The sequence below is a fragment of the Pseudomonas sp. TH08 genome, from assembly GCF_016651275.1.
Lineage (GTDB): Bacteria > Pseudomonadota > Gammaproteobacteria > Pseudomonadales > Pseudomonadaceae > Aquipseudomonas.
In genome coordinates, this window is the sequence record NZ_JAEKEE010000004.1 from 57,672 (window position 1) to 115,342 (window position 57,671).

Here is a 57,671-nt window from a genome sequence, read left to right on the forward strand (position 1 = left end):
ACGTTCTGCAGGAACAGGAACATCACCGCAAACACCAGCAACATTGCCTCGCCGAGGGTGTAAACCACTTTGGTGATCGAGACTTTGACGAAGGGCGAGGTGTCGTACGGGATCTTGTATTCCACGCCAGCCGGGAAGTAGCGCGACAATTCGTCCATTTTCGTCCGCACCAGTGTTGCGGTGTTCAGCGCGTTGGCGCCTGGCGACAGCTGCACGCCGACGGCGGTCGACGGTTTGCCGTTGAGACGTGTACCGAACTGATATTCCTGACTGCCAACCTCGACCCGTGCGACGTCACCGATGCGCACGGTCGAACCGTCCGGATTGGCCTTGAGCACGATGTCGGCAAATTCCTCCGGCGTCGACAACTGGCCCTTGACCAGAATCGTCGCGGTGATTTCCTGGCTGGACGGGTTGGGCAAATCGCCAATGCTGCCGGCGGAAACCTGGGCATTCTGCGCGACGATGGCGGCGTTGACGTCTGCCGGCGTCAGGTTGAAGCCGATGAGTTTCTGCGGATCGATCCACACGCGCATGGCCCGTTCGGCGCCATACAACTGCGCCTTGCCGACGCCGTCGAGGCGCTTGATCTCGTTCATCACGTTGCGCGCCAGATAATCGCTGAGCGCCACATCATCAAGCTTGCCGTCACTGGACGTCAGGGTGATCAACAAAAGGAAACCGGAAGAGACTTTCTCCACCTGCAAGCCTTGCTGATTGACCGCTTGCGGCAGGCGTGACTCGACCACTTTCAGACGGTTTTGCACGTCGACCTGCGCCAGTTCCGGATTGGTGCCGGGCTGGAAGGTCGCCTTGATCGTGGCGCTGCCAAGGCTGCTCTGCGATTCGAAGTAAAGCAGGTGATCGGCACCGTTGAGCTCTTCTTCGATCAGGCTGACCACGCTTTCATCGACGGTTTGCGCCGACGCGCCAGGGTACACGGCATAGATTTCGATCTGCGGCGGCGCGACATCGGGGTATTGCGCCACCGGCAATTGCGGGATGGCGAGCGCACCGGCCAACAGGATGAACAACGCAACGACCCAGGCAAATACCGGGCGGTCGATAAAGAACTGCGGCATAGAAAAGCGTCCTGCTTACTGACCAGAAGTCTGGGCAAGTGGAAGAGGGGTGTCGTCGATCTGCACTTTCTCGCCGGGACGGGCGTGTTGCAGGCCTTCGATGACAATGCGGTCGCCGGGCTTGAGGCCGCCAGTGACGATCCAGCGATCGTTTTGCACCGCGCCCAGTTGCACCGGTTGCTGGGCAATGCGCATTTGCTCATCGACCGTCAGCACCTGCGCAATACCGGCGCTGTCACGCTGTACCGCGCGTTGCGGCACGGTAATGCCATCTTTGATGGTTGCCTGCTCAAGTCGCACGCGCACGAAACTGCCCGGAAGCAGATCGAGGTCCGGGTTGGGGAACTCGCTGCGCAGAATGATCTGCCCGGTGCCCGGATCAACCGTGATATCCGCGAAGAGCAACTTGCCCGGCAGCGGGTAAAGACTGCCGTCGTCCTGAATCAGTGTGGCTTTGACTTGATCCTGGCCAACCTGCTGCAACTGACCGGAGCGGAATGCGCGGCGCAGTTCGTTCAGCTCACGGGTCGACTGGGTGACGTCGGCGTGGATCGGATTGAGCTGCTGAATCAGCGCCAATGGTGTGGTTTCGTTCTGCCCGACCAGCGCGCCTTCAGTGACCAGCGCTCGCCCGACACGCCCGGAGATTGGCGCGGTGACCGTGGCGTAACCCAGATTGAGTCTGGCCCGCTCGACAGCGGCTTTGTTGGCTGCGACGTCGGCGGCGGTCTGTCGGGCGTTGGCGCGGGCATTGTCGTAGTCCTGCGCGCTGATGGCCTTGTCGTCAATCAATTGCGCATAACGCTGCTCTTGCAGTTTTGCCTGAAACGCATTGGCTTCAGCCTTGCGTAAAGCGGCGTCGGCGCTGTCGAGATCGGCCTTGAACGGTGCCGGGTCGATGCGGAACAGCACATCGCCCTTTTTTACGTCACTGCCTTCGCGAAAGGTGCGTTGCAGAACCACGCCTGCCACCCGGGCGCGTACTTCGGCGATCCGCGGGGCGGCGATGCGCCCGCTCAGTTCGCTGCTGATCGAAAGGGGATGGGCCTCGATGGTTTCGATGCGCACGGTGGCCGGTGGCGCCTGTTCCTCGGCTTTCGAGGACGAGTCACAGGCACTCAGCGTCAGCGCCATTGCGATCAGGCCGAGCCCGGCCAACAGTTTGTTCGACATTTACCACCCCCAATATTGATGCGCGCATCCTACGGCCAGTCGCGCAGAGTAGCGGTGAAGCTTTGTAGGCGCTGTGTGAAATTGTGTAAGGGTTTTACTCAGGGACGGGTGAGGGCGTATATCCTTTACGCCTTGAAATTTATTGCGACAGTTGCATCGCCATCGCGGGCAAGCCCGCTCCCACGGGGATCGGTTGTGGACACGAATCATGTGAACACCCGAGAACACTGTGGGAGCGGGCCTGCCCGCGATGAGGCCTTCAATGTTGCCACTGCACTTTCTGGATCACCCATGCCCAACATCCTCCTGGTCGAAGACGACACCGCCCTCGCCGAACTGATTTCCAGCTACCTGGAGCGCAACGGCTATTCCGTCAGCGTCATCGGCCGTGGCGATCACGTACGTGAGCGGGCGCGGGTCAATCCGCCGGATCTGGTGATTCTCGACCTGATGCTGCCGGGCCTCGATGGTCTGCAGGTGTGCCGCTTGCTGCGTGCCGACTCGGCAACGCTGCCGATCCTGATGCTCACCGCCCGCGATGACAGCCACGACCAGGTGCTGGGCCTGGAAATGGGCGCCGACGATTACGTGACCAAGCCGTGCGAGCCGCGCGTCTTGCTGGCGCGGGTGCGTACCTTGCTGCGCCGCAGCAGCCTCGGCGAGCCGTTGACGGTCAACGATCGCATCGTCATGGGCAATCTGTGCATTGATCTGTCCGAGCGTACCGTGAGCTGGCGCGATCAACCGGTGGAACTGTCCAGCGGTGAGTACAACTTGCTGGTGGTGCTGGCCCGGCATGCCGGCGAAGTGCTGAGCCGAGACCAGATTCTGCAACGTTTGCGCGGCATCGAATTCAACGGCACCGACCGCTCGGTGGACGTCGCGATCTCCAAGCTGCGGCGCAAGTTCGACGACCACGCCGGCGAAGCACGCAAGATCAAGACCGTGTGGGGCAAGGGTTATCTGTTCAGCCGTTCCGAGTGGGAATGCTGAGCTGATGTTTCGCATCCTCTTTCGTCTGTACCTGGTGACGATTGTCTCGTACAGCGCGGCGATCTATCTGGTGCCGGATCTGGTGGTCATGGCGTTCCGCGATCGATTCGTCACCTATAACCTGGATTATTCGCGCGGCCTGCAATCGCTGATCACCAAGCAGTTTCATGCTGCGCCGCACGATCAGTGGCCAGCGATTGCGGCGTCGATGGACAAGGACTTCCAGCCCTTGCACATCGCCCTCGCGCGCATCGATAACGCCGACTTCACGGCGATCGAGCAGCAACGGTTACGCCGTGGCGAGAACGTGGTGCGCATTGGCGACTGGGGCTGGCGCACGTTGGCGGTGACGCCGCTGAATGACGACATGGCGGTGCAAATGGTCGTGCCGCCGGACCCGATGGACGTCAATCTGTTGTACTGGAGCATCAACGTGTTGATCGGCGCGAGCCTGTTGGCGTGCCTGTTGCTGTGGTTGCGCCCGCACTGGCGCGATCTCGAACGCCTCAAGGGCACCGCCGAACGCTTCGGTAAAGGCCATTTGAGCGAACGCACGAAAATCGCCCAGAGTTCGAACATCGGCAGTCTGGCCAACGTGTTCGACACCATGGCCGGCGACATCGAAAACCTCCTGAATCAGCAACGTGACCTGCTTAACGCGGTCTCCCATGAGCTGCGTACACCGCTGACGCGCCTCGATTTCGGCCTCGCGCTGGCGCTGTCCGACGATTTGCCGGCCGCCAGCCGTGAGCGCTTGCAGGGCCTGGTCGCGCACATTCGTGAGCTCGACGAGCTGGTGCTTGAGCTGCTGTCCTACAGCCGCTTGCAGAACCCGGCGCAATTGCCGGAACAGATTGAAGTCTCGCTGGACGAATTCATCGACAGCATTCTGGGCAGCGTCGACGAGGAACTGGAGTCGCCGGAAATCGTCATCGACGTGTTGTTGCATGGCCAGCTCGAACGCTTCTCGCTGGATCCGCGCCTGACCGCCCGCGCCATCCAGAACCTGCTGCGCAATGCGATGCGCTATTGCGAAAAACGCATTCAGATTGGCGTGCAGGTGAATGGCGAAGGGTGTGAGATCTGGGTCGACGACGACGGGATCGGCATTCCAGATGATGAGCGCGAACGGATTTTCGAGCCGTTCTACCGACTGGACCGCAGCCGCGATCGGGCCACGGGTGGGTTTGGTCTGGGACTGGCCATCAGCCGCCGGGCACTGGAAGCGCAGGGCGGCACGCTCACCGTGGAGTCCTCTCCATTGGGCGGCGCCCGCTTCCGGCTATGGCTACCCACACCTGCCTGAACCTCAAACCCCTGTAGGAGCTGTCGAGTGAAACGAGGCTGCGATCTTTTGATCTTGTTTTTAAAGATCAAAAGATCGTAGCGTGCCGCAGCTCCTACATTTCAGCCCAGCCCAGACGAGGTAAGTCAGATCAGGGCGGTGGATTGAATCAGGCGCACGCCGGCTCCCTGCATCCGCTCGATTGCGGCTGCCAGCGATCCCTGCAGATCAATAGCCCGGCAGGCGTCCAGCACGACAAATGCGTTGAACCCCGCCGTGCGTGCATCCAGCGCAGAAAACATCACGCAGAAATCCAGCGCCAGTCCGACCATATACACCGTGTCGATGCCACGCTCCTTGAGATAACCGGCGAGCCCCGTCGTCGTCGTGCGGTCGGCTTCGAGAAACGCCGAATAACTGTCGATGTCCGGGTTGCAGCCTTTGCGGATCACCAGTTGCGCGTGGGGCAGATCCAGACCCGAGTGAAACTCCGCACCGCCGGTTGTTTGCACGCAGTGATCAGGCCAGAGCGTCTGCTCGCCGTATGGCAACTGGATCACATCGTAGGGTTGGCGGCCGGGGTGGCTGGAAGCGAAAGAGGCGTGCCCCTTCGGGTGCCAGTCCTGGGCGATGATCACCTGTTTGAACTGGCGCGAAAGCTTGTTGATCAGCGGTACGATCTGATCACCCTCAGGCACCGGCAGTCGACCGCCGGGGACGAAGTCGTTTTGCACGTCGATGACCAGCAATGCAGTACGGGATGAAAAAGACATCGTGGAATCCTCCTTGGAAAATCACTTTTTCAGCATAGGGGTGGTTTTCTCAGGCAGCCAAACGGCTTCTCAACAAATTCGCTTTCTCTTCCAGCCCGGCGTGGCTGTCACGACCGATCAACATCCAGGCATGTTCACGCTCGGTCCAGAACACCACGTTCATTTCATGTCGACGCTCGTGAGCCAACGGTTGAACGCCGCTGTTCGAACGCGTGACGCATAATGCCAGCGGGCCATGCCTGGCATCCAGATAAACGATCTGCGCAATGGGCACGCCATCGTACTCAAGCATTTGTGCGCGCTTGAATTCGGCGCCCGGCAGCTTCAATGCAGACGGTGAAAGATTCAGGCCGAGGCGGGCGTCGACCGTGCGCAACTGTGCGCGCTGTGCCGCTTCGTCGGTTGGCAAGTGGTCGAGGGTCTGCGGCACATACAGCGCCATGTAGTCGCCGACCAAACCGCGCCAGTCATGTGCCTGCTGCGCCTGCCAGCCAAGCAGCAAACGGTCGGCCAGTACACCAGCGGCGACCAAGGTTGCCGCCGCCGCACCGATAAACCAGCGCCGACTCAAGCCCGGCGTTTCAGGTGAGGGGATGGCATCCAGCCGAGCCTGCAAGCGTTCCAGCGGCGCCTGCTGCGCCAATTCATCGTAGGCGGCTTTGTACGGCAGATTGCTGCGGCTCAACCACTGCACGCGCAGGCTGAGCAGCGGATCGTCGGCGATGTCGCTGTCCAGTTGGCTACGCTGTTCGCGGTCGAGTTCATCGTCCAGGTAGGCGACCAGTTGTTCATCCGAAGGTGTGTTCATGACCGGTCTCCTTCGGTGGTTTTCGGCACCGCTTGCAGCGGCGGGTATTCGGCGAGTTTCAGGCGGGCGGTGGCCAGACGGCTCATCACCGTGCCGATCGGCACTTGCAGGATCTCGGAGACTTCGCGGTAGGACAGGCCTTCGACATAGGCCAGGTACACCGTTTCACGCTGGGTCTCGGGCAGGGCATCGACGCGGCGAATCACTTGCGCGGCCAACACATGGGTCTGCGCGGCGTATTCGCCATCGAATGCCAGTTGGCCGTCGGCATCGACCTGACCTGCGCCCTGACGCACGCGCCGCGCGCGCACTTCATTGAGCCAGATCGAATGCAGGATGCTCAGCAGCCAGCGGTCCATGCGTGTGCCGGCGATGTACTGGGCAGAACGCTCCAGCGCCCGCACACACGTCGCCTGCACCAGGTCCTCGGCGACATGCCGATTGCGCGACAGCAGCAGACCGTAGCGCCACAATCGCGCCAGATGCTGTCCGAGTTCCGTTCTGAATGCCTGATCGCTGACGATGATGGCCTCTACTCTTGATGGTCAGGTTTTCGATGAGTCGTTAATGGCTTGCGCCAGGTCCTGGTATTCCTCGCACGCCGTGCCGCAAATCGACTGGATCTGCTGCAACTGTTCTTGCGCCAGGTCGACGCGGCCTTTGATCACATAGGCTTCGCCGAGGTATTCGCGCACTTGTGCGTACTGCGGGTCGAGTTTCACCGATTGCAGGTAATAGCTGATGCCTTCGTCGGTACGCCCGAGTTTGCGCGTGGCGTACCCGCGATAATTCAGCGCCTTGGCGGTGTTCGGCTGTTGCAGCGTGTCGAGCAACGCCAATGCTTCCTCGTAGCGGCCGGCCTTGGCCAGACGATAGGCGTAATCGGTGCGATCGGCATCGGGCAACAGGCTGCTGGTCTGCAATACGCATTTTTGCGTTTTGCTGTCCCAGACCTGGCCTTTCGGGCATTCAGGCTTCTGCACCGGCTCGTCTTCGTCACCATTGGCGAAGGCCAGATGACTGGACATGGCAGCCGCCAGCAGCAACGGGGCGGCGAACATAACGGAACGGATAGTCATGGGCAAGGCTCCATAGAGGGTTATCTCTGACTTTGAACACCCGAGGGTGAAATTTTATTCATTGCATTGTCAGTGACTGTTCAACGTCTCGGTAAATTCAAGCGCTATGCTCGTGAGCGTCCGCCGTCGATCCGATGCTTTGCCATAAGGGGAAACTGCCATGAACGAACAGCTTCACCATTCAGCTGCCGGCTACAAGACCGCCGCCGACACCTATGTCAAAGGACGACCGGACTATCCGCCGCAAGTCAGTGACTGGCTGACCGCTACGTTGGGGCTGGACAGTCACAAAACCGTGATTGATCTTGGCGCGGGCACCGGCAAGTTCACCGGACGATTGCTGGCAACGGGCGCGCAGGTGATTGCTGTCGAACCGGTGCCGCAAATGCTGGAGAAACTGTCCGAGGCCTGGCCTGAGGTGCTGGCCGTCAGCGGTACCGCGACGGATCTGCCGTTACCGGACGCGTCGGTCGATGTGGTGGTCTGCGCCCAGGCGTTTCACTGGTTTGCCAGTGAAGCGGCGTTGACCGAAATTGCCCGGGTGCTCAAGCCTGGTGGCAAGCTTGGACTGATCTGGAACCTGCGTGATACCCAAGTGAGCTGGGTGCCTAAGCTCGATGCCATCGTCAATGCGCTGGAGGGCGACACGCCGCGTTACTACACCGGCGAATGGCGCAAGGCGTTCCCCCATCCGCGATTCGGCCCATTGCAATTGCAGCAGTTTCACAACGGCCATACCGGCCCGCCCGAGGATGTGATTTTCAATCGGGTGCGCTCGACCAGTTTTATTGCGGCACTGCCGGAGGCACAGCGGGCGAAGATTGATGAGCAGATTCGTGCGTTGATCGCCGCAGAACCAGCGCTGCGCGGTAGAGACGTGATAACGGTGCCCTACGAAACCGCCGCATTTGTTGCGGTGAAACTGTAGGAGCTGCGGCACGCTGCGATCTTTTAAGATCGAAAGATCGCAGCGTGCCGCAGCTCCTACAAAGGGGGAAGCGCCGAAACCTGGGGTAGGGGGCTTGCTCGCGAAGACTGATTCAGCATCAACCCATAATCCAGGTCAGCTCAACTGGGGTGTATCAACCACTTTCCTGCGCTCCCGAATCCCACACACCACCAGATACAACAGCGGCCCAATCGATACAAAAACCGCCGTCAGCAAGAGATACGGCAGCACCGACCAGACAGTCTGGCCACGCGACCTGGCGTCCTTGACCATCCAGATACCGGCCAGTGTCGCCAGCAGGTACAAATCAATCACCACCTGCGCTGTATCCGGGCGCGACATCAGGCTGATGCCGAAGTCGATCAAAGACTGCTCAGCCTGGAGCATTACCGAAACGGTATAACCGGTAAAAGCGAGCAAAGCCGTGAGGGGCAGGGCGACAGACATCATGCTTTCGTTCCTTGAAGTGATGAGCGGAGTCGCCAGACTACAGTCGCGCTATCAAATTGGCCATTGACTTGCCCGCAGCGCCCGAGCTAATTTCGCTTCATGACCACCGTATTGCGCTGCCAGCCAAGCATTATTGCCGCAATTCCTCATTTGGCGGGCTAGCTCACGACTGCAGCACCCAACCCGCCCTAGAGGCGGGTTTTCATTTTCTGTCTCCTGGGTTGCATACACCGTCCATGTAGGAGCTGCCGCAGGCTGCGATCTTTTGATGTTGATCGTTAAAAGCAACATCAAAAGATCGCAGCCTGCGACAGCTCCTACTGACAGCGTGTGAATCCGCTATCAAGGAGATGACCATGAAGTACAGCCTCGACCAGCAAGCTTTGCTTGAGCATTACGTGAAAAAGATTCTGGCTGCGCCGGTGTACGACATTGCGGTACGCACGCCTTTGCAAGCAGCGCCGGCGCTGTCTGAAGCGCTGGGCAACTGCATCCTGCTCAAGCGTGAAGACCTGCAGCCGATGTTTTCCTTCAAGATCCGCGGCGCCTATAACAAACTGGTGCAGTTGAGCGACGAAGAGAAAGCGCGCGGAGTCATCACCGCGTCGGCGGGCAATCATGCGCAAGGCGTGGCGCTGGCGGCGCGGGAATTAGGGATCGCCGCGACCATCGTCATGCCGTCCACGACACCTGAGCTGAAAGTATTGGGTGTGCGAAGTCGGGGCGCCGAAGCGTTGTTGCACGGCGAGAGCTTTCCGTTCGCGTTGGCTCATGCGTTACAACTGGCCGGGCAAACCGGGCGCACCTTCGTATCACCCTTCGATGACCCGGACGTGATCGCCGGGCAAGGCACGGTGGCGATGGAAATCCTCCGTCAGCACCAAGGCGCGCTGGACGCGATCTTCATCCCGGTGGGTGGCGGCGGTTTGATTGCCGGCATTGCGGCTTACATCAAATACCTGCGGCCGGAAGTGCGGATCATCGGCGTTGAATCCGAACATTCGGCGTGCCTGCAAGCCGCCTTGCAAGCAGGCGAGAGGGTCGTACTGCCCAACGTCGGTACCTTTGCCGACGGCGTCGCCGTTGCGCAGATCGGCGAATTCGGCTTTGAGGTTTGCCGCTTCTGTGTCGACGAGGTCATCACTGTCAGCAATGACGACCTTTGCGCAGCCATCAAGAATATCTACGACGACACTCGCTCGATCACCGAACCCTCGGGCGCGTTGGCTGTGGCAGGCATCAAGCAATACGTGGCCCGAACCGGCGCCAGAGAGCAAACTTTCGTTGCCATTGATTCCGGCGCGAATATCAATTTCGACAGTTTGCGTCACGTCGCCGAGCGCGCTGCGGCCTGCACCGTTCCGGCGTGATGTCGATCAAGGCAACAACGGGCGCAGAAAACTGCGCTCGTAGCTGAGGATGAACTTCTTCTCGACCAGCGAGGCCACCAGTGCCGTGCTTTCCGAATCGGTCATGGCGATATGCCGATAGCTTTCGTAATCGGCCAGCGAAGGAAAACTGAACAGGCAGTAAGCGATGTTGCTCGCGCCTTCTGACGGCAGGAAGTAGCCGTGGTGGGTGCCGCCCAAGCGTTCGACGATACCGAGCCAGGCCTTGGCGTAGGCTTCGAACTCGGACAACTGATAAGGATCGATGACGTATCTGACGTGGCAAGTAATCACGTAGGGCTTTCCTTGTTCAGGTTATTCCTGAAGGGCGGTTCCGACTTTGTCCGAGGCCGACCAGATGCGGTAGCGGACTTCGACGTCCTTGGGCGCATAAATCACCAACGGCAGCTTGCTGTTGTAACGCAACATGAAGCCATCACCGACAACCGGTACGAAGGCGCGCTTCTTCTGAGTACCAGGTGGACAGGCCATCAGTGTGCTCATCGGGCCGATGACTTTTTCCAGTCGATAGAACGGGTAGCCCCAGCCCTCAAGGTTTTTCTCGTCCAGCACACCACCCAGCCGCTGGCGGTTGCAGTCCACTTCAAGGGTTTTACCTGCGAGGATTTCAACCTGGAAGTTTTCTTCCTGAGCCTGCTTGGGCAAATGAATGACTTGGCGGCTGAAGCCGGTTTCAGCTTTCGGGTACGGCGCGACATCCTCGAGCTTGGCCGCGTGGGCGAGGGTGGACAGGCTGGCGATGATCAGCCCGGTGGTCGCACAAATGCGTAAAGAACCCATGGAAGCCTCCTTGCAGGTGTAGGGTGGTTGGCAGGTATTCTTACTGTCATGGGCGCTGAATGCAAACCCGCAACAGATTGCAAAATGCAACGCGCCGAGGGGCGGTTCCGGCATTTTGCAACTGGCCTTATGCTGGCTTTCTCGCTAAGCCCTTGATTTATCAGAGGGTCGAAATGACCCGATGAAAGGCATGCTTTATGCGTCTATTTGGTGCGGCGCACCGGGTTCGGGCGCCTACACTCCAAGAGGCATTTCGCCGTACAACCGTTTGACGCACCCAGGGAATCAGCGGGGACACACCTGTGCAGGGGCGACAAAAGCGGTCAACGTGAAGAGTTGATTGGCAGTTTCATCATTAAGGAGAGGTTCACCATGTTTCTGTCTGCCTTGGAACTACGCAATATCATTGAAAGCAGTTTTCTGCCTAAACGCTGCCAGTGCACGCTGTCGCCGGATCTGTCGATGACCGTCAAGGTATTCGGCGATCACCGGACCGACCAGGTCGATCTGCACGTCAGCGGCATCGATGCCAGCCACCTCAATGGCTGTCGCGAGATCAACGAGCTGATCGCCGGCTTGCGTTCGGATCTGGCGCAGCAAGCGACACCGCATCACTACAGTCCACGATCCAGAGCCGTTTAACCAATCGTTTCACCCAGTTCGACCGTCACGCGCCGGGCCTGCACAAAACCAAGGCCCAGCGCGAACTCGACCAGCACCGCGAGCAAAATCCCGGGGCCGGCATTGCCGTTGAGCCACTCGCCGAATCCCAGCACCGCCAAACCAAAACAGCCGACGATAAAACCATTGCTCAGCGCGTTACGCGCGACCGATACCGGTGCTTTGCGCACCCAATAAAACATGCAGCCCAAGGCTGCAAACAGTACTGCGCTGCGCCGCGCGACAACCCCGGTACCTTCTGAATACTCGATACTCCAGATGGCCAACAACATGTCTGGTACGAAGCCCCAGACCAGCGCCAGGAAAAAACACAAAGACGAGGTGATGCTCGACAACGAGCGAAACGACAACTGCATGGCTAATCCTTGCTGCAGTGAGGAAGGCCCCGAGCATACCTGCCGAAGCATCCCCACGCCTACCGCAAACCGGCAAATCAGAGCTTTCTGTCAGTTCTGGAAGTTGCACGCGTCAGACAATTTCCGATAGCTGATTTCCTCTGGTTTACCGGCGTTGTCGATGTACTTCATATCGGCGGTAATAACCTTGCACTGTTGAGTGGGCGGCTCGGTCATTGAAACCACCTTCGCCACATTCAGTGGCATGCCGTACTCATAAGGCACGGCTTTGGCGTTGGCGGAGGTGTCATTGGCCTGGGCCAGACCGGCGAATACAGTGCAGGCGAGGGCGGTTGTAAGCAGGAACGGACGAATGTTCATGGTGGGACTCCCGTACGACGTGAAGAAAGTTCGGCGCGATTTCGCCCGAACCTGCCGCACTGGGCGTCAGCAAAGCGCTGAAGGCGTGCGGTTCAGTAGAGTCTTTGACCGCGGCGTTAAGCGATGGTTAACCAAGCTGAACGCCGGCTGTCAGAGGGCAGGGCGATTTCTGCGGGACGGGTGGCGTATTCCTACAAGAGCAGATGCCTTGTCTGCTTTCGGTGGCCGGAGTGGGGCGGTTATGGTTTGGCGTCGCTGCAAAATCAGCGATTCAGGTTTGGTCACCTGAACGATTACCCCATTGCAAATGTGCCATCATTTGCGCTGCGGACATCTATGTCTGCGCAGTGCACTGTTGTGGCGGCTGTGTGCAGGGTCGCTTTCGGGCGAGCTGAGTGGGGTTCTCTCGGTTGACCAAACCTGTATACAGTCCGCCTCCCACTGTTTGGTCACAGTGCCGGCGGTTACTTTTGCCCCAGTTTGAGTAATCACCGATGCCAATCATTTATCCGGTCCCCAATCGCTACATCCCCCTCAACAGCGGTGTCACCGAAAGCGCGCCTCTGGTCATCGACTCCGAAGCCAACCCCAAAGACATCCTCGAAGCCGCCGTCCAGCGCGTCCGTGCCTCGGCCGATCTGCTCGAAACCCTGCATTGCCTCTGCTTCAAACACGCCGACGTGCAAGACATTCCGCACATCACCCATGCGCTGTACCTGCTGACGCAGGATGGCAACGATTTGCTGCAGGTCGCGCAGCGGCTGATGTTGAACTGGAAGGCGCCGGCCTGAATTTTTCGCTCAAAAAGCCTGCCGTCGAAAGAGGGCAGGCTGAGTTGTAGGTGAGGCCACTTCAGCGGCGAGCCACCTCAGTCGATTGCAGGTTCCGCGCATAGTCGACCAGGTCCTTGGGGTAAGCCCAATGATCGTTCTGGCGATCATCAATCTCGTACAGAAACGCAACGGCGGCGGCCTCGAAAGCCCAGTAACCGACGTAATTGCCGTCATCGTCCTCAATGTCGAGATGGCTGTCATGCCAGTTGGTTTGCTCCTCTTCAAACCCGGCGTACCAACCTTCGCAATATTGCCGAAGCAGCTCACTGGACTCTGAGGCGTCCGATGCGTAAATCGCCCGGATCAACGGGGTGTACAAATCGTGGTACCACTCATCAAGGTCTGCCCGCCCGGGTAAATCCTTTCGCAACAGATCTTCATACAACGTGTCCTGGCCTGCGTAGCCAGCCCGATCAATCAGGGTGCAGAACCTCGCCAGCAAATCGGTGCGCCGTAGCAGAATGCACAAACTCATGACCTGAACGCATTCCTCATACTGATCCGGCCAGTCATCAATGGCCAAAGGCGAGACATTGGGATCATCGTCCAGAGCCAGCGCCCGCTGATGGATTTCATAGCAATCCACCAGTTTCTCCAGTCTCGGCAGCAAAGCGGCAATTGGCACACCGGCGGTATAGCTGATCAGCAAAGCGTTAAACGCGGCTTCCTTGAAATAAGCCGTACGCAGTGCCTGTTCCTCCTCGGGGCTATCAGCCTGCATGGTTTGGCCTATCCAGCGGGACTCGGTTTCGTCATACAGCCGGATGGATTTTTGATAGTACGAGTCAGTGAGGAGCGCTTGGCGCTTACGCATGCGGGGATCTTCCTTGTTCATGCAAACTACTTCAGATCAATAACTGTGAATTGACGTTGATCGGGCAAGACATCAAACCCTTGCAGCTCATCCGGCTGACCTTTCCTGGCGAAAGAATCATAAACGAGGTATTTCTCAGGCACTTCATAGCCTTCGTTGGGGATGACCAGACGCATCTGCCCAGTGCTCAAGTACAAAAAACGTGGCAATGCCTTCTCCGCAAAATCAATACGTTCCAGCACGCCGCTTGCTGGATTTTTTCGCAAGACGACCCCTTTGGTATAAGGCGATCCGTAGTTCAACGCAAAAATCAAAGTGGCGCCTGCGCACTTTGCCAGCATCACGTCACCGACAAAGTCCTCATCGGGCATGTCCGTAAAGGCTGTTTCTATTTTGCCGTCGAATTTCACAAACAGGCGCTGCCCGTCTGCATTGGAAGTGGCGAGCAACGCTATTTTGGTTCCGTCCGAAAGAGGGCAGGTCAACAGCGTTTTCTGCGAGCCTGCCCACGCCGAGCGACACATCAGCGTGATCAGTAAAAGCAAAAGCGCCTTGTTCATTTGATGGAACCGATTTCATGGGCGTTATTGCGAGTGGTTGGCTTATGGCTTCTTGCGTATTCGACCAGGTCTTTCGGATAGACCATATGGTCGATCTGGCTGTCGTCTATGCCATACAGGTAAGCAATTGCCCCTGCTTCGATAGCCCAATATCCTACGTAATTTCCATTTTCGCCCTGTAAGTGCGAGTCGTGCCAAGGGGCTTGCTGAAATGCGGCGTACCATTGGGCGCAATAATTTTTTAGATACTCTGATGCTTCCCCTTTACTTTCTGCATAAATAGCCAGAATCAATGGTGAATATGTCTCGTGGAACCATTGATCCACATCGTGTCTATCAGGAAGTAATTTGACGAGCAGATCTTCGTATAACGTATCGTCCCCAGCATAGCCAGCCCTGTCGATTAGTTCTACAAAGCGCTTAAGCAGGTCGGTACGATGCAGTAGGATGCAAAAGCCAATGATCTGAACGCACTCTTCGTATTCGTCAAGCCAATCGTTTATTGCAAGTGGAGATATATCAGGTGTCCGCTGGTATTCAGCGAGTTTGACTTGCCTGAGTTCATGCTTTGCTATCAGATCTTCAAGCAGCGGCATAAGGGAGTAGATCTGTTCCCCAGCAGTATATGCTGCCAAAAGCCTGTCAAATGCTAGTTGCTTGAAGTATGTGGCGCGCAGCGACGCCTCTTCCTCTGCTGAATCGGACTGAAAGGTGTTTGTCTCAAAAAAACAATTACCTCGTCATGCTCTCTTTTAAAGTTTTCGTAATGGGTTTTAGTGAAAAGATGTTGGCGTATGTTCACTGCTGAGCTTTCCCTGTTGAGTCAAGGGAAGTACCCATATTTCGCACCATTGAAGTTTGGTCGTCAAATGCGGAAACAGGTATCCGGCTCAAAAACAGTTCCAAACCCTGCTGATACGACTCCGCGTCCATCACTTCGCTGTTTCTGGGGATGTGATAGGCCTTGCCCTTGCTGTCCAGTTTTGCACACGCAACGGAGTAGAAGTCGGGTGTGACCTTGAACCGCACAATCTGACCCCACGCAAGTCCGCCTTTGGCGCCTTTGCCCTTGGTAAAGAACAAGATAAAACCATCTTCATCGAATTCCAGGCGATAAGCACCTTCAGCAGCCTTGAGTCGGGCACGTACCGTTGATTCGATCAGGCGCAGGTTTACCTTTTGAAAAGGCTTGCGAGGTTTCGCACGGTTGGCGGCAATCCGCTTGCGCAAGCGATTTAGCAGGTGTTCGGAGAAGAACCGCCAGCACACCACGTATGCCACGGTGAAGGACACCAAGGCGATGAGCTTCTCCGGGCTCAACTCGCGTGCAGGGAAATAGATGGCTAGCACGCCGCCAACCAGCCCCAGTAGAAAAAACAGCGGCGCGAGCAGACGATCCTCAATGCGAGCCAGTTTGCCAAGTAGCCTGGCCCTCAGTTGATCATCCTTGAGTATTTCCTGCTCAACCAGTTTGCCGATTCTGGACTGTGTGTGTTCGGGGGTGATGGTGTATTGCAATTCCATGGTGCTGAATCCGAAATCCGTTTTCTGGGGGAGGGCAGAGTTTACGTGTTTGCTTTGCGCCGGGCATATTCAACCAGATCTTTTGGATAGACCATATGATCGATTTGGCTGTCGTCTATACCGTACAGGAAAGCAATTGCTCCTGCTTCGATGGCCCAATAGCCCACATAGTTGCCATCCTCGCCTTGCAAATGCGTGTCGTGCCAAGGGGCTTGAATGAAAGCTTCATACCATTGGTTGCAATACTCTCTCAGTCGCTGTGCGGACTGTTCTTTAGAGTCCATGTAGATGGCTTGTATCAGGGGGTGTAGACGTCGTGAAACCACTGGTCAACATCATGTCTGTTTGGCAGCACTTCCCTTAAAAGGTCTTCGTATAGCGTGTCATCTCCGACATACCCCGCCTGATCAATCAAAACCACGAATCGCTTCAGTAAATCGGTGCGGCCCAGGAGAATACACAAGCCTATGACCTGAACACACTCTTCATACTGATCCGGCCAGTCATCTATGGCAAGCGGGGATATTTGGGGTTCCTGCTCATAAATAGATAGTGTGTGCTGCCGTATTTCGTATTTTTCTATCAACTCCTCAAGCAACGGAATGAGGATTTCTATTTCCTCTCCCGCCGTATAGCAGGCGAAGATTTTGTCAAGCAGAAGGTCTTGAAGATGGCGTGCTCGAAGCGACTCTTCTTGTTCAGGAGAATCTGATTCAAATTCATTGGTTTTGCAAAACTCGATAACTTCGTCGTATTCTTTCAAGAAAGTTCTATAGTGACTTTCGCTATAGTATTTTTGCCTTTTGTTCACGTTCCTTCCTTGGTTGTAAAATTCCAAGCCTGCTTGGAATCTTATGTATTCAGTGAGTAGCTTGATATTTCAGGCGGTCGGTTTATTGTTTTGCGCATACTCGACCAAGTCCTTTGGGTAAACCATATGGTCGATTTTGCTGTCGTCTATGTCGTATAAAAACGCAATGGCTCCCGCTTCAATAGCCCAGTAGCCCACATAGTTACCATCCTCTCCTTGTAGGTGAGTATCGTGCCAAGGGGCTTGCTTGAATGCCGGGTACCATTGTTTGCAATACTTCTTAAGAAGTTTCGGAGGGTCTTCTTTGTTTTTACCATAGATAGCTTGAATAAGTGGTGTGTAAACGTCGTGAAACCATTCATCTATATCGTGCCGATGTGGCATGACCTTGTTTAATAGTGCCTCATAAAGAGTGTCTTCACCTGCATATCCTGCGTCGTCAATGAGTTTAACGAACCGTGGGAGTAGGTCGGTTCGATGTAAAAGTACGCACAAGCTGATTACTTGGACAGCTTCTTCGTATTGGTTTAGCCAGTCATCTATAGCCAGTGGAGATATATTTTGCACGCCTTGGTATTCACTCAGGGCTTTCTGACGAATTTCGTATTTATTTATGAGATCTTCAAGAAGAGGGATAAGGTGTTCTATTTGCTCGCCCGACGTGTAAGTGGCGAGTAACTTGTCTAGAGCAAGTGTCTGGAAGTATCTTGCGCGCTGAGATGCTTCCTCCAGCGCCGAGTCGGATTTAAATTCGTTTGTTTTGAATAGTTCAACTAACTCATCGTGTTCTCTGAGAAAGTTTTCGTAATGCTTGGTGCTGAAAAAACTCTGTCGTACTTTCACTGTCGTCATGCCTCAATTTTTAGGTTGTCCAAAACGCCATGCTTTTTAGTCAAGATTTTTTTGCGCTTGCTGACGAGTGCTTTGACCTCTGTTTCGTTGTAATGAAAGGCTTTCTCGGGTGGTAAAGTGGGGCGTTAATAAGTGTCGACTGTACGAAAGTTTCACTTGGGCGGTGAGTATTCGCGATTGGCAACAGCTTTTTGAAGGTTGCTAAGCTCGACGCGATAGACCAGACCATGAGTCTTGCCTCGCTGGTGGCGCCGAAGGTCGGGAAGCCGGGCTTGTGCAGCAGCTCTTCGAGCTTTAGGTCGGGGCGGGCGCTGACCAGTTCGAGGTCGAAAACGGAACGGTTCATTGAGGGCTTCGCGACCGGTGAAGCTGAGGACTTGCAAGTCAGCGAAAACGCCTTCGTGCGAGAGGGTGATATGGGTTGCGTTGGCATCAAGCATGCCTTGAATTCCGTTTTCATTACTTTCACTGGCGAATAGCAATTGCCCCCTCTTAACTTTAAATGCGCTTCGCTCAGCGTCTGAAAGTCAAAGCTGAGCGAACGCTGCAGCACCTTATTCTTCGCCTGACCAATACCAAATTGTATCGCCCCAAGTAGAATCGTCAAATTTAGGCATGATTTCACCTTGTTTAAAGTAGCGGCGGGATTCCGCTTTAGCAGGGGTAAACCAGTAGCCTGTCTTGCTGCATGGTTGCCCAGCGTCTATGCGGGAAACCTCAGAATTATTAGCGGGTTTGTAGTTTCTTGCGTATTCAACCAGATCTTTCGGGTAAACCATGTGGCTGATTTTGCTGTCATCTATCCCATAAAGAAATGCTATTGCGCCGGCTTCAAGTGCCCAGTATCCGACATAACTTCCCTCGTCGCCGTCGGTATGTGTGTCATGCCAAGGAGCTTGCTCAAAAGCCGGATACCATTTTTTGCAGTAGGTGTCCAAGTGGCTAGAAGCTTCTTGTTTGTCTTCAGCATAAATTGCCTGAATTAGTGGTGTGTATACATCGTGGTACCATTGATCGATGTCTTGACGACCAGGTAAAACCTTAATCAATAGATCTTCATATAGAGTGTCTATACCTGCATACCCTGCATTATCGATCAGGAATACAAAGCGCTTTAACAGGTCAGTACGGTGGAGGAGGATGCATAGACTTATTACTTGTACGCACTCTTCGTACTCATCCAGCCAATCATCTATGGTCAAGGGGGTGATGTTGGGGATTTGTTCGTAAATTGCGAGTTTTTCTTGCAGTTCTTCGTAGCTCTCAATTAGGGTTTCTAAGGGCTGTTCTAGGTTTTTTATATCTTCTCCAGCAGTGTAGAGCATGAAAATTCTTCCAAGATAAAGTGTTTGGAAGTTTTTAGCTCTCAATGATTTCTCTTGAGCAGGAGAGTCGGCTTTAAATAGTTTGTCTTTCCAAAATGCAAATTGGTCTTCGTATTCCTCATTGAAATTTTCGTACATTTTTTCAGTTAGGAATTTTTGACGTCTTTTCAATTTATCAAGCCTCAAGCTGCAGGGATTCTAGGTTGCCGTATTTCTTAATTAGGGATCGCTTTCGTTTGTTGATGGCCTCTTTTACTGCATGTTCTTCATAGTGAATGGCCTTATGTTCCGCATGAGTAGATGCTTCAGTTTTTCCGAATCTTGCTTTAGCGTGTTGTTCTGCACTCTCTAGATAGACGGGCGTAAAAAATAGATGGCGGCTATAGGAACGCTCAACGTCTTTCCTGAGTTTTCTTGGAACCGCTTTAGTAAGGTTTTTGGCGATCCACTCTCGGCTCATCTGTACCAAAACAGTTTTCCCGTTTACCTTTGGCGCTTGTTTTTTACCCGTTGGCTTTGCAGTTTTTTTGCCACTCTCGAGCGGTGCGGCACCTTTCTTTCCTGAGTTTGACGGGTCGTTTTCAATTGGCTCTAGCAAGAGTGAAGCATCCATCCCATTAACCCCAAGTTTAGATACGATGCTTGGTTTCCGAGTGTTTCCAGGTTTTCGCATGAACTTAGGTGCATCTTCATCGCGACTGGCCTTCGCTTCTACTATCGCGTATTTTTCATTGCCGTTGTTCGCTGGATCTGCGCGCCAAACTGCGTCAATCCCGGTGCCATTAGCCGCATCGGTTAATTTGTAGAGTACATTCCAGCGTTTATCACTTCCGCCTTTAGAGATTTTACCCATTTTGCTGGAACCCGGCGTTCCATTGTTCCAAACCCCATCGACACCCTTATCGTGACCATCCCAATCCTTACCCCATGCCAATACTTCAGCGCAGAAATAGTCAGCAATGTGTTCGCCGCTGACTCCCAGTCCCTCGTTCGTAAGGTCCAGATTAGGGTTGCGGCCAAGTTTGGTTGCATCACTTTTTCTCTCGGAGGAACTACTAGGGCCATCGTTTCCTTGATTGGCGACCGCAGGATCCTTTCCTGCAGGTTTTTTGCCTTTAGCAGGCTTCGCGGAACCTGATGACATTCCTGAACTGTTTCGCTGCATCCCCTTCCATTTGACCAGTCTTTTTTCGACGATTCCCAGCATTGAAGGCATGTTGTCGCGTGACGTCGCCAATACCGTTACTACGGCAGATTGAGTCCATCCAGGTAGACTCTGGAAGGTTGACGATCCTTTGACTCCACTGATGATCGCGTCTAACTCTGAACGTAATTTTCCAGCATCAAAAATTTGTTTTAAAAGTTCTTCTGGGCTTGTCTTGATTCCACACTCTTCTAAAACAAAACGAAGCAGGTCAAATAGCACTGGGGCGAAACGTTGGGGATCTCTGTTAACAATCCTCAAACTCTTCTTAAGACCATCTCCCGGGCCAGGAATCCAACCAATTACTGCCATCAGCAAGTCAAACTGCGCATCTTCTTTACTGGAGGGCGAGTCAGAGTTGTAGAGCACAATAGAAGATTCGATAGTGTCGTAAGCATCAATCGCCTGACCAAGGAAGGGGACCGCTCCTAATGCGATGCCTTTTCCTAGTTCTAATGCGGCTTCTTTATATGCGGCACTACGGTCGTCGTCACCTTCGGTGCTGCTTCCAGTTTCAATTTCACTCATGTCAGCCTCCCTGCGGCTTTCTCCACTAGTGCTTGTAAATCAACTTTTTCTGGATCTAGGCCAATCTTCCGCAGGTCGTCGTTGATCTTTTGATCGCTGCTTTCTACGACGCTTACAGGAGGTCGATCAAAAGGCCTCGGATCTTCACCGTAATAAATTTTGGCAGGTCCCGTAGGCACATCTTCTAAGCGCGCATAACCATCCGCATCAAGAACACCTTCGCGGGTCGAACCATCGGCAAAATCAACACGATAAGATGCACCTGGTACGGGCTCGAGGTTGTTATAGTGCAAATTCAACTCCAGCCAGGTCGGATTCGCCTTGGCTTTTTCCATCAGCCTTCCGGCGATGTCCGCTGCCGCCAACCCCGGAATCAACGGAATCAAAATCCCGATGCCGGTTCCCACCCCAGGCGCACCACCGGTATTCGCCTTGACCTCAGCGCCGCTGATGGTCACGCCACCGGCATCGACCTTCACAAAACTGCCGCCAGCCTTGGCCGTCAGCTCCATGCCGCCCTCAACCACAACCTTCGCACCCGCGTGGTAGTGAATCTCGGTCCCGGCCTCGACAAACTGCGCCGTACCGACTTTCACATGCTGGGTCACGCCCACGGTCAGGTGATCATCCGCACGCATTTCACTGACACGATCCAGATGGGTGATCCGGTGTTCTTCAACCTTGAATTCGCTCAACGTATTGGCTTCGACGGTGTCGTGCCGTTCGTTGCCGACGCGGATCTTCTGGTCGTGTTCGATGTTCTCGTCCCAGTCGCGCTGGGCGTGGATGTAGATCTGCTCGATGCCTTTCTTGTCTTCGATGCGGAACTCGTTATAGCCCTTGCCACCCGGTGAACTGAGGGTTTTGAAGGTACTGCGGGTCTTGTTCGCCGGCAGGTCGTAAGGGACGACGTTTTCCTTGTGGTACAGGCAGCCGGTGACCAGTGGCTGGTCGGGATCGCCTTCGAGGAAGGTAACCAGCACTTCCATGCCGATACGCGGGATGGCGAGGCCGCCGTAAGCGCTGCCGGCCCAGCCGCTGGCGACGCGCATCCAGCAGGTGGTTTTGTCGTCGGCCTGGCCGTCGCGGTCCCAGTGAAACTGCACCTTGATGCGGCCGTATTGATCGCAGTGGATTTCTTCACCCTGCGGGCCGGTGACGATGGCGGTCTGGCTGCCGAGGACTTTCGGTTTCGAGTGTTCGAGGGCAGGGCGGTAGTGCGCGTCCCATGGGGTGGCGAGGAAGCTGTTGCGGTAGCCCTGGTGGAAATCGCTTTTGTTGTCGGTGACGTCGCTGGTGACGTTCTCACCAAGCACTTGCGGCTGTTTGCCTTCGTGGAAGACTTCGAGCAACAGCCACATGTCGTTCCACTCGGCGCGCGGGTGTTCGGCGAGTGAGAGGAAATGGCCGCTGGTGAGCGTTGGTTCATCGCCTTTGCCTTCGGCGAGTTTGAAGTCGCTGCGATGGCGTTCCAGCGCACGGGTGGAGAGGAACTTACCGCGCTCGCGGGTGGTGAAGCGGCCGGGATAATCGTAATCCTCCAGATCCGGGATGAATTCGGATTTGGCGGCGCCTTCGGGCCGGATCTGTGGTTTTTCGAAGTCATAATCGCGGCGGCTGACGCGGGTGGTGCGGGTTTCCAGGCGCAGGTTGAAGCGTTTGATCACCGGTTTGTCGGCGGCCATGCCGGAGTCTTGCTGGTAGCTCACGGCTTTGAGTTTGCGGAACACGGTCTGGTCGTCGCCGAACACCAGTTTGTGGCCGCTGCTGCTGTGCTGGAAGTGGAAGTGAATGCCTTCTTCCTCGCACAGACGCTGGATGAAATGCAGGTCGGATTCGTCGTACTGCACGCAGTAATCGCGTTCCGGGTATTCGGCACTGAGCTGGAAGCTGTAGGCGTCGGCGAGAATGCCGCGATCTTCGAGCACCTGGGCGATGATCTTCGGCACCGTCAGTTGCTGAAAGATTTGCTGATCGTGGTTGTGGCGCAGGTACGCCAGTTGCGGCACCAGGCTGATGCTGTAACGGGTCAGGGTCTTGCCGGAATCGCCTTGCTCGATGCGGTACACCAGACCATGGATCTTGCCTTCGCCAGTGGCGCCGAAGGTCAGCACACCGGGCTTGTGCAGCAGTTCTTCGAGCTTCAGGTCGGGGCGGGCGCTGACCAGTTCGAGGTCGAAACGGAACGGTTCGTTGAGGGCTTCGCGACCGGTGAAGCTGAGGACTTGCAGGTCGGCGTTGGCGCCTTCGAGCGTGAGGGTGATGTGGGTTGCGTTGGCGTCCAGCATGCCTTGAATTCCGTCCGTTGAATAAGCAGGGGGTGGATGGTGCAGGATTAAATCGCCTCGTTCAAGGCGCAAATGCCGTAGACGCCGCCCGTCGACGGTATAGGGAAAACCCTTAGGCGGAGGTTTTCGCCTAATGAAACCGGGAAGATCCATGGTCAGGGTCGGTGCTGATGACGCGATAACGTTCGAGCTGGGGTCGAAGAATCGTCAGTCAGTTTCAGACTAAAGTCGCCTGTAGCACGTCAAAGCCATCTGCCATCATTGCCGCTCACCCCTGCGTGTCCACTTCTTCCCGGCTCAACACTGACCCGGGACGGGAGCTATTTTTCTGGCTTATTGCGCCTCGCGCAAACGCTGTATTGTTGGAGTTTTTCATGCGTTCCCCATTCCCCCTCATCACCCCGCGCCAGTCGTTTGGCTGCGGAGCCTTAGTGTTGTGCGCCGGTTTTACTGCGCAGGCGCAGGCCAGCGGTTTGCTGGAAGACACCACGGCGAAAATCGAATCGCGCACGGTGTATTTCAACCGCGATTTCCGTGATGGGCACACCTCGAACGATCAGGGCGCCTCCAAGCGTGAAGAGTCGGCTCAGGGCTTTATTCTCAACCTGCAATCGGGTTACACCGAGGGCACGGTCGGTTTCGGTATCGATGCACTGGGCATGCTCGGCTTGCAACTGGATTCCAGTCCCGACCGCAGCAACAGCGGCTTGCTGCCGTCCAGCGGGCAGGATCCGCGCGGCTCAAAGGGTCAGTACGCGAAAATGGGCCTGACCGCCAAGGTGCGTATTTCGGACACAGTATTGAAGTACGGCGCGCTGCTGCCGGATCTGCCACTGCTGAAATACAACGATGGCCGTCTGCTGCCGACGATGTTCAACGGTGCGCTGCTGACTTCCAAGGAAGTGAAGGACCTGACCTTTATGGCGGCGCGCCTGGACAAGTACACCGCTCGCGATTCCACGGATTCGCAAGACATCCGCGTGCACTGCAAGAACAAGCGCTATGCGTGCAACACCACCGCCGATCATTTCGACATGTATGGCTTCGACTACAAGATCAATGAGCGCCTGACTGCTCAGTATCACTACGCCGAGCTGGAAGACATCTATCGTCAGCATTTCGTGGGTTTGCTGGCCAATCAGCCGTTGGCTGGCGGTCTGTTGAAGGCTGATCTGCGCGTGCTGAAAAGTGCCGACAGCGGTGATGCCAAGGCAGGTTCCATCGATAACCGTGCGTTGAGCGGCATGCTGTCCTATGCCATCAGCGGCCACACGTTCAGTGCCGGTTGGCAGCGCATGAACGGCGATAACTCGATGCCGTACCTCGATGGCAGCAATCCTTATCTGGTCAACTACGTGCAGGTCAACGACTTCGCCGCCGCGCAAGAGCGCTCGTGGCAGTTGCGGTATGACTATGACTTCAAGGCGATCGGCATCAATGGTCTGAGTTTCCTGACCCGTTATGTCAACGGTGATCACATCAAGGTGTTGGGCAGCAATCAAGAGGGCAAAGAGTGGGAGCGTGACAGCGAGTTGAAGTACGTGATTCAGACCGGCACGTTCAAGGATGTGAGTTTGCGTTTGCGCAATTCGACGTATCGGACCAACTACGAGAAGTTTGCTCGAGATGTCGATGAGACGCGGTTGATCGTCAGTTATAACTTTTCTGTGTTGTAAGGCATCGAGTTGTAGCGCCTGATCGATTGCTTTCGCGAGCAGGCTCGCTCCCACAGGGGATCTTCAGTGGACGCGGATATCGCGTTCGACATTGATCCATTGTAGGAGCGAGCCTGCTCGCGAAGGCGTCTTTACAGCCAGTGCCAGAACCGGCTCCAGAACCCCCGATTCAAATCCTCTTTGCAGCCGGCATATTGCTGGGCGTACATGTCCGAGCGATTTTGCACCTTGCGCGCTGTCGGCATCAGCCAGGCTTTGCTGGCGTAAGTCTTGTTGCGAAAGCCACCCCAGCCTTCGTGGTAATTGAGGTACTGGTTGTACGCGTCGTATTTGTACACGCCGTTGATGGTCGTGGTTTTGTCCATGTACCAGCCGACAAAGTCGATGGCGTCATCGAAGTCTTCACGGTCGGCGCCGTGCCTGCCGGTGCTTTTCTGGTAGTCGGACCAGACTTCGTCTTTGGCCTGCGCGTAACCCGAAGCTGTGGTCACCCGACCCCATGGAATGATCCACAACAGGTATTTACGCGGGGTCTTAGCATCGTAGCGATAGCCGGACTCCTGATACATGATTGCGAAGGGCACCTGAATCGGCACCCCCCAGCGCTTTTGCGTGACCTGTGCGGCGTCGTACCAATCACTTTTTTCCCGAAAGATTTCGCAGATATCTTCCGGTGAGCGGGGCGGCGAGGTGCCGCAACCGCTCAACAACGTTGCAAGTGTCAGTAGTCCCAGCGTCTGCCCGTATTTCAAAAGCCGTTATCCCGTCATGCACAAAAAAGGCGACAGTCTACGCGCTCAGGACAATTGGTGACGATAGGGCAGATCCGGCCCGGTCTTGCTGCAGGTCAGCGCAGCGGCTTGTACGGCAAACTTGAGCATCGCGTCGATCTGCTCGCGAGTGAGTTGCTGCACACCTTCCACCGAATCCAGGCTTTGTTCGGTGAGCCAGGTGATCAGTGCAGCCTGAAAGGTATCGCCAGCGCCGACGGTATCGGCGATTTTTACCGTACACGCCGGTACCGACCAGGAACCATGAGCACGGCTGAACACCGTCGCGCCCTCGCCGCCGCGCGTGAGAAAAACGATCTGGCAGCGATGTTCCAGCCAAGCCTCGATTACCCGCTGCGGATCCTGCTCGGGGTAGAGCAGGTTGAGGTCTTCGTCGCTGACTTTGATCAGGTCGGCCAATTGCACCAGCGTGGCAATTCGCTCGCGCCACAGATCGATGTTCGGCTCGGGGTTAAGGCGCACATTGGGGTCGAGGCTGATCAGGCGTTTGCCGCTTTCGCGCTGCACCAGCGCCAACAGGGTGTCGGCAATCGGCTGCACCACCAGCGAAAACGAGCCGATGTGCAACCCGCGTACCTCTGGTCCAAGGACAGGCAGATGCGCCGCGCTCAACTGCCGATCAGCGCAGCCCTCGCCACGAAAGCTGTAATGCGGCGAGCCATTGGCGCCCACCGCGACCATTGCCAGCGTGGTCGGCGCGGCGAAATCCACCAGATAGTCCGGCCGCACACCTTCCTCCTGCAGTACTTGCTGCAAGCGGCGACCGAGGTAGTCGGTCGACAGGCCGGCGAACAGCGCCGAATCCACGCCCAGCCGACGCAGTCCCACGGCGACGTTGAACGGCGAGCCACCGGCAATCGCCTTGAAATTCACTTTCGAGGCCAGACCGCTGGCATCGTCTTCGCTGAAGAAATCAAACAGGGCTTCGCCACACACCAGGTACATAGTTGTTTGCTCTTTATAGGGTTGCGACATGCTGTTGATAGCGTTCGTAAGCCTGCTGGAACGCCGCGACATTGGCGGCGATCGGCAGGGTTTCACTGCTCAGATCAAGCTTTACACAGCGCTGACAAAGCTCGGCGAGGGTTTCTTCGTGGCCGTTCGACCAGGATTTGCACCACGCTGCCTGAATCGCAGCACCGAGGGCTGCGGCTTCGCTCTGCTCGGTGCAGATGACCGGGGTGTTCATGATGTCGGCAACGATCTGTCGCCACACCGGGCTTTTCGAGCCACCGCCGATCAGGCAAATGCTGCGGCTTTGTAAACCATTCTGGCGCAGTAAATCCAGCCCATAACGCAAACCGAATGTGGTGCCTTCAACGGCGGCACGGCACAGGTTGGCTTGGGTCAGATTATCCAGCGTCAATCCGTGCAGGCTGCCGCTGGCGTGGGGCAGGGCGGGAACACGTTCGCCGTTGAAGAACGGCAACATGCTCACGCCTTCCGCACCGATGGGTGCTTGGGCGACGAGTTCGTTGAACCGGTGGAGATCCAGCTCGAACAGTTCGCGAATCGCGCCGGTGGCATTGGTCAGGTTCATGGTGCAGATCAGCGGCAACCAGCCGCCGCTGGAGGAGCAGAACGTGGCGACGCTGGCATCCGGGCTGATTTTCGGGGTTTCGGCGTAGGCGTACACCGTGCCGGAGGAGCCGAGGCTCATGGTGATCGCGCCGGGCTGAATATTGCCGGTGCCGATAGCGCCCATCATGTTGTCGCCGCCACCGCTTGCGACCAACGCGTTGGGGTTGATGCCGAGGTGTTCGGCGATGGCCGGCAGGATTGCGCCGACGGCCTCGTGCGCATCGATAAGTTCAGGCAGCGCCGCTTGCAGACGTCCACTGGCGTCGATGTCACGCAGCAGCTGCAAATCCCACTGGCGTGTGCGTACGTTGAAATAGCCGGTGCCGGAGGCGTCGCCGTATTCGCTGCAGGCACGACCAGTGAGCCAGAAGTTGAGGTAGTCGTGGGGCAGCAAAATGCGTGCGATGCGTGCGAACACGACCGGGTGTTGCTCCTTGGTCCAAAGCAGTTTCGACACCGTGTAACCGGGCGCGATGACCACGCCGAGGCGTTCGAGCGAGCCTTTTTCGCCACCCAGATGCGTGAGCAAACGATCGTTCTCGGCGCTGGTTTCGGTGTCGCACCAGAGCTTGGCCGGGCGCAGGACTTCGCCTTGATCATCGAGCAGCACCAGACCATGTTGCTGGCCGGACACGCCGATGCCGAGGATCGACTGGCCATCGACATTCGCCGCCAACAACGCGCGGCGGGTGGCGAGGGCGAAGGCTTCCAGCCACTGGCGGGTGTCTTGCTCGCGACGACCGTTGGCAGCACTGATCATCGAGTGAGCGGCGGCCCCGTGGCCAAGTGCCTCGCCGCTGGCGGCATCGAGGATGATCGCTTTTGTGCCTTGGGTGCCGCAGTCGATGCCGAGGAAGAGTTGTCGGGTTGCCATGGCGAGATCCTTGGTGTTTCTGTTTTATCTCGGTGAACCCTATCGCGAGCAGGCTCACTCCTACAGGAGAATTGTGGTCACTGACGATCACCTGTAGGAGTGAGCCTGCTCGCGATGGCTTAATTCGCTGTAACGATATTCTCAGCCAAGAATCCGTTCCAGGGTCCGGGTCACACCCACGTCTCGCAAGCTGTCGCAGCACCATTCAAACGCCGCGACAAACTCTGCCGATTGTGGAATCGCCGTGCCGAAAATCTCCTCGACTGCCAACAACCGCTCAGTGATCAACGCATCATCGGCCACCAATGCCTGACAAAACGTTGCCCGCGGATCCGGTATTGAATAGGTATCACCATTCTCGTCGACACCCTTCAAGTACAGCGCCCAGGCCGCCACGACCAACGCCGCACGCTTCGTCTCGCGCCCATCGGCAATCAGCCGATTGATCGTCGGAATGGTGAACTTGGGAAACTTCGACGACCCGTCCGAGCACACGCGCTCAAGCTGATCGGCAATCGCCTGGTTGGAGAACCGCGCCACCAGCGTGTCTTTGTAATCGCTCAGATCGATCCCCGGCACCGGCGCGAGTTGTGGGGTGACGTCGAGATCCATATAGGCGCGCATGTAACGCACGAACAAGGGATCGTTCATGGTTTCGTGAACGAAGCGATAGCCCTTGAGGAAGCCGAGGTACGTCAGCGCCAAGTGACTGCCGTTGAGCAATTTGATCTTCATCTCTTCGTAGGGCGAGACGTCGTTGGTGAACTGCACACCAACCTTTTCCCATGCTGGCCGCCCGTTGACGAACTTGTCTTCCAGCACCCATTGCACAAACGGCTCGCAGACCACCGGCCAGGCATCGTCCACCGCATGTTTGTCGGCCAGTTGCAGGCGATGCGCGGTGCTGGTCATTGGTGTGATGCGGTCGACCATGGCGTTGGGAAAAGTGACGTTGGCGTCGATCCAGTCGCGCAGTTCAGCGTCCAGTAGCGACGCGAAGGCCAGCAATGCCTTGCGAGTCACCGCGCCGTTGTGCGGGAGGTTATCGCAGGACATCACGGTGAACGCCGCCGTGCCCGCCGCACGGCGTTTAGCCAATGCTGCACAGAGAAATCCGAACACGGTTTTCGGCGCTTGCGGGTGCGCCAGATCATGTTGCACCTGCGGCAGGTGCGCCATGAACTCGCCGTTGCTGTCATCGATGCAATAGCCGCCCTCGGTGATGGTCAGCGAAACAATGCGGATGTGCGGGTCGGCGAGTTTATCGATCAGTGCTTGAGCGCCGTCCTCGGCCAGCAGCATGTCGCGGATCGCGCCGATCACACGGACTTCGGTGTCATCGCTGTCGCCGAGTTCGAACAGGGTGAACAGGTAATCCTGCTCTTTGAGGTCGTCGCGGGCGCGGCGGTCTTCGGCGCGCAGGCCGACGCCGCAAATCGCCCAGTCCAGTGCTTCGCCGGTGTTCATCAGTGCGTCGGTGTAATACGCCTGATGTGCGCGATGGAAGCCGCCGACGCCGATGTGGGCGATGCCCTGGCGGGTGTCATTGAGGTTATAGGCCGGCAATTTGACTTCGCTCGCCAGGCTATGGAGATTCTGTTTATTGAGTTTCATCGGGCAAGTCTCTTGAGTATCAGGCTGCCGCACGCAGCGGACGGGTGAGCGCCACGCCGTCTGCGTCGAACAGGTGGCAGTGGGCGGCGTCCAGGTGCAGGCTCAATTGTTCGCCATAACGACTGGCCAGATCACCGCGCACGCGCATGGTCAGCGCTTCGCCGGCGTTGGTCTTGACGTGGCAGAAGGTATCGCTGCCCAGCCGCTCGCTGACATCGGCGGTGACTTGCAGGGTGCAGTCGCCCGGTTGCGCCAGCTCCAGATGTTCCGGGCGAATGCCCAAAGTCACGGCGCTGCCGACGCTGAGGTCGGCGACGTCGAATGGCAGGGTGATGCGCGTGCCGGCGTCCAGCGAAACCTCACAGCTCTGGCCATCAATGCGGGCAATCTTGCCTTTGAGGAAACCCATTTTCGGCGTGCCAAGGAACCCGGCGACGAACAGGTTGGCCGGGTTGTGATAGAGATCCAGCGGCGAGCCGACCTGTTCGATCTTGCCGCCATTGAGTACCACGACTTTGTCGGCCATGGTCATCGCTTCCACCTGGTCGTGGGTCACGTAGATCATCGTCGCTTGCAGGTCTTTGTGCAGACGCAGCAGTTCCAGACGCATCTGCACTCGCAGCGCAGCGTCGAGGTTGGACAGCGGTTCATCAAACAGGAAGATTTTCGGGTTGCGCACAATGGCGCGCCCGATGGCGACGCGTTGGCGCTGGCCGCCAGAGAGCTGTTTGGGTTTGCGTTCGAGCATCGGCCCGAGTTCGAGAATGCGCGCGGCTTCGCCGACTTTTTTCTCGACTTCGGCTTTCGGTACACCGGCCAGGTCGAGGGCGAACGACATGTTCTTTTTCACGGTCATGTGCGGGTACAGCGCGTAGGTCTGGAACACCATCGCCAGATCGCGCTTGGCCGGGCTGACTTCGGTGATGTCGCGGCCATCCAGCTCGATGGTGCCGCCGCTGACTTCTTCGAGGCCGGCGATCAGGCGCAGCAGGGTGGATTTGCCGCAGCCCGAGGGGCCGACGAAGACCACGAATTCCTTGTCGTTCACTTCAAGGTCGATGCCTTTGATGATGGAGAAGCCTTCGAAGCCTTTTTGCAGATTCTTGATTTTCAGGTTGGCCATGATGATGGGCCTCCGCGTTGTTTTTTTTAAGATCAAAAGATCGCAGCCTGCGGCAGCTCCTACAGGAGATTTATGCCGATACGACATTCCGTGTAGGAGCTGCCGAAGGCTGCGATCTTTCGCTTTTCAAATTTCATTTCACGGCGCCGAAGGAGAGGCCGCGCACCAGCTGCTTCTGGCTGATCCAGCCGAAGATCAGGATCGGCGCACAGGCCAGGGTCGAGACCGCCGACAACTTGGCCCAGAACAGTCCCTCGGGGCTTGAATAAGAGGCGATCAGCGCGGTCAGCGGCGCAGCTTTTGACGAGGTCAGGTTCAATGACCAGAAGGCTTCGTTCCAGCACAGGATCAGCGACAGCAGCACGGTCGAGGCGAGGCCTCCCTTGGCAATCGGCAGCAACACGCGGACCATTTCCTGCCAGAGCGTGGCGCCATCGAGACGTGCGGCTTCGAGGATGTCTTTGGGGATGTCCTTGAAGTAGGTGTAAATCATCCAGACCACGATCGGCAGGTTGATCAGCGTGTAGATCACGATCAGCGCGATGCGCGTGTCGAGCAGGCCAAAACTCTTGGCCAGCAGGTAGATCGGCATCAGCACGCCCACCGGCGGCAGCATCTTGGTCGAGAGCATCCACAGCAGCGTGCCCTTGGTGCGCTGGGTTTCGTAGAACGCCATCGAGTACGCCGCCGGCACCGCGATCAGCAGGCACAGAGCGGTAGCGCTGAACGAAATCACCACCGAGTTCCAGGCGAAACTGAAGTAGTCGCTGCGCTCGTTGATGTGCAGATAGTTCTCCAGCGTCGGCGTGAAGATGAACTGCGGCGGCGTGGCGAAGGCGTCGATTTCGGTTTTGAAACTGGTCAGCACCATCCAGAAGATCGGGAAGAAGATCACGATCGCGATAGCCCAGGCGAGGGTGCCGAGCAGCAGGCTTTGCAGCCGGCGGGATTGTTGAAGAGTCATGGCGGGCCTCAGGCTTTGTCAGTCAGGTTTTTGCCGATCATCCGCACCAGAATGATCGCCGCGATGTTGGCAATGACCACGGCAATCAAGCCGCCCGCCGAAGCCATGCCGACGTCGAACTGCACCAGCGCCTGGTTGTAGATCAGGTAGGCGAGGTTGGTCGAGGCGTAGCCGGGGCCGCCGTTGGTGGTGGTGAAAATCTCGGCGAATACCGACAGCAGGAAGATCGTTTCGATCATCACCACCACGGCAATCGGGCGCGCCAGATGCGGCAGGGTCAAGTGCCAGAAAATAGCGACAGGCCCGGCGCCGTCGAGACGCGCGGCTTCTTTCTGTTCCTGGTCGAGGGACTGCATGGCGGTCATCAGAATCAGGATCGCGAAGGGCAGCCACTGCCAAGAGACAATGATGATGATCGACAGCAGCGGGTAGTGCGCCAGCCAATCCACCGGTTGCGCGCCGAACAGCTTCCAGACGTAGGCGAGGATCCCGGAAACCGGATGGAAAATCAGGTTCTTCCAGATCAGCGCGCCGACCGTGGGCATGATGAAGAACGGCGAAATCAGCATGACTCGCACGATGCCGCGACCGAGAAATTCGCTCGCTTCCAGCAAGGCACTGATGAGCACCCCAAACACCACGCTGATCAGCAACACGCTACCGACCAGCAGCAGGGTGTTGGTGGCACCGGGCAGAAACCCGGAGTCGGTCAGGAAGTAGCTGAAGTTCTCCAGCCCGACGAACTCGTTCTCGCCGGGGTTGAGCAGGTTGTAGCGGATCATCGAAAAGTAAATGGTCATGCCCAGCGGCACGATCATCCACAGCAGCAACAGGGCCACCGAAGGGCTGACCAGAAACCAGCCGGGATTGCGTACGCGGACCTTGCGCTGGGGTTGCGACAGGTTGAGGTGGGCTTTGGCAGTTGAAGTATTCATGGCGATCACAACCGAGTCATACAGACCTATGAAGATCCCTTGTGGGAGCGAGCCTGCTCGCGAAAGCGCTGGATCAGTGCCATGTGTATTGGCTGGCACGATGCTTCGCGAGCAGACTCGCTCCCACAGGAGGCAGGAGCAAGTCGTTCAGCGGTTACTTGGGGTAACCGGCGCGCTTCATTTCGCGCTCGGTGGTTTGCTGCGCCGCCGTCAAGGCTTGATCGACCGTAGTCTGGCCGATCAGCGCTGCCGAGAACGACTTGCCGACCTGGGTACCAATGCCCTGGAATTCAGGAATGGTCACCAGTTGAATGCCGATGTAAGGCACCGGTTTCAGTGTCGGTTTGCTCGGGTCAGCAGCCTTCAGCGACTCCAGCGTTACCTTGGCGAACGGCGCGGCGCTCATGTAGGCATCGCTGTAGGTCGAGGCGCGGGTGCCAGGCGGCACATTGGCGATGCCGTCGGTCTTGGCCACGAGCTCACCGTACTCCTTGGAGGTCGCCCAGGCACTGAACTCTTTGGCGGCGTCTTTGGCCTTGGAACTGGTCGGAATCGCCAGCGCCCATGAATACAGCCACGCCGAGCCTTTGTCGGTGACCTGATGCGGGGCGAACGTGAAGCCGACATGATCAGCGACTTTGCTTTGGGTCTTGTCAGTGACAAATGACCCGGCAACGCTGGCATCGACCCAGATCGCGCATTTGCCGCTGTTGAACAAGGCGAGGTTTTCGTTGAAGCCGTTGCTGGAGGCGCCCGGCGGGCCGGATTTCTTCATGGTGTCGACGTAGAAGTTCAGCGCGTTTTTCCACTCGGGGCCGGTGAATTCCGGCTGCCACTTCTCATCGAACCAGCGTGCGCCGTAAGCATTGGCAACGGTGGTGATCAGCGCCATGTTCTCGCCCCAGCCAGCCTTGCCGCGCAAGCAGATGCCGTACTGCTCTTTGTCTTTGTTGGTGAGTTTTTCAGCGAAGCCGGCGATCTGTTCCCAAGTTGGACGCTCGGGCATGGTCAGCCCGGCATCCTTGAACAGATCAGTGCGGTAATAGGTGATCGAGCTTTCCGCGTAGAACGGCAGGGCATACAGCGAACCTTTGACCGACAACCCTTCACGCACTGACGGGAATACATCGTCGAGGGCATAGTTGGCCGGCAGGTCCTTCATCGGTTCAAGCCAGCCCTTGGCTCCCCACAGTGCCGCTTCGTACATGCCGATGGTCAACACGTCGAACTGACCACACTGGGTGGCGATGTCGGTAGTCAGGCGTTGGCGCAGAACGTTTTCTTCCAGTACCACCCAATTGAGCTTGATGTCCGGATGCTCGGTCTCGAAGGTTTTCGAGAGCTTTTGCATGCGGATCATGTCGCTGTTGTTGACGGTGGCGATGGTCAGGGTCTGGGCGCCAAGGCTGACGCTGCTGAGGGTCATGCAGGTGAGGGCAAGCAGAGCTTTTGCAGTGGGTTGCATCGTGCACTCCTTTTCTGCACCCAGCGGGTGGCAGAAGGACAGTTATTGTTTTTGTGTCTTCCGAAGGCAGGAAGAATGTGCACTGATTACAGCCTTCAATTGCCGGACTGACAAATCATCCGTAGCACTTGAACCGATACTTTTTTGCACTGGGGTTTGCGCGGACAAACGCAGGGAAGGGGTTTTCAGCGGGGAAATGCTATCGAATGCGTACAGGTTTCTAATGCCGACACACCCCCTGTAGGAGTGAGCCTGCTCGCGATAGCGGTGTGACAGTTTGCAGATAGGTTGGCTGACACTCCGCTATCGCGAGCAGGCTCACTCCTACAGGGGAGCTGCGCATCAGCCGAGGTTCTGCTCGGTAAGCCGCTGTACCGCGAGCCGCCGATAATGCGAAGGCGTCATGCCCTTCAACTGCTGAAAACGCCGATTGAAGTTGGAAATGTTGTTGAACCCCGACTCGAAACACACCTCGGTCACCGGTTTGTCGCCGTCGGCCAGCAACTCGCAGGATTTGCTGATGCGCAGTCGGTTGACGAATTCGATGAAATTGCGCCCGGTTGCCTGTTTGAACACGCGGCTGAAATACGTGGGTTTCATGCCCAGATGGTCGGCGACCTCTTCCAGCGTTATTTCCCGAGCGTAATGGCTGAAAATGTAATCGACCGCGCGGTTGGTGCGATCGATGTTGTGTTCATCGGCCAGTTGCGGCGTAGTGGCGCCGGACAGCAACTGAAAGTCATCGCTCGCCGCGAGCAACTCCATCAGGATAAAAAAGTGCCCGAGTCGGGTGACACCCTTGGAGTCGGCAATCCGCTGCATCAGCGTCATGGCCTGGCGGATGGTGCGTTTGCAGCGAAACTCGATGCCGTATTGCGCGCGTTCCAGCAAGGGCACCAGGGTTTTCAGCTCGGCGAACACCTGATGGCCGGTTTCAAACAGGTCGTCGGTGAAATTGACCAGCATGTCGCGTTTTTCCACGACTTCATCTTCGGCCACCTGGCTGATCCAGTTATGCGGCAAATTCGGGCCGGTGAGAAACAGCGTCTCCGGGTAGAAGTTGCCGATGTAGTCGCCGATGAACACCTTGCCTGAGCTGGCGACAATCAAGTGCAGTTCGTACTCCTTGTGAAAATGCCAGCGAACCAGCGGGCAAGGAAAACCGTGCTGGCGATAGATGATGGATAACCCGTTGTGGTCATCCATCAACTCGTAGGAAGGGTCGGTCACGCGTGCGGTTCGAGTCATGGCTGAGCGCTTTTTTGTTATCGCTGGCCGATCATGCCTCTTTCTACACCGGCAGTGCCAGCCCGTCTCAGCTTCGCGCGACACCGTATGGAATGCGGTCGTGTGGGGTTCAGCTGATTACCGCTTTCCGGCTGCCCTTTTCAGGTTGGCCATGTGGCAGTAAGCAACGATGTTGCTCTCCTCCATGAAGTCGACATTGATAATGTTGCATTTCATCGCCCAGTCACTGTTTTTCGGATCGAACCAGATATTTAAATGTTCATGAATATCCACAGGGCCTTTGATATGAGTGTAGCTGGTTGCGGACAGCGACCAGAGTGACCACTTACCAGGCGGATACTCCATTACTTCAGAGATATATTTATTCAGATCATCGGCGTCAGCGATGCCGGTGCCAATCCATTTGTGATTTATCTGCCCAAAAATACTTCGTGTGACAGCTCGCTGTGAGTCGGGGTGGCAAACAATACTCTTTGTGTGGAGCTGATTTTTTTGAGTTGCCCCAATGTAAGGCGTGCGTTATTTGGTGGAATGATTCTGTCGCCGAACAGGTGCTGAACCACGTCGTTGAAATAGCGGAAGTCAAACGTTGGGCCGGACATTTTATGAACATCTACAACAATGAACTCGTCAGGGTTTTCACCGAGAAACTGATTGATGTCGGAAATCAGGTGGCCCAGCGTTCGAGAGTTGGGGTGCTCATTATGATGCATTCGGAATTTGCCCAGTCCCTTTGCAGAAGGCTGGCTCATCAAACGAATATCCAGAGCTCGGGATCCATTGCTCAATTGCGCATAAAACGAGTCATGCTGACAGGCGAGCCAGTGGCGAGGTGGGCCGAAAAAAGGATAGCTGGCTTTCCAGTCGCTGCCGGCATTATGGGTTCCCGGCAGAGTCATTTCATTCAAAGACAGTGCGTCAAATTGGGGGGTGGTCGTCATCCAGTTATGATTGGAGTAGTTGCCTTGATTAATAGCGTTCATGTATGCATCCTGCATTAGTTAAAAGGCGCACAGTGCAAATGTTAGTGCGTTACCTGTAGGATGTTTTAAATCTTAATTATGTTGTTTGCCAAGTCGTGTTTTGATTCCGGATGTAATGGAGAAGTTGTGGTGGCTTATATTTTCAGGTTCTTCGCTTCAATCCATTGCGACATATACTTAGTGCTTTTGTGCTGGTGGTGCCGCAACATGCTGCCAGTGAAGTTGCTGTTTCTAAGTGCTTTTAAATGCTCTTGGCAATGGCGCAGTTTTTCGATAAGTGTCGGGCCATGCACGGCGTATTGGTAACGCTCCCCGAGCAAAGTGTCTCCTGCCTTCTGTGCCGCTTGCCAAAGCGCCTCATCCTTATAAAGCTGAACGGCATGGTTTGCGAACTCCGTCGCCGTGCGGGTGACAGCTCCGGGCCAGGCCAGATCGCCGTGCATGCCCTCTGCGCCAATCGGCGTAGTAACGCTTGGCGTACCGCATAACATGGCATCGATCAATTTGCCTTTGATCCCGGCGCCGAAACGCAACGGCGCCAGACACACTTTGGCAGCAGACATCACTTGCAAAGCATCTTCAGCCCAGTTCATGACATGAAAACCTTGCGCGGGATTGTGCAGTGCCGTGGCTTTCGGTGGGGTGTAAGCGCCATAAAGGTGAAGCTGTGCCTTTGGCAGTTGTTGGCGGATCAGCGGCCAGACTGTCGACTTCATCCAGAGCACTGCATCCCAGTTAGGCGCGTGGCGGAAGTTGCCAATACTCAGAAAATGTTCACGATCATCGAATGCGCGCGGGGCCGCGGTCGGCGGGTCGATCATTAGCGGGCACCAGTGCAGCAAGTCTGCCGGCAAGCCGAACTGCTCACGCAGCAGTTCGATCTCTACCTCGGAGATCATAAGGTTCAGATCACACCGATAAAGCGCAGCAATTTCCCGTTTGGCCAGATCGGTATCCGCCATCAACTCGAACTCTTCGCGCAACGCACGGGTAAACAATTCGCTGAAGTCGTCCTCATTGGCGTCGGCCTTCAAGCGGTCCTTGAGGCGTTGATGACGCGCATGTCGCAGGCTTTGCAGGTCTGAAGTTTCCAACACGCGCAGCGCGGTTGGACATTGTTCTTCGACGCGCCAGCCGAACTGTTCTTCCATCATGAACTGGTCGAACAAGACAATGTCCGGCGCCAGCTCGCGAATGAATGTGTCGAAACTGCTGCTGTTGAGTTCGATCGGCATTTCGCGGATGCCCAGTTCCGCCAGATCCGCCTTGTGTTCGCCTGGGCCGGCCGGGCTGCTGAAGGTAATGTCCCAGCCTTGTTGCAGGAATGTTTCGAGGATTTGCATGACGTGCCCGCTCGCCGCTGAGGAGCGCGGCTCTGGCCAGACGTATCCGATGACCAGGACTTTGGTGGCGACAGGCTGAGACATGAATGGAAATCCTTTGCAGCAGGCGAGGGGAACAAAAAAACGGCCGCAATTAAACCACAGCGGCCGTTGAAGCGGGGTTCAGCCTGCAACAGAACCCTATATCGAGAGACTGATTTTCAGCTTGGAGATCGAATCAGTCGTGTTATGTTTTTCTACCGTTTTTTGTATAACTGTCATGTTCGATAAAAATTTCGCAGGGTCGGTTTGGCTCTGATTCAGCAATGTAACCGCGACCTCATTGCTTTGAGCATTATGAAAAGCGGGGTTATCCTGGACGATCTTCGGCAGACTGTTGCGATTTTGATCAAAACGACTCAGATGAAACGTTTCCTGAATATCATTTGCTCTATGAACAGTGCGAGAGTCAGGTTTGGCCATGTCCGGTTTTCTGGCGAGATCCACCAGGCTGGCGACATCAGTCATGTTGTTTTTTGCTCCTCGCGAGTAGTACAAATCGAGGGTGTCGTTAGTGCCGTGCGACATCTCGTGAATCAAAACGTCTGCGATTCTCGCGTCCGCAAATTTTTCTTTTTTGTAGAAGTGATCAAGATGCTCGGGGTAAATTTTTATAAATTTTTTCACTGAGTTGCTCACCGGAGTTCCATTCTTTTCCGCCGCCAACCATAGTTGATAGTGTTCCGTGTCAATCGATGCCAAAGCATCTGGGCCACGTCGCCGGAAAGACATGTTGGCAACCGAAATGGCATCAAACTCTTCACGTATTTTGCGTAACGACCGAAGGAAGTATTCAACGGCGTCGTCTGAACTTGTTCCGAACAAGTATTTGATAACGCGTCGAGTGTCGGCACCTGGACGTTCCAGAAGTCTGATTGCAACATCCAGTCTGTCCTTGGCAATGGGTAAGGCTTTTCCCACATAGTCTCGAGTGTAGGGGATGGGATTCGGTTTTCTGAAGAAGTTGAATAATGATTCCGGCAACAGTTTAAGGTTTCTCAAGGGGGACCCCAAGGCTCACCCAAACGGTTCAACGCGTACCATTCATCAGTGTGGCGTATGCCCCACACCTGGAAAACGTCCGTGGCGTTTTGTGCATATTGTCGGGTACCCAGACGAATAATATCCGGATCGACTGCCGTGGTGAGTGCAGTGTAGGGCGTTTTCCCCGACCATTTTCGCGCATCGTAAATGGCGCCTTCGAGGGCTGTCACACTGCTGTGCCAGCCTTTACGTAAAAATTTTCCGCCCTTTACAAGTAGATCGGTTACTCCATCCAGCGGATTGATAACGCTGCTGACCAGGCCACCCCCTATCAAAGCTATTTCGCCGGCCTTCGTGGCAATACTGATGCTCTTGGCGGTCACGCTGGCAATCTTGGCGATGGCTCCGACCACTAACAGGATGGTCATTGCAACTTCCAGAGTGCACGCTACTGCCCCTTGCATTTGCCGATCCAGGTCATCTGAGTTGAGATCTTCGATACAGGATTTGAAAGGCACGACAACGTTGAGGAAGGTATCCAGATCCTTATCCCGTTTTTCTCTGATTGCTTCAAGCCTGGTTTGTCCCCAGCATTCTTTGACCAACTCATCGTAGGTCGCGACAGGTCTGTGCTTGAGTACAAAGTTCGCCAGGCGATCGAATTCTGACGAGTAGAAACTTTGGTAATAACCGTTGACCCTTGCCGGCGATGGAGAAGGCGATAGCTCAGCGAGTTTGTCAATTACACCCGAACTGACACCGGTGAGCCCCGGTGTAACCCCATGGGTATAGCACTCGATATTCATGGGCAACTGTTGCACTTTTGCGGGCGCAGAATAGTTGATCCCAGGACGGCGAGCGGTTGGGTTCAATCATTTTTCTCTTTGAATCAGTGCTCCCAACTCAGTGTTTTCTCGACAGGTGCCATGCAAGGTGAACAATTCATGACACGAAACCTGGCCATCGAACTCGCAATAGATCACGACGCCATAGCGACCCTTGACCTCGTCTATTTCCTTATGACTTTCTGTCGGTTCACGCCCGGTCACCTTCAGTACCGAGTCTAAGGCCATTGCGAGGGGATTGGCGGTGATACCCGTAATCGATTGGAGTTTCGCTACCGAAGGTCTTACGGTGAATAGGGTCACCTTGCCTTTGAGCAGACGAGTCCGCTCTGGCAGCGGCAGCATGGAAAATGCCTGCTTCAAATGTGTGTGCATGGCTTGCGCATGCACGACATAGGCCCGATTGAACTGACGGTGGAACTCTCCGTCGGGAGAAACCAGATTGCGCAACAGGTTGGGGAACGCTTTATAAATACTTTCCCCTTTTTTCAAATCCCAGTCTCCGGTCGCCAGATCGTTGGACATGTGCAGTTCGACAGGCGACAGGCGAAGTGAAGTGTAAGCGTCTTCCAGCGGTCGATTGCGCGATTGATGAAGGACATCGTTTTCAAGATAAGTGCATCCCTTGGCGACCTGCTCAAGGATGTCCAGTGCGACGCTTCTGCGCGTGGGCAGGGGGCGCGTTAATGTTTCAGCGTTTTCGGCAAGTGTCTTAGCATGTCGGGCATAGGCGTCCGTGGCGATCTTCAGTGAGTCAGGGATTGATTTTCTGACGTCCTCAGGCGTGACAATGTTGTTGAGCAGGGCCCAATCAATCAGAGGGTCTACGGCGGCCAAAGCATCGAGTATCTTGCGCGACTCGGTCATCGGCTCCAGTGTCGAAAGTTGCATCAGTTGCGCATAAGTCATCGATCGAGTGGAACCGGGCGATATGATTTCCTGCACCGCCACGATTCGGCAAAACTCTACGCAATGCGGCGTGCCCAGGAGAACAGTGGCAGGCAGATCTTTGACCAGAAACTCCGGTGCAGGCTCCGCCAGCAACAAATGAGCGGCCAATGCCACATTCTTGTTGCTCACCCTGTGATGCTTGATCAGGTGGTTTTCGAAGTCGGTTTGAATCTCGGGGAAGGACTTTTCCAGATGCTCGACAGCATAAAAATCGAAACCGGCAACATGATTTCGCGGCACTTGCTCACCGACTTGCGGATGCAGATCAAGCAGCAACGACGTCAGAATAATCTGCTTGCGCGACGTTTGTGACTGAGGCTGGCCGGCTTGTGCGCCATACCAGCCCAGATCGCGTACATAGGCGTCCGCCCATTGGGCGGCGACGGTGCTCGAAACAAGCTTCTCAATAATCTCCTCGGCTTCGGAGCGTTTGAAGGGCCCATGCCCGCCGAAAATGTTCTCGGACAAATGCTCTAGGAGCGATTGTTTTTTTAGATAACTGGAGATGAGTTTGCGGAACTCACTCCGTTGAGTTGCAGAAAGTGTCGCTGTACTGCCTTCTACAGCCTTGATCATTTCCCAATAGTTGCCCAACTCCGGGCTTGCGGGCGTTTTGGCTTCCATGAATTCCACCAGTCGGGAACCCTCGGCTGCTTTGTGCGGAATCAAATAGCTGTGGAAAACCAGCCATTGCACTAAATCTATCTGGTCTGTGGTGGAGATCTTGCCGCCGGTCAATTCGGCCATTTCAATCAATAGCTGCAGATCATCTTCAAGATCAGGTGCACGTTTGAAGGTGTTTGCAAAATCGACGATTTTGTTGAAGTGTTTCGCGTTTATTTCGCCTTGGGTCGTCACTTCAAAGACTGCGTCTTCGGAAAGTTTCAACGTGGCGATCAATCTTTTGAAGGAGGCGTGTTCTAACAGGCGTTGCAGTAGCTGCCTGCCAGGGAGCAGAGCATCCTCAAGTGAGGACCCCGATTCCAGGGAAAGAGTAGCGCCATCCAGCGTAAGTGTCTCCGCTGGATCAAGGTGCGCCAGGCGCTGTTTGAGTTTATAAATGACTTCTTCTCGCTCACGAATATCACTTTGCGCGTGCTCGCTTTCGAAGTCGGAGTAGGAGATGGGTCTTGATAAGAAACGTTGAGCCGTGTAGTCCAATTTTTTTACGTTCATGAAAAATCCATTTTATGCATTGCGTCTATGTTTGAGCGATCCTCTTTTGTTGTGGATTGTTTATCAATAAGCGTTATGTAAGTGTGTTTTTCAACTGCTTACGAGTTGTTATCTTTGTGGGGGGCATGCGGCGGAGTGCCCCTTCAACTTTGATTGAAGGGGGCTGTTTAATTGCTTACTGAATGATACTTTTTACTTTGTCGCGTAACTGATCAATCGAAAACGGCTTGCCAATGACGTGCATGTCAGCAGGGACGTCGATGTTTTCGGCATAACCACTGGCAAATAGAATTGGCAGGGTGGGGCGCAGTTTTCGTGCTTCATTCGCCAGTTCACGACCGTCCATGCCCGGCAGGCCTACATCGGTCATCATCAGATCGATTTGCTGATCCGGATCTTCAAGCTTTTCCAATGCCTGTTCGCTGCCGTCAGCTTCAAGCACCTTGAACTCCAACTCCTCCAGCACATCGACAATCAGCATGCGCACGATGCCGTCGTCTTCTACGACCAGGATGGTGGATTGGTTGGCGGACATATTCAGGCTCTCAAAAGTCAGTTCAGGGTCGCCGGTCGATCAAAAATGCCGGGCTCTTTCATCAGTAAGTGGCGCAGTGCCACAAGTTCCCCGCTTGCAACAAAAAAAGCATAGCTGCAGCCGGGGCGGCAAGGATAACTGTTCGTGGCCGCGAACACGCCGGTGAGCGTAGGAATTTGCGGCCAAATGTGTGAGAAAAATGGATCCGCGTCACTGTTTTGGGGCAAACTCTCGGGTTTTCAACAGTTCGACAAGGCTACCTCATGTCCTCTCCGTCTTCGGTTGATGAGCAACGGTTTCGCAAAATTCTCAGTCGCAACATCAGCCTGCCGCTGGGTGTTGGTGTACTCAGTGCCGTCTTCTTCGTATCGCTGATCACGTATCTGCTATCGGTTATCCAATGGGTCGAGCACACCGATCGGGTGATCAATAACGCCAACGAAGCGGTAAAACTGACGGTTGACCTGGAAACCGGCATGCGCGGTTTTCTGCTCAGCGGTGACGAGCATTTCCTTGATCCGTACGAAACGGCCAAGCCGCGGATCAATGTGGCGCTCAATACCTTGCTCGAACTGACGGCCGACAACCCGGTGCAGACCGATCGCCTGCGCCGTCTTCAAGCGTTGCAGACCGAGTGGGCGACATACGCGCAGTCGATGATCGACTTGCAGCGCAGCAGCGGTGACTACCGTGGCGCGGTGAAGGCCGGGCGTGGCAAGCGCCTGACCGACGAAATTCGCAAGCAGTTCGAAGACGTGATCGATATGGAGCAGCAGTTGCGCACCACGCGCAACGAAGAAGTGCGCCGCACCACGATCTGGAGCATTACCCTGTATTTGCTGTTCGTGGCGGGCATCAGCGGTCTGCTGGCGTATATCGGGCGACGCGATCTGGTCAACCTGTCCGAAAGCTACGGCGCCACGCTGGCGGCACAACAGGCCAGCGCTGTGCGTCTCGAACAGCAGGCGTGGCTACGTAACGGCCAGACCGAACTCGCCGAGCAGGTGCTGGGGCAACTCACCCTTAATCTGTTGGGCCGCAATATTCTGCAGTTCTGCGCCCAGTACCTCGGCACTGCCGTGGCGGCGATCTATGTGCGTGAAGAGCACGGCGGTCTCAAACGTGTGGCGACCTACGGCTTCTCCCGCGAACAGGAAGAACAGGATCAATCTATCTATAGCGGCGAAGGCATTGTCGGCCAAGTCGCCCAGCAGGCACGGTTGATTCGCCTGGACTCGGTGCCCTCCGATTACTTCAAAGTCAGCTCCGGCCTCGGCGAAGGGCTGCCGCACAGTGTGCTGGTAGTGCCGACGAGTGATGACGAGCGGGTCAACGGCGTGATCGAACTGGGCTTCCTGCGTCCACTCAATGATCGCGATATTGAGTTGCTGGAGCTGATTGCCGGCAACATCGGCACGTCCATCGAAGCGGCGCGCTATCGTCAGCGCTTGCAGGAAGTGCTCGCCGAAACCCAGCAGCTTAACGAAGAGTTGCAGGTGCAGCAGGAAGAACTGAAAACCGCCAACGAAGAGCTGGAAGAACAGTCGCGGATTCTCAAAGAGTCTCAGGCGCATCTGGAAACCCAGCAAGTCGAACTGGAGCAGACCAACGAGCAACTGGCCGAACAGGCACAAACCCTGGCCGAACAGCGCGACGCGATGGACCTGAAAAACACCGAACTCAATCAGGCGCAAGTGCAACTGGAAGAGCGCGCCGAAGAGCTGCAGCGTTCCAGCAAGTACAAGTCCGAGTTCCTCGCCAACATGTCCCACGAACTGCGCACGCCGCTGAACAGTTCGCTGATCCTGGCCAAGTTGCTCGCAGAAAACCCGCAGGACAACCTCAGTGCCGAACAGGTCAAATTTGCCGAGTCGATCTACTCGGCCGGCAACGATCTGCTGAACCTGATCAACGACATTCTCGACATCTCCAAAGTCGAGGCGGGCAAACTTGAAGTGATTCCGGAGAACACCAGCGTCGCCCGTCTTGCCGATGGCCTGCGCGGTGTGTTCGAGCCACTGGCGGCTGATAAAAAGCTGACCTTCAACGTCGACTTGCAGCCGGGTACGCCGGCCACGCTGTTCACCGACCGTCAGCGTCTGGAACAGGTAATCAAAAACCTGCTGTCCAACGCCGTCAAATTCACCGAGAAAGGCACCGTCAGCCTGACCATCGCCGGTCAGCCGAACGAGCAGATTGCATTCATCGTGCGCGATTCGGGCATCGGCATCGCAGCCGATCAGCAGGAAAGCATTTTCGAAGCCTTCCGCCAGGCCGACGGTACGACCAACCGCAAATACGGCGGCACCGGACTCGGTCTGTCGATTTCCCGCGATCTGGCGACTTTGCTCGGCGGCTCGATCAGCGTCAGCAGTACGCCGGGGCAGGGCAGCGTGTTCACTTTGTTGCTGCCGCAGCAATACAGTGAAGACGGCGAAGTCTTGAGCGCACCGTTGACCTTCACGCCGCCAGCGCCAAGCGCTCCGGCACCCGTGGTGCCTGCTGTTTCGTCGATGGCGCCGGTGCACATTCCGCGCTTTGCCGATGACCGCGACAAGGCTCCGTTCGTCACACGCTGCATTCTGGTGGTGGAAGACGAGCCGAATTTCGCCCATATCCTGTATGACCTGGCCCACGAACTGGGTTACCAATGCCTGGTGGCCCACGGTGCCGACGAAGGTTATGACCTCGCTCGCGAATTCCTGCCGGACGCGATCCTGCTGGACATGCGCCTGCCGGATCACTCCGGCCTCACCGTGCTGCAACGTCTGAAGGAGCACGCGGAAACCCGCCACATACCGGTACACGTGATTTCGGTCGAGGACCGGGTCGAAGCGGCGATGCACATGGGTGCCATTGGCTATGCCGTCAAACCGACCACCCGCGAAGAGCTCAAGGATGTATTCGCTCGCCTGGAAGCCAAACTGACGCAGAAGGTCAAACGTGTCCTGCTGGTTGAAGATGACGATCTGCAACGCGAAAGTATCGCGCGCCTGATTGGCGACGAAGACATTGAGATCACCGCTGTTGGCCTCGCCCAGGACGCTTTGGAGCTGCTACGCACGACAATCTACGATTGCATGGTCATCGACCTCAAGTTGCCGGACATGCTCGGCAACGATCTGCTCAAGCGCATGTCCACCGAAGACATCTGCTCGTTCCCGCCGGTCATCGTCTATACCGGGCGTAACCTGACCCGCGATGAGGAAGCCGATCTGCGTAAATATTCGCGCTCGATCATCATCAAAGGTGCACGCTCGCCGGAGCGCTTGCTGGACGAGGTCACACTCTTTCTGCACAAAGTCGAATCGCAGTTGTCCCATGAACGGCAGAAGATGCTCAAGACTGCGCGCAGCCGCGACAAAGTCTTCGAGGGTCGCAAGGTGTTGCTGGTCGACGATGATGTGCGCAACATTTTCGCGCTGACCAGTGCGCTGGAACACAAAGGCGCAGTCGTGGTGATCGGCCGTAATGGTCGTGAGGCGATTGAAAAGTTGAATGAAGTCGAGGACATCGATCTGGTGCTGATGGACGTGATGATGCCGGAAATGGATGGTTTCGAAGCCACCATTGAAATCCGCAAGGATCCGCGCTGGCGCAAATTGCCGATCATCGCGGTGACGGCCAAGGCCATGAAGGACGATCAGGAGCGCTGTCTGCAGGCTGGCGCCAACGATTACCTGGCCAAGCCCATTGACCTGGATCGCCTGTTCTCGCTGATTCGCGTGTGGTTACCGAAGATGGAACGTATTTAGTGGAACGCAGCACTCCAGCGGAACGAAACAGCGAAATCGAATTACGGCTGTTGATCGAGGCTATTTACCTCAAGTACAGCTACGATTTTCGCGACTACTCCGGCGCCTCGATCAAGCGCCGCGTGCAGCACGCGTTGAATCAGTTCGAATGCGCGACTATTTCGGCCCTGCAGGAAAAAGTCCTGCACGACCCGACCGCGTTCATGCAGCTCCTGCAATTGCTGACGATCCCGGTCAGTGAGATGTTTCGCGATCCCTCGCACTTTCTGGCGATACGCAAGGAAGTGGTGCCGTTGTTGCGCACGTACCCGTCGATCAAAATCTGGATCGCCGGTTGCAGCACGGGCGAGGAGGTGTATTCGATGGCCATCCTGCTGCGCGAGGAGGGCCTGCTCGATCGCACGATCATTTACGCGACCGACATCAATCCGCGGTCGCTGGACAAGGCCAAGCAGGGCATTTTCTCGATGGAGAACGTCCGTGCCTACACTGCCAATTACCAGCAGGCGGGTGGCCAGTGTTCCTTTGCCGACTACTACACGGCAGCGTATGGCTATGCGATCTTCGACAAGAGCCTGTGCGACAACGTGACGTTCGCCGATCACAGCCTGGCGACCGACAGCGTGTTCTCCGAAACGCAATTGATTTCCTGCCGCAACGTGTTGATCTATTTCAACAAGAAACTGCAGGATCGGGCGTTCGGGTTGTTCCATGAATCGCTGTGCCATCGCGGTTTCCTGGTACTTGGCAGTAAGGAGACGCTGGACTTTTCCAACTACGCCGGTCAGTTCGAACCCTTGGTTAAACAAGAACGGATCTACCGTAAAAAATGAACGAGGATTTCGATTTGCCTCGCGTCGAGGCGATTGTGGTCGGCGCTTCCGCTGGTGGCGTGGAAGCGTTGCTGACGCTGCTCGCGCCGCTGCGCGCGGGCTTCGTTCTGCCGATCATTGTCGTCCTGCACCTGCCCGAAGAGCGCCGCAGCCAATTGGCTGAAGTGTTCTCCCGGCGTCTGGATATGCCGGTGCATGAGGCCGTCGACAAACAGGACATTGTCGGCGGCACGGTGTATTTCGCCACACCGGGTTATCACCTGTCAGTGGAACACGACCGCAGCCTGTCTTTGAGTCTTGAAGACCGTGTGCATTATTCCCGGCCCTCGATCGATTACTTGTTCGAGTCGGCCGCTGACGCCTACGGCCCGGCGCTGGCTGCTGTGCTGCTGACTGGCGCCAATCATGACGGTGCGCGCGGCCTGGCTGAAGTCAAACGCCGGGGCGGACTGACCATCGTCCAGGACCCGCAAGAGGCGCAAGTCGCCACCATGCCTCAGGCTGCATTGAACATTCAGCAGCCGGATCATGTCCTACCCATTCACGGCATCGGCCGTCTGCTTGTCGAGCTGGAACGAATCGCATGTTGAGTAATATCCAAGCCAAACTGCTGATCGTCGACGATCTGCCGGAAAACCTGCTGGCGCTTGAAGCGCTGATCAAACGCGAAGACCGCACCGTCTACAAGGCGCTGTCGGCGGACGAAGCGTTGTCGCTGCTGCTCCAGCATGAGTTCGCCATGGCCATCCTCGACGTACAGATGCCAGGCATGAACGGCTTTGAACTCGCCGAGTTGATGCGCGGCACCGAGAAAACCAAGAACATCCCGATCATTTTCGTCAGCGCCGCCGGCCGTGAACTGAACTACGCGTTCAAGGGCTACGAGAGCGGGGCGGTGGACTTCCTGCACAAACCGCTGGATATCCACGCGGTGAAGAGCAAGGTCAATGTCTTCGTCGACCTGTACCGCCAGAGCAAGGCCATGAAGCAACAGGTCGAAGCACTGGAGCAGGCTCGCCGTGAGCAGGAGGCGTTGCTGCAGCAGTTGCAAAGCACGCAACTGGAGTTGGAGCAGGCTGTGCGGATGCGTGACGACTTCATGTCAATCGTCGCTCACGAAGTGCGAACGCCGCTCAATGGCCTGATACTCGAAACCCAGTTGCGCAAGATGCACCTGGCGCGAGACAACGCCGCAGCGTTCACCCTCGACAAGATGCATGCGATGGTCGATCGTGATGAGCGGCAGATCAAAAGCCTGATCCGTCTGATCGAAGACATGCTCGACGTGTCGCGCATTCGCACCGGCAAGCTGTCGATCCGGCCGAACCGTTTCGATCTGGTGCAATTGGTCAGCAATCTGCTGCAGAACTTCGCGCAGCAGATCGAGGCGGCGGAGACTGAAGTGACCTTTACCGCGAGTGATCCGGTAGAAGGCAATTGGGATGAGTTCCGCATCGAACAGGTCGTCTCGAATCTGATTACCAACGCCCTGCGTTACGGCGGTCGCAGCCCGGTTCAGGTGCGTGTCTATCGCCAAGGCAATGAAGCTCGGGTCGAAGTGCAGGATCGAGGCATCGGTATCAGCCCCGAGAACCAGAAGCGTATTTTCCAACAGTTCGAACGGGTTTCCGCCAAGACGGTAGTGGCCGGGCTCGGGCTGGGTCTGTTCATTTCCGAGCAGATCGTCGCCGCCCATGGCGGCTCAATCGTCGTCGAGAGTGAAATCAACGAGGGCGCCCTGTTTCGCGTTTGTCTGCCAATTCAGGAAAACGGCAGATCCGACGCAACCTCTGAGTGACCACACGGTCGTATCAGCAGCTATTGACCGAACAAAGGCTTCCCATGAGCGTAGATGCACAAGATGTAGTACTCGTCGTCGAGGACGAACCGGTTATCTTGATGATCCTGACCGATTACTTGTCAGGGCAGGGGTATCGCGTGCTGCAGGCCGAAAACGGCGAGCAGGCGTTCGAGATCCTCGCGAGTAAACCGCATCTGGACATGTTGATTACCGACTTTCGCCTGCCTGGCGGCATTTCCGGCGTGCAGATCGCCGAGCCTGCCGTGAAGCTGCGACCAGACCTCAAGGTGATCTTCATCAGCGGTTACCCGCAGGAGATCCGCGAGACCGGTAGCCCGATCACGCGCCGGGCACCGATTCTGGAAAAGCCATTCGACCTCGACGTTCTGCAGGAAAAGATCCAGGAGCTACTGGCCTGATCCAAAACACCTGACCTGAATATCTCCCTGTAGGAGCTGCCGGAGGCTGCGATCTTTTGATCTTGAAAACAAGATCAAAAGATCGTCCGATCGCGGCCCGAGCCTCCGGCAGCTCCTACAAGAAGTTTTTTGAGGGGGTCACCCACGAATCATCTCCCGCACCTTGGCGGTCAACAGGTCAAAGGTGAACGGCTTGGTGATCATCTGCATCCCGGAGTCCAGAAAACCGCCACGCACGGCGGCATGTTCGGCATAACCGGTAATGAACAGCACTTTCAGGCCGGGTCGATACTGGCGTCCGACCTCTGCCAATTGCCGGCCGTTCATGCCCGGCAATCCAACATCGCTGATCAGCAGATCGATACGTTGCGCCGAGTTCAGAATCGGCACGGCACCATCGGCGTCGCTGGCCTCCACATACGCGTAACCCAACTCGCCGAGCACTGCGCTGACCAGCACACGCACCGCCGGGTCGTCTTCGACGATCAGCACGGTTTCGCCGTCCAGTGCGTCCGGGGCTTGCTGGACATCGGTGTCAGGGCGCTCAAGCTCTTCGCCGCGAAAGCGTGGCAGATACAGTTTGACCGTGGTGCCCTGGTCGATTTCGCTGTCGATCGACACGTGCCCGTGTGATTGCTTGCTGAACCCGTAAATCATCGACAGGCCGAGCCCGGTGCCCTGGCCGATCGGTTTGGTGGTGAAAAACGGATCAAACGCGCGGTTGATCACGCTTTCCGGCATGCCGCTGCCGTTGTCCGTGACGCTCAACATCACGTATTCGCCGGGTTTCAGATTGCTGTAGGCCTCGGTGAAATCGTGCTGCAACACCTGATTGCTGGTTTCCACCACCAGTTTGCCGCCGTCTGGCATCGCGTCGCGGGCATTCAGGACGAGGTTGAGCAGGGCGCTTTCCAACTGATTGGGATCCGCTTCGGCTACCCAAAGCCTGTCGTCCAAGCGCATGTCCAACTGAATGCTTTCGTTGAGACTGCGTTGCAGCAGTTCGCCCATCGACAGCACCAGGGTGTTCATCTGCACGGCTTTGGAATCGAGTGACTGGCGTCGGGAAAACGCCAACAGACGGTGCGTCAGGCCGGCGGCGCGGTTGGCCGAGGTCACGCCCAGATCGATCAGGCTGTCCAGATCTTCCGTGCGCCCGCGCGCCAGGCGCCGGCGCAACAGCTCAAGACTGCCAATGATGCCGGTGAGCATATTGTTGAAGTCATGGGCGATGCCGCCGGTGAGCTGGCCGACCGCTTCCATTTTCTGCGACTGTCGCAAGGCCTCTTCATTATGTCGCAGCTGCGCGGTGCGCTCCTCGACCTGTTGCTCGAGGGTTTCCAGCGTTGACTGCAGGCGCCGTTCACTTTCACTCAGGTCGATCAGCCGATCGCGGGCGTCGTACTGTCGTCGTCGTCCGCGCAGGGCAGCGGAGACCAGGCTGACCAGCGTCGTTGGGTGAAATGGCCGCTCAAGGAACGTCACGTTACCCAGCAGTTTACTCAGTTGAGAGGAGGGGCCTTGTTCCTGACCGCCATGATGTGTCAACAGCACTATCGGCATATCTGACCATGCGGGCTGTTGTTCCAGATACTGGAGCAGTGCTTCCAGCTCCGGGCCACCCAACGCTTCAGCGGCGATCAGCAGCAAGCCTGCCCCGCGTTCAAGCTCTGAGCACAACGCGCCAAGTCCGGCGGTGACGAGGCCGTTGTAGCCGGCCTCGTTGAGGATCATCAACGCAATCTGACTGTCGCGGCCCAGGGGCGCGAGAATCAGCGCCCTCTCGGCCAGTGGCACGGAAACCGTCACGGGCTGCCTTCCTGAAGCAACGGATTACTTGCCCCCATATAAGTTGGAACACCGCGCAGTACGCCCTGGAAAGCCTCCAGCGGTTCACCGATGGTCATGCCTTGAGCCGAAATACGATATTCACGAATCGTCGACTCGTGGCTGCCGGTGCGTTTTTTGATGATGGAAATCGCCCGGCGGACTTTGCCGAGGGCTTCGAAGTAGCGCAACAGGATCACCGTGTCGGCCAGATAAGTGATGTCCACGGGAGCCTGCATATCGCCGACCAGACCATGTTGGGCAACGGTCATGAACGTCGCTGCACCTTTGCGGTTGAGGTACAGCAACAATTCGTGCATGTGCAGTACCAGCGCGTTTTCCTCGGGCATCGCTGCCTGATAACCGTTGATGCTGTCGATGACGACGGTTTTGATGTCGCCCTCATCGACGCAGCGGCGCACGCGGTGGGAGAACTCGCCGGGCGACAACTCTGCAGCGTCTACTTGCTCGATCAGCAGGTTGCCGGTGGCCTGCAAGGCCTTGAGGTCGATACCGATGTTTTTCATGCGTTCGAACAGCAGGCCTAATTCCTCATCGAAGATGAACAGCGCGGCTTTTTCACCACGGGCGACCGCTGATGCCGCGAAAATCATCGAAATCAGCGATTTGCCTGTGCCTGCCGGGCCGAGAATCAGCGTGCTCGAACCGGTTTCGATGCCGCCACCAAGCAGTGCATCCATTTCTTTGATGCCACTGGTCAATTGCAGACGTGAATAGTCGCCGCGATGCTCTGCGGCCACCAGCCTCGGGAACACATGCACGCCGTCGCCCATGATGGTGAAGTCATGGAAACCACCGCGGTATTTCTGCCCACGATATTTGACCACCCGCACACGACGTCGCTCGGCACCGTAGTTGGGCGTCAACTCCTCAAGGCGAATGACCCCGTGCGCTACGCTGTGCACGGTTTTATCGAGGGATTCGGTGGTGAGATCATCGAGTAGCAGTACCGTGGCGTCATAGCGCACAAAGTAGTGCTTGATCGCCAGGATCTGTCGGCGATAACGCAGAGAGCTTTGCGCCAGCAGGCGAATTTCGGAGAGGCTATCGAGGACCACGCGTGTGGGTTTGAAACGTTCGACCACTTCGAAGATCTGTTTGGTCGCTTCGCCCAGTTCCAGATCGGATGAATACAAAAGACTTTGCTGATGCTCGGCGTTGAGCAGGCTCTCTGGTGGGGTCAACTCGAAGATTTCGATGTTGTCACCCAGCTCCCAGCCATGGGAAAGCGCGCCTTGGCGCAATTCACGTTCGGTTTCCGACAGCGTGATGTACAACGAGCGTTCGCCGGCTCGCGCGCCGGCCATCAGAAAATGCAAAGCGACCGTGGTTTTGCCGGTTCCGGGCTCACCCTCCAGCAGAAAAACATGACCGCGAGACAAGCCACCGGCAAGGATGTCGTCCAGACCGACAACACCGGTAGCGGCTTTCGCACTGATCAACTCGTTAGATGTAGACAAAAAATGCCCTCTCATGACTAGGGGAATCGAGGCGGCTGACTGAAACAGACGGCCTGATTACTTGACCCGCGGGCGTGATGGCAGTTCCACATTTTCTTGGTGGGCAGGGGATTTATCCCTGATGGCCTGGGTAACAGGCTCTGGGCTGAGGAGGGCCGCTTCGCGCCCCATCGGGGATAAATCCCCTCGCCACAGGTCAGAGGCCTTGTTGGAGGGCCGGGTCGTCTGGATTCATTTGCTCAAGTTGCGCCAACAGGATCTGCACATTCTGCAACTGCCCGCTTTCTTTCCAGTAATTGATCAGCAGCACCCGCGCCTTGCGGTCAGCGGGATGGCGCTGGACGATTTCCTGTAGTTGTTTCTGCGCTGCTTCCAGTTCTTCGGCGCCATGCAGTGTGGTGGCGAGGTCGTAGCGATAATCCTTGTTGTCCGGCTCCAGTTCGACCGCTTTCGACAATCCGAGCAGCGCGTATTCGCGTTGACCGTGGTGCAATAGCCACAGGCCCAGGGCGTGTTGCAGATAGGCCGAATCAGGTTGCGCTTTCAGCTGCTGGGCGAGTAATTGGCGGGCTGCGTCGCTCTGGCCCAGACGATCGAGCACATCGATCTGCATGACCAGCGCCGACAAGTTACCCGGCGCCAGTCGCAGGGTGTTTTCCAGTGCGTCCTGGGCCTGTTTCAGTTCGGCATTGTGCAAATGCAGGCGCGCCAGTTGCGCGTAGGTTTCAGCGCTTGGTGGCTGGCCTTTGAGCACCTGTTCCCAGGCATCGATGCCTTGCTGCAATGGGCCGAAATACAACCCTAACTCATCCGGCGTCAGGCCAAGCAGGGCGTTAATGGCGGCGAAACGTACGGCTTGATCCTCATCATCGAGCAACGGCCCGAGCAACAGACTGCGTTGGCCGCCGGGCACGAGGCCAACCACACTCTTGATCGCCGCCAGACGCACTTCCGGGGCCTCGTTCTGCAGGTCGGCGTCAGCCAGCTTCAGTGCCTGCGGGCTCGGGTAGTTGGGCAACTCGGCATGCAGCCAGACGCGGCGCTTGACCGACAGATCCGGACGCCCCAATTGTTGATACAACTGACGCGCCGCGCCAGGCTGGCCGGCACGAGCGGCAGCCAACGCCTCGCTGTAACCATGCTTGATCGCTTCGGGCACCACAGGAGCGCTGGTACGCAGCGACAGCCAGGCGACGAGGATGACGAGTATCAGGCCAAGGCTGATAAGCAAGTAGCGGCGGGACTGATGCATGCAGGGTTCCGAAAGCAGGCGTACTTGAGCAGAACGGCAAGCTTCGGTCAGCTCGCGCCTTGAGTCAAACCCATTGCCTGCGAATCGCCCTACAAGTCGCGTCGACTTCGTAACCCGTCAGGCTTGCGATGCAGTGTCTACGCTTGCAGGAGTTGCTTTGACGAGTATGCCCATGCAAGCCCTGTTCATTTATTTCAAAGCGGTGATCCATCCCGGTCAGGCGGTGTTGCTGTTTGCCTTGCGCACCATCGTCGCGGGGTTGTTGACCCTGTATCTGGCGTTTCTGTTTGATCTCGACCAGCCCAAGTGGTCGATCATGGCGGTGGTCATCGTCAGCCAACCGTTGGCCGGCATGGCCCTGGCGCGCAGTTTTGGTCAGGTGATCGGTACCACCCTCGGTGCAGCGGTGGCAGTAGTGATCATGGCGATTTTCCCGCAGGCGCCGTTGCCATTCATCACCACCCTGGCGTTGTGGCTGGCGCTGTGCACGGCGGGCGGGACGTTGCTGCGCTATACCAGCTCACAGGCGTTCGTGCTCAGTGGTTACACCGCTGTGGTGGTAGCGTTGCTGGCGATTCCGGATCAGGACGGCACCTTTCTGCTGGCCGTCACGCGTGTGACCGAAACGTTGCTGGCAGTGGCTTGCGTCTGTGTGGTCAGCCTGCTGACGGCGCGGCCCGAAGCGGTGGCCAAGGGTTACTTTGCCAAGGTCGATCAGGTGATCAAACTGGTCGCCCGTCATGCCGCAGCAGTGATCCGCACGGAAGAGAGCGAGGCCGAGTTCCAGCGTCGACAAATGCAATTGCTTGGCGAGATCAGCGCGCTGGAGGGGCTGCGCCGTCATCTGTATTTCGATGCGCCGCGCTTGCGCAGTGCCAATAATCTGGTGCTGCTGTTGGGTAATCAGTTGATGTTACTGACCTCGAGGTTGACCGCATTGCGTCACCAGCGGCAGCTGCTCACCGAGCGTTGGGAGGGCGACTTGCCACTGGAGGTCCAGCAACTGCGCGCTGAAGAGCTGGCATTTCTCGACCAATTGGCAGAGCAGGGCCGTTCTTTGTCTGCCGACACCCGCCACGGCTTTGTCACTCTGCAGCATGAGTTCGAGGCGCTGGCCTACAAGGCCGAACAACTGACTGAAGACATGAGTGCCACGTTGCGCTCCCTGGCCTGGGCGTTGCGTTGGGAGCAGGCGCGGTTGTTACAACAACTGGAGCAGATCCTTGAACTGAGCGATGCCATTCAGGAGGGGCGCGAGGCCAGTTGCCTCTACCGCGGTCAGGCCAGTCCTTTGCATCTGGACTTCACCTTGGCATCGATGAACGCGATCCGCGCCTTTACCGCGCTGTTGGTGGCGGGGCTGATCTGGATAGAAACGGCCTGGGACGGCGCGCGCGGCGGGATGATTCTGGTGGGTATCCTCTGTTCGTTGATGGCGACGTTTCCGCGACCGTTGATGGCGGCGCAGAGTTACGCTCGCGGGCTGGGGTTGGCACTGCTGGTGTCGGCGGTTTATCAATTCATGCTGGTCCCGGCCGTCAATGATTTCGAATGGCTGGCCTTGCTGCTCGCCCCCTTGCTTTATGTGATTGCAGTCGGTCTGGCGAGCCCGGCGACGGCAGGGATCGGCATGGGCCTTGGTTTGTCGAGTTTTCTGATGCTCGGCCCGCAGAATATCGGCACCGGGCAGAACACTGCGATTCAATGGTTCGAGTTCGCCGGTGCCTATGTCAGCGCAGCGATGCTTGCCCTGATCGTTTATGCGTGGATCTTTCCGTTTCGTCCGGCGTGGCGAATTCGGCGTTTATATAAAGAGGCTCGCGAACAGGTGTATGAGCTGACCAAAACGCCTGCTACCGATGAGCAACAGTTTGCCTTTGAAAGCCGCATGGTGGATCGCCTGACCAGCATGCTGGGCCTGCTGCCCGCAGTGAACGATCGGGCGATGCAGCAACTGTATGAAATCAGTCTCGCCTGTGTCGCGCTGGGTGTGGCGATGCATCAATTGCGACAGCAGGCACACAACAATCAGTTGCTCACGGATGCATTCAGTCAACGGTTGTCCAAGGCACTGCGCAAGACCGGACGCTTTGTTGCGGGGCGCCCGGAGGTGCAACTGGCGCCGTTGCTGGACGCCTTGCATGCATTGGGCGATGAACTGGACACGCTGCATGTCGCCACTCACGAGCATTTATGGTCGGTGTTTCGTATGCGCGTAGCCTTGCTGATTGTCGTGTCATTCCTGGAACGCCACGGCGACGATCTACAACGCGCAGCACCACAGGGAGATCCAGCCCTTGCCCATTGATTTCGAGGTGGGTGGCGTTTATCTGCCGCCGATTGCCCAGGCCTTGTTGCTGGCGATACCGATATTTCTTGTGCTCGACTGGTTGTTGCGGCGGCTGGGTGTGCTGCGGCTGGTCTGGCATGAAGCCCTGTTCGAAGGTGCCTTGTATGCCTGCGTCTGTGCCGCACTGATTTTGCTGATGGGAGCCTGAAGCCTTGAAAGTGTTATTCGCTCGATTGATGACGCTGGCGGTGGTGATTCTCGCCATTGTGCTCGGCTGGTTTGCCTGGGAGCACTACACCCGCGCACCGTGGACCCGCGATGCCCGGGTGAGGGCGGATGTGGTGACGCTGTCGGCCGATGTGTCTGGACGCATCATCAGCCTCGCGGTGCAAGACAACCAGCATGTCGACAAAGGCCAATTGTTGATGGAGATCGACCCGGCGCGCTACACGTTGGCCGTCGAGCATGCGCGGCGTTCGGTTGAAGTGGCCAAGGCAACCCTGGGTCAGTCGCAAGCTGCGATCGTGGCGAGCGAAGCGTTGCTCAAACAACGCCAGAGCGAAGAGCGTCGTCGCCGTACGCTCAAACAGGGCTTCGCGATTTCAGGCGAAGAATGGGAGAAATCCAGCACCGATGTGGCGGTGGCACAGGCCGATCTGTTGCGCAATCAGGCTAACCTCGGGCTGGCCGAAGCCAACGTGCAATTGGCGATTGCCGCGCAGACCCAGGCCGAGCTGGATTTGCAGCGTACCCGAGTCGAATCACCGGTCAGCGGCTACGTGACCAACCTGCTGACACGCGAGGGCGATTACGCCGTGAGCGGCGGAGCCTTGTTGGCGCTGGTCGACAGCGATTCGTTCTACATCAGCGGCTATTTTGAAGAAACCAAATTGCCGCGCATCGAGGAGGGGGATCGGGTGCGGATTCAATTGATGAGCGGAGAAACCTTCGGCGGGACGGTGCAGAGCATTGCTTTCGCCATCGCCGACCGCGAAAACGCGCCGGGCAGTCGGCTACTGGCCAATATCAACCCGAGTTACACCTGGGTAAAACTGGCGCAGCGGGTGCCGGTGCGCATTGATATCGATACTGACTATGCTGGCAAAAACCGCTTGCGCGCCGGGACGACAGCGACCGTTACCATCCTGGAATAACCTCACCCACAGGGGTGAATCATCAGGCACAAAAAAGCCCCGCGACCGAATGATACGCGGGGCAAAAAATTGGTTGGTTGCGGCCAACCAAAGGAGCTCTTTAACAATCGATTACTGGCTGGCGACGGTCTCCGGCTGCCAGCCACCACCAAGGGCCTTGTAGATCGCGACAATGCCGCGATACAGATCAACTTCGGCCTGGGCCTGGCTGTCTTCGGCATTCAGACGTTCACGCTGTGCGTCGAGCAGCACGAGGAAGTCGGTAGTGCCTTCGCGGTAGCGAATCTCGGCCAGATCAGCAGCCTTGCGGCTCGATTCGCTCTGACGGATCAGCGAGATCAGACGCTGCTGACGTTTACCGTAATCACTGAAAGCGTTTTCCGACTCTTCCAGGGCCAGCAGCACTTGCTGCTCATAGGTCGCCAGCGCGCCTTCGGCGTCAGCATCGGCGCCGCGCAAACGTGCGCGCACGCTGCCCAGGTCGAACGCTGCCCACGTAATGCTCGGGCCCAGCGCCCAGGCGTTGGCCGCCGAAGAACCGATTTGCGAGCCACGCCCAGCCGTCCAGCCGAGGAAACCGCTGAGGCTGACTCGCGGGAACAGATCGGCTTTGGCTACGCCGATGCGCGCCGTGGCCGAAGCCAGTTTGCGTTCAGCGCTGAGGATGTCCGGACGACGTTGCAGCAGTTCGCCCGGATCACCGATTGGCAAGGCTTTGGCAATCGCCGGCAAGTCTTTTGGACTCAGGTCGACGGTCAGTTTGTCCGGACGCTGACCCAGCAGGGTAGCGATGCGGTTTTTCTGCCGAACCTGCT

The 57,671-nt window shown here is 56.7% G+C and carries 54 protein-coding genes and 2 pseudogenes (2 of these 56 cut by a window edge); 15 read left to right on the forward strand and 41 right to left on the reverse strand.

Going from position 1 to position 57,671, the window contains the following annotated elements; translation table 11 throughout:
• Positions 1-1,082, reverse strand: partial view of a multidrug efflux RND transporter permease subunit gene (locus tag JFT91_RS17535; protein WP_201233283.1) — the 5' end (the start) only. 2,017 nt of this gene lie to the left of the window's left edge; the window shows 1,082 of its 3,099 coding nt (coding positions 1-1,082); the start codon lies at positions 1,080-1,082; its stop codon lies beyond the left edge, outside the window.
• Between the two features lie 15 nt (positions 1,083-1,097).
• Positions 1,098-2,255: an efflux RND transporter periplasmic adaptor subunit gene (locus JFT91_RS17540; RefSeq protein ID WP_201225919.1), complete on the reverse strand. Its 1,158-nt coding sequence runs from the start codon at positions 2,253-2,255 to the stop codon at positions 1,098-1,100.
• A gap of 291 nt (positions 2,256-2,546) precedes the next feature.
• On the opposite strand from JFT91_RS17540, the gene JFT91_RS17545 reads away from it, so the two are divergent.
• Positions 2,547-3,248 (forward strand): response regulator, encoded by a 702-nt coding sequence (locus JFT91_RS17545; protein ID WP_187678934.1) that lies wholly within the window; start codon positions 2,547-2,549, stop codon positions 3,246-3,248.
• 4 nt (positions 3,249-3,252) lie between these two features.
• Positions 3,253-4,554 (forward strand): ATP-binding protein, encoded by a 1,302-nt coding sequence (locus JFT91_RS17550; protein ID WP_201233284.1) that lies wholly within the window; start codon positions 3,253-3,255, stop codon positions 4,552-4,554.
• Positions 4,555-4,679: 125 nt separating this feature from the next.
• Here the strand turns inward: JFT91_RS17550 and pncA are convergent, their stop codons facing one another.
• From pncA to JFT91_RS17570, 4 genes are all read right to left on the reverse strand, one after another.
• Positions 4,680-5,306 (reverse strand): bifunctional nicotinamidase/pyrazinamidase, encoded by a 627-nt coding sequence (gene pncA, locus JFT91_RS17555; protein ID WP_201233285.1) that lies wholly within the window; start codon positions 5,304-5,306, stop codon positions 4,680-4,682.
• Between the two features lie 49 nt (positions 5,307-5,355).
• Positions 5,356-6,114, reverse strand: coding sequence for an anti-sigma factor (locus JFT91_RS17560; protein ID WP_201233286.1), 759 nt, complete (start codon positions 6,112-6,114; stop codon positions 5,356-5,358).
• Positions 6,111-6,596, reverse strand: a complete 486-nt coding sequence (locus JFT91_RS17565) for a sigma-70 family RNA polymerase sigma factor (RefSeq protein WP_207196963.1) — start codon at positions 6,594-6,596, stop codon at positions 6,111-6,113. The genes JFT91_RS17560 and JFT91_RS17565 overlap by 4 nt, the downstream gene beginning before the upstream one ends.
• A gap of 63 nt (positions 6,597-6,659) precedes the next feature.
• On the reverse strand, positions 6,660-7,193 hold the full coding sequence (locus JFT91_RS17570; RefSeq protein ID WP_201225915.1) for a tetratricopeptide repeat protein: 534 nt from the start codon (positions 7,191-7,193) through the stop codon (positions 6,660-6,662).
• Between the two features lie 160 nt (positions 7,194-7,353).
• Here JFT91_RS17570 and JFT91_RS17575 point away from each other — a divergent pair, with 160 nt between their 5' ends.
• Positions 7,354-8,121, forward strand: a complete 768-nt coding sequence (locus JFT91_RS17575) for a class I SAM-dependent methyltransferase (protein ID WP_201233288.1) — start codon at positions 7,354-7,356, stop codon at positions 8,119-8,121.
• Between the two features lie 135 nt (positions 8,122-8,256).
• Here JFT91_RS17575 and JFT91_RS17580 read toward each other — a convergent pair whose 3' ends face one another.
• Positions 8,257-8,592 carry a DUF2834 domain-containing protein gene (locus JFT91_RS17580; protein ID WP_201233289.1) on the reverse strand — a complete coding sequence of 112 codons (336 nt, stop codon included), beginning with the start codon at positions 8,590-8,592 and terminating at the stop codon, positions 8,257-8,259.
• 350 nt (positions 8,593-8,942) lie between these two features.
• Here JFT91_RS17580 and ilvA point away from each other — a divergent pair.
• Positions 8,943-9,938 (forward strand): annotated as a pseudogene (ilvA, locus tag JFT91_RS17585) (threonine ammonia-lyase, biosynthetic); the annotation flags it as partial.
• 30 nt (positions 9,939-9,968) lie between these two features.
• Here ilvA and JFT91_RS17590 read toward each other — a convergent pair.
• Both JFT91_RS17590 and eco read right to left on the reverse strand, forming a co-directional pair.
• Positions 9,969-10,274 carry an NIPSNAP family protein gene (locus tag JFT91_RS17590; protein WP_201233291.1) on the reverse strand — a complete coding sequence of 102 codons (306 nt, stop codon included), beginning with the start codon at positions 10,272-10,274 and terminating at the stop codon, positions 9,969-9,971.
• A gap of 21 nt (positions 10,275-10,295) precedes the next feature.
• Positions 10,296-10,781 (reverse strand): serine protease inhibitor ecotin, encoded by a 486-nt coding sequence (eco, locus tag JFT91_RS17595; protein WP_201203362.1) that lies wholly within the window; start codon positions 10,779-10,781, stop codon positions 10,296-10,298.
• A gap of 372 nt (positions 10,782-11,153) precedes the next feature.
• Here eco and JFT91_RS17600 point away from each other — a divergent pair, with 372 nt between their 5' ends.
• A complete protein-coding gene (locus JFT91_RS17600; RefSeq protein WP_201203364.1) occupies positions 11,154-11,423 on the forward strand; it encodes a DUF1652 domain-containing protein in 270 nt (89 codons plus the stop codon).
• Here the strand turns inward: JFT91_RS17600 and JFT91_RS17605 are convergent.
• Together JFT91_RS17605 and JFT91_RS17610 are read right to left on the reverse strand one after the other, a co-directional pair.
• A complete protein-coding gene (locus tag JFT91_RS17605) occupies positions 11,420-11,818 on the reverse strand; it encodes a hypothetical protein (RefSeq protein WP_201203366.1) in 399 nt (132 codons plus the stop codon). The genes JFT91_RS17600 and JFT91_RS17605 overlap by 4 nt on opposite strands.
• A 90-nt stretch (positions 11,819-11,908) precedes the next feature.
• Complete coding sequence (locus tag JFT91_RS17610; protein WP_201203368.1) at positions 11,909-12,178, reverse strand: DUF2790 domain-containing protein; 270 nt, start codon at positions 12,176-12,178, stop codon at positions 11,909-11,911.
• A gap of 494 nt (positions 12,179-12,672) precedes the next feature.
• On the opposite strand from JFT91_RS17610, the gene JFT91_RS17615 reads away from it, so the two are divergent.
• A complete protein-coding gene (locus tag JFT91_RS17615; RefSeq protein WP_201233292.1) occupies positions 12,673-12,969 on the forward strand; it encodes a hypothetical protein in 297 nt (98 codons plus the stop codon).
• 61 nt (positions 12,970-13,030) lie between these two features.
• Here JFT91_RS17615 and JFT91_RS17620 read toward each other — a convergent pair whose 3' ends face one another.
• The 11 genes and pseudogenes from JFT91_RS17620 to JFT91_RS17665 form a co-directional block, all read right to left on the reverse strand.
• A complete protein-coding gene (locus JFT91_RS17620) occupies positions 13,031-13,825 on the reverse strand; it encodes a PoNe immunity protein domain-containing protein (RefSeq protein ID WP_201233293.1) in 795 nt (264 codons plus the stop codon).
• A gap of 26 nt (positions 13,826-13,851) precedes the next feature.
• Positions 13,852-14,385 (reverse strand): hypothetical protein, encoded by a 534-nt coding sequence (locus tag JFT91_RS17625; protein WP_201233294.1) that lies wholly within the window; start codon positions 14,383-14,385, stop codon positions 13,852-13,854.
• Positions 14,382-14,981, reverse strand: a complete 600-nt coding sequence (locus tag JFT91_RS17630) for a PoNe immunity protein domain-containing protein (protein ID WP_242489301.1) — start codon at positions 14,979-14,981, stop codon at positions 14,382-14,384. The genes JFT91_RS17625 and JFT91_RS17630 overlap by 4 nt, the downstream gene beginning before the upstream one ends.
• A gap of 202 nt (positions 14,982-15,183) precedes the next feature.
• Positions 15,184-15,909: a hypothetical protein gene (locus JFT91_RS17635; RefSeq protein WP_201233295.1), complete on the reverse strand. Its 726-nt coding sequence runs from the start codon at positions 15,907-15,909 to the stop codon at positions 15,184-15,186.
• Positions 15,910-15,950: 41 nt separating this feature from the next.
• Positions 15,951-16,193: a PoNe immunity protein domain-containing protein gene (locus tag JFT91_RS30270; RefSeq protein WP_518524878.1), complete on the reverse strand. Its 243-nt coding sequence runs from the start codon at positions 16,191-16,193 to the stop codon at positions 15,951-15,953.
• 14 nt (positions 16,194-16,207) lie between these two features.
• Positions 16,208-16,720 carry a hypothetical protein gene (locus tag JFT91_RS17640; protein ID WP_518524879.1) on the reverse strand — a complete coding sequence of 171 codons (513 nt, stop codon included), beginning with the start codon at positions 16,718-16,720 and terminating at the stop codon, positions 16,208-16,210.
• A 69-nt stretch (positions 16,721-16,789) separates the two neighbouring features.
• Complete coding sequence (locus tag JFT91_RS17645) at positions 16,790-17,572, reverse strand: PoNe immunity protein domain-containing protein (protein WP_201233296.1); 783 nt, start codon at positions 17,570-17,572, stop codon at positions 16,790-16,792.
• Between the two features lie 164 nt (positions 17,573-17,736).
• A pseudogene (locus JFT91_RS17650) lies at positions 17,737-18,012 on the reverse strand (type VI secretion system tip protein VgrG); the annotation flags it as partial.
• A 114-nt stretch (positions 18,013-18,126) separates the two neighbouring features.
• Positions 18,127-19,068: a PoNe immunity protein domain-containing protein gene (locus JFT91_RS17655; protein ID WP_201233298.1), complete on the reverse strand. Its 942-nt coding sequence runs from the start codon at positions 19,066-19,068 to the stop codon at positions 18,127-18,129.
• 4 nt (positions 19,069-19,072) lie between these two features.
• Positions 19,073-20,629, reverse strand: a complete 1,557-nt coding sequence (locus JFT91_RS17660; RefSeq protein WP_201233300.1) for a hypothetical protein — start codon at positions 20,627-20,629, stop codon at positions 19,073-19,075.
• A complete protein-coding gene (locus JFT91_RS17665; RefSeq protein ID WP_201233301.1) occupies positions 20,626-22,917 on the reverse strand; it encodes a type VI secretion system Vgr family protein in 2,292 nt (763 codons plus the stop codon). Before JFT91_RS17665 ends, JFT91_RS17660 begins: the two co-directional genes overlap by 4 nt.
• Before the next feature lie 374 nt (positions 22,918-23,291).
• Between JFT91_RS17665 and JFT91_RS17670 the strand changes: the two genes are divergently transcribed.
• Positions 23,292-24,593: an OprD family porin gene (locus JFT91_RS17670; protein WP_201233302.1), complete on the forward strand. Its 1,302-nt coding sequence runs from the start codon at positions 23,292-23,294 to the stop codon at positions 24,591-24,593.
• A gap of 131 nt (positions 24,594-24,724) precedes the next feature.
• Here JFT91_RS17670 and JFT91_RS17675 read toward each other — a convergent pair whose 3' ends face one another.
• From JFT91_RS17675 to JFT91_RS17735, 15 genes are all read right to left on the reverse strand, one after another.
• Entirely contained in the window at positions 24,725-25,345 is a 621-nt protein-coding gene (locus JFT91_RS17675; protein ID WP_201233303.1) for a transglycosylase SLT domain-containing protein, read from the reverse strand.
• A 45-nt stretch (positions 25,346-25,390) separates the two neighbouring features.
• Positions 25,391-26,329 (reverse strand): carbohydrate kinase family protein, encoded by a 939-nt coding sequence (locus JFT91_RS17680; protein WP_201233304.1) that lies wholly within the window; start codon positions 26,327-26,329, stop codon positions 25,391-25,393.
• 13 nt (positions 26,330-26,342) lie between these two features.
• A complete protein-coding gene (gene xylB / locus JFT91_RS17685) occupies positions 26,343-27,839 on the reverse strand; it encodes a xylulokinase (RefSeq protein WP_201233305.1) in 1,497 nt (498 codons plus the stop codon).
• A gap of 141 nt (positions 27,840-27,980) precedes the next feature.
• The gene (locus JFT91_RS17690; protein WP_201233306.1) at positions 27,981-29,453 is read right to left on the reverse strand and encodes a mannitol dehydrogenase family protein; all 1,473 of its coding nucleotides are present in this window, start codon (positions 29,451-29,453) and stop codon (positions 27,981-27,983) included.
• Between the two features lie 19 nt (positions 29,454-29,472).
• Positions 29,473-30,576 (reverse strand): ABC transporter ATP-binding protein, encoded by a 1,104-nt coding sequence (locus JFT91_RS17695; protein ID WP_201233307.1) that lies wholly within the window; start codon positions 30,574-30,576, stop codon positions 29,473-29,475.
• Positions 30,577-30,709: 133 nt separating this feature from the next.
• Entirely contained in the window at positions 30,710-31,540 is an 831-nt protein-coding gene (locus tag JFT91_RS17700) for a carbohydrate ABC transporter permease (protein ID WP_201148111.1), read from the reverse strand.
• An 8-nt stretch (positions 31,541-31,548) separates the two neighbouring features.
• A complete protein-coding gene (locus JFT91_RS17705) occupies positions 31,549-32,475 on the reverse strand; it encodes a carbohydrate ABC transporter permease (protein ID WP_201148110.1) in 927 nt (308 codons plus the stop codon).
• 154 nt (positions 32,476-32,629) lie between these two features.
• Positions 32,630-33,940 carry an ABC transporter substrate-binding protein gene (locus tag JFT91_RS17710; protein WP_201233309.1) on the reverse strand — a complete coding sequence of 437 codons (1,311 nt, stop codon included), beginning with the start codon at positions 33,938-33,940 and terminating at the stop codon, positions 32,630-32,632.
• A 342-nt stretch (positions 33,941-34,282) separates the two neighbouring features.
• Complete coding sequence (locus JFT91_RS17715; RefSeq protein ID WP_201233311.1) at positions 34,283-35,188, reverse strand: AraC family transcriptional regulator; 906 nt, start codon at positions 35,186-35,188, stop codon at positions 34,283-34,285.
• A 410-nt stretch (positions 35,189-35,598) separates the two neighbouring features.
• Positions 35,599-36,171, reverse strand: a complete 573-nt coding sequence (locus tag JFT91_RS17720) for a phosphatidylinositol-specific phospholipase C domain-containing protein (protein WP_347340641.1) — start codon at positions 36,169-36,171, stop codon at positions 35,599-35,601.
• A gap of 134 nt (positions 36,172-36,305) precedes the next feature.
• Positions 36,306-37,598 carry a glycosyltransferase gene (locus tag JFT91_RS17725; RefSeq protein ID WP_201233313.1) on the reverse strand — a complete coding sequence of 431 codons (1,293 nt, stop codon included), beginning with the start codon at positions 37,596-37,598 and terminating at the stop codon, positions 36,306-36,308.
• A 96-nt stretch (positions 37,599-37,694) separates the two neighbouring features.
• Complete coding sequence (locus JFT91_RS29675) at positions 37,695-38,555, reverse strand: M35 family metalloendopeptidase (protein WP_242489302.1); 861 nt, start codon at positions 38,553-38,555, stop codon at positions 37,695-37,697.
• On the reverse strand, positions 38,552-39,409 hold the full coding sequence (locus JFT91_RS29680; RefSeq protein WP_242489303.1) for a hypothetical protein: 858 nt from the start codon (positions 39,407-39,409) through the stop codon (positions 38,552-38,554). The genes JFT91_RS29675 and JFT91_RS29680 overlap by 4 nt, the downstream gene beginning before the upstream one ends.
• On the reverse strand, positions 39,410-41,509 hold the full coding sequence (locus JFT91_RS29685) for a hypothetical protein (RefSeq protein WP_242489304.1): 2,100 nt from the start codon (positions 41,507-41,509) through the stop codon (positions 39,410-39,412).
• 175 nt (positions 41,510-41,684) lie between these two features.
• Positions 41,685-42,044 carry a response regulator gene (locus JFT91_RS17735; protein WP_201233315.1) on the reverse strand — a complete coding sequence of 120 codons (360 nt, stop codon included), beginning with the start codon at positions 42,042-42,044 and terminating at the stop codon, positions 41,685-41,687.
• Between the two features lie 263 nt (positions 42,045-42,307).
• Here JFT91_RS17735 and JFT91_RS17740 point away from each other — a divergent pair, with 263 nt between their 5' ends.
• The 5 genes from JFT91_RS17740 to JFT91_RS17760 are packed head-to-tail and all read left to right on the forward strand — an operon-like array spanning position 42,308 to position 48,852.
• Complete coding sequence (locus JFT91_RS17740) at positions 42,308-45,799, forward strand: response regulator (protein WP_201233316.1); 3,492 nt, start codon at positions 42,308-42,310, stop codon at positions 45,797-45,799.
• Positions 45,799-46,632, forward strand: a complete 834-nt coding sequence (locus JFT91_RS17745; protein ID WP_201225550.1) for a CheR family methyltransferase — start codon at positions 45,799-45,801, stop codon at positions 46,630-46,632. Before JFT91_RS17740 ends, JFT91_RS17745 begins: the two co-directional genes overlap by 1 nt.
• Positions 46,629-47,222: a chemotaxis protein CheB gene (locus JFT91_RS17750; RefSeq protein ID WP_201225552.1), complete on the forward strand. Its 594-nt coding sequence runs from the start codon at positions 46,629-46,631 to the stop codon at positions 47,220-47,222. The genes JFT91_RS17745 and JFT91_RS17750 overlap by 4 nt, the downstream gene beginning before the upstream one ends.
• The gene (locus JFT91_RS17755; protein WP_201233318.1) at positions 47,216-48,430 is read left to right on the forward strand and encodes a hybrid sensor histidine kinase/response regulator; all 1,215 of its coding nucleotides are present in this window, start codon (positions 47,216-47,218) and stop codon (positions 48,428-48,430) included. Before JFT91_RS17750 ends, JFT91_RS17755 begins: the two co-directional genes overlap by 7 nt.
• Before the next feature lie 44 nt (positions 48,431-48,474).
• Positions 48,475-48,852 (forward strand): response regulator, encoded by a 378-nt coding sequence (locus JFT91_RS17760; RefSeq protein ID WP_008079490.1) that lies wholly within the window; start codon positions 48,475-48,477, stop codon positions 48,850-48,852.
• Between the two features lie 138 nt (positions 48,853-48,990).
• Here JFT91_RS17760 and JFT91_RS17765 read toward each other — a convergent pair whose 3' ends face one another.
• The 3 genes from JFT91_RS17765 to JFT91_RS17775 form a co-directional block, all read right to left on the reverse strand.
• Positions 48,991-50,661: an ATP-binding protein gene (locus JFT91_RS17765; RefSeq protein ID WP_201233320.1), complete on the reverse strand. Its 1,671-nt coding sequence runs from the start codon at positions 50,659-50,661 to the stop codon at positions 48,991-48,993.
• Complete coding sequence (locus JFT91_RS17770) at positions 50,658-52,160, reverse strand: ATPase domain-containing protein (protein WP_201233321.1); 1,503 nt, start codon at positions 52,158-52,160, stop codon at positions 50,658-50,660. Before JFT91_RS17770 ends, JFT91_RS17765 begins: the two co-directional genes overlap by 4 nt.
• 196 nt (positions 52,161-52,356) lie before the next feature.
• Positions 52,357-53,412 (reverse strand): tetratricopeptide repeat protein, encoded by a 1,056-nt coding sequence (locus JFT91_RS17775; RefSeq protein WP_201225560.1) that lies wholly within the window; start codon positions 53,410-53,412, stop codon positions 52,357-52,359.
• 172 nt (positions 53,413-53,584) lie between these two features.
• Between JFT91_RS17775 and JFT91_RS17780 the strand changes: the two genes are divergently transcribed.
• Genes JFT91_RS17780 through JFT91_RS17790 form a run of 3 tightly spaced genes read left to right on the forward strand, consistent with a single transcriptional unit; the run spans position 53,585 to position 56,856 of the window.
• Positions 53,585-55,720, forward strand: coding sequence for an FUSC family protein (locus JFT91_RS17780; protein WP_201233323.1), 2,136 nt, complete (start codon positions 53,585-53,587; stop codon positions 55,718-55,720).
• Positions 55,710-55,910, forward strand: coding sequence for a DUF1656 domain-containing protein (locus JFT91_RS17785; protein WP_201203415.1), 201 nt, complete (start codon positions 55,710-55,712; stop codon positions 55,908-55,910). Before JFT91_RS17780 ends, JFT91_RS17785 begins: the two co-directional genes overlap by 11 nt.
• A gap of 4 nt (positions 55,911-55,914) precedes the next feature.
• Positions 55,915-56,856, forward strand: coding sequence for an HlyD family secretion protein (locus JFT91_RS17790; protein ID WP_201233325.1), 942 nt, complete (start codon positions 55,915-55,917; stop codon positions 56,854-56,856).
• 111 nt (positions 56,857-56,967) lie between these two features.
• On the opposite strand, the gene JFT91_RS17795 is transcribed toward JFT91_RS17790, so the two are convergent.
• Positions 56,968-57,671 carry the end of an efflux transporter outer membrane subunit gene (locus JFT91_RS17795; RefSeq protein ID WP_201233326.1) on the reverse strand. 718 nt of this gene lie beyond the right edge of the window, so 704 of the gene's 1,422 nt are visible here — the last part of the coding sequence; the start codon falls outside the window, past its right edge — the gene reads right to left on this strand; the stop codon is at positions 56,968-56,970.

Coding starts and splice junctions, on each gene's coding strand:
- JFT91_RS17660 (WP_201233300.1), bottom strand. CDS start 20,629: ATGAGTGAAATTGAAACTGGAAGCAGCACCGAAGGTGACGACGACCGT.
- JFT91_RS17600 (WP_201203364.1), top strand. CDS start 11,154: ATGTTTCTGTCTGCCTTGGAACTACGCAATATCATTGAAAGCAGTTTT.
- JFT91_RS17680 (WP_201233304.1), bottom strand. CDS start 26,329: ATGTACCTGGTGTGTGGCGAAGCCCTGTTTGATTTCTTCAGCGAAGAC.
- JFT91_RS17755 (WP_201233318.1), top strand. CDS start 47,216: ATGTTGAGTAATATCCAAGCCAAACTGCTGATCGTCGACGATCTGCCG.
- JFT91_RS30270 (WP_518524878.1), bottom strand. CDS start 16,193: ATGGACTCTAAAGAACAGTCCGCACAGCGACTGAGAGAGTATTGCAAC.
- JFT91_RS17545 (WP_187678934.1), top strand. CDS start 2,547: ATGCCCAACATCCTCCTGGTCGAAGACGACACCGCCCTCGCCGAACTG.
- eco (WP_201203362.1), bottom strand. CDS start 10,781: ATGGGTTCTTTACGCATTTGTGCGACCACCGGGCTGATCATCGCCAGC.
- xylB (WP_201233305.1), bottom strand. CDS start 27,839: ATGGCAACCCGACAACTCTTCCTCGGCATCGACTGCGGCACCCAAGGC.
- JFT91_RS17735 (WP_201233315.1), bottom strand. CDS start 42,044: ATGTCCGCCAACCAATCCACCATCCTGGTCGTAGAAGACGACGGCATC.
- JFT91_RS17780 (WP_201233323.1), top strand. CDS start 53,585: ATGCAAGCCCTGTTCATTTATTTCAAAGCGGTGATCCATCCCGGTCAG.
- JFT91_RS17625 (WP_201233294.1), bottom strand. CDS start 14,385: ATGAACAAGGCGCTTTTGCTTTTACTGATCACGCTGATGTGTCGCTCG.
- JFT91_RS17760 (WP_008079490.1), top strand. CDS start 48,475: ATGAGCGTAGATGCACAAGATGTAGTACTCGTCGTCGAGGACGAACCG.
- JFT91_RS17540 (WP_201225919.1), bottom strand. CDS start 2,255: ATGTCGAACAAACTGTTGGCCGGGCTCGGCCTGATCGCAATGGCGCTG.
- JFT91_RS17580 (WP_201233289.1), bottom strand. CDS start 8,592: ATGATGTCTGTCGCCCTGCCCCTCACGGCTTTGCTCGCTTTTACCGGT.
- JFT91_RS17715 (WP_201233311.1), bottom strand. CDS start 35,188: ATGACTCGAACCGCACGCGTGACCGACCCTTCCTACGAGTTGATGGAT.
- JFT91_RS17705 (WP_201148110.1), bottom strand. CDS start 32,475: ATGAATACTTCAACTGCCAAAGCCCACCTCAACCTGTCGCAACCCCAG.
- JFT91_RS17690 (WP_201233306.1), bottom strand. CDS start 29,453: ATGAAACTCAATAAACAGAATCTCCATAGCCTGGCGAGCGAAGTCAAA.
- JFT91_RS17615 (WP_201233292.1), top strand. CDS start 12,673: ATGCCAATCATTTATCCGGTCCCCAATCGCTACATCCCCCTCAACAGC.
- JFT91_RS17635 (WP_201233295.1), bottom strand. CDS start 15,909: ATGGAATTGCAATACACCATCACCCCCGAACACACACAGTCCAGAATC.
- JFT91_RS17645 (WP_201233296.1), bottom strand. CDS start 17,572: ATGACGACAGTGAAAGTACGACAGAGTTTTTTCAGCACCAAGCATTAC.
- JFT91_RS17610 (WP_201203368.1), bottom strand. CDS start 12,178: ATGAACATTCGTCCGTTCCTGCTTACAACCGCCCTCGCCTGCACTGTA.
- JFT91_RS17700 (WP_201148111.1), bottom strand. CDS start 31,540: ATGACTCTTCAACAATCCCGCCGGCTGCAAAGCCTGCTGCTCGGCACC.
- JFT91_RS17775 (WP_201225560.1), bottom strand. CDS start 53,412: ATGCATCAGTCCCGCCGCTACTTGCTTATCAGCCTTGGCCTGATACTC.
- JFT91_RS17695 (WP_201233307.1), bottom strand. CDS start 30,576: ATGGCCAACCTGAAAATCAAGAATCTGCAAAAAGGCTTCGAAGGCTTC.
- JFT91_RS17750 (WP_201225552.1), top strand. CDS start 46,629: ATGAACGAGGATTTCGATTTGCCTCGCGTCGAGGCGATTGTGGTCGGC.
- JFT91_RS17665 (WP_201233301.1), bottom strand. CDS start 22,917: ATGCTGGACGCCAACGCAACCCACATCACCCTCACGCTCGAAGGCGCC.
- JFT91_RS17720 (WP_347340641.1), bottom strand. CDS start 36,171: ATGAACGCTATTAATCAAGGCAACTACTCCAATCATAACTGGATGACG.
- JFT91_RS17620 (WP_201233293.1), bottom strand. CDS start 13,825: ATGCGTAAGCGCCAAGCGCTCCTCACTGACTCGTACTATCAAAAATCC.
- JFT91_RS17570 (WP_201225915.1), bottom strand. CDS start 7,193: ATGACTATCCGTTCCGTTATGTTCGCCGCCCCGTTGCTGCTGGCGGCT.
- JFT91_RS17670 (WP_201233302.1), top strand. CDS start 23,292: ATGCGTTCCCCATTCCCCCTCATCACCCCGCGCCAGTCGTTTGGCTGC.
- JFT91_RS17630 (WP_242489301.1), bottom strand. CDS start 14,981: ATGCCGCTGCTTGAAGATCTGATAGCAAAGCATGAACTCAGGCAAGTC.
- JFT91_RS17560 (WP_201233286.1), bottom strand. CDS start 6,114: ATGAACACACCTTCGGATGAACAACTGGTCGCCTACCTGGACGATGAA.
- JFT91_RS17575 (WP_201233288.1), top strand. CDS start 7,354: ATGAACGAACAGCTTCACCATTCAGCTGCCGGCTACAAGACCGCCGCC.
- JFT91_RS17710 (WP_201233309.1), bottom strand. CDS start 33,940: ATGCAACCCACTGCAAAAGCTCTGCTTGCCCTCACCTGCATGACCCTC.
- JFT91_RS17550 (WP_201233284.1), top strand. CDS start 3,253: ATGTTTCGCATCCTCTTTCGTCTGTACCTGGTGACGATTGTCTCGTAC.
- JFT91_RS17740 (WP_201233316.1), top strand. CDS start 42,308: ATGTCCTCTCCGTCTTCGGTTGATGAGCAACGGTTTCGCAAAATTCTC.
- JFT91_RS17725 (WP_201233313.1), bottom strand. CDS start 37,598: ATGTCTCAGCCTGTCGCCACCAAAGTCCTGGTCATCGGATACGTCTGG.
- JFT91_RS17605 (WP_201203366.1), bottom strand. CDS start 11,818: ATGCAGTTGTCGTTTCGCTCGTTGTCGAGCATCACCTCGTCTTTGTGT.
- pncA (WP_201233285.1), bottom strand. CDS start 5,306: ATGTCTTTTTCATCCCGTACTGCATTGCTGGTCATCGACGTGCAAAAC.
- JFT91_RS29685 (WP_242489304.1), bottom strand. CDS start 41,509: ATGAACGTAAAAAAATTGGACTACACGGCTCAACGTTTCTTATCAAGA.